The following is a 56470-nucleotide window of genomic DNA, read 5'->3' as shown; positions in this document are numbered from 1 at the left end:
CGGGACAGTCGAACAGGTTAGTCGGTTCAGACCGTCTGTCGATCACGCGGGGCGGCCTCGGACGCCTCCGGCTGCCCCGGACGCGGTGCCACCGGGCGCTCCCCGAGCGGGAGAACCGGCGGAACCTCGTCCTGACCCAGGAACACCTTGCGCACCACGCGCTCGGCCGCGCGGCCGTCGTCGAACTCGCAGAAGGTGCGGCGGAACGCGGCACGGGCCTCGTCCGACTCCGGGCTGTTCCAGCGGCCCGAGGTGAAGACCTCCAGGAGCTCGGCCTCCGTCTGCACGGTCAGACCGGGGGAGTCGACGGTGACGTCGAAGTAGGTGCCGCGCGTGGTGCGGTACACCTCCCAGTCGTTCGCGTAGATGACGACCGGCCGGTCGAGGTTCGCGTAGTCGAACATCACCGACGAGTAGTCCGTGAGCAGGCAGTCCGCGGCCAGGTAGAGCTCCTCGACCGACGGGTGGGCGCTCACGTCCACGAGCCGCGCGCTGCCGCCGGAGCCGGCGGCCAGCAGGTTCTGCTCGTAGAAGTAGTGCGCGCGCACCAGCAGCGTGAACTCGGAGCCCAGCGTCTCGGCGAAGCGCTCCAGGTCCAGCATCTGCTTGGCGCCGTCGTGGTAGTCGCGGTGCGTCGGCGTGTACAGGATGACCTTGGCGCCGTCGGCGATCTTGAGCTTCTTGCGCGCGGCGGCCACGTCGGCGGCGGTCGCGTTCACCAGGCGGTCGTTGCGCGGGTAGCCGTACTCCAGCGCCTCGTAGTACGAGGGGTAGGCGCGGTCCCAGGCGGCGGTGGAGAAACTGTTGGACGTGAGGCTGTAGTCCCAGCGGTCCACGCGGTCCATCAGGCGCACCAGGTTCATGCCGCCGCGGCCGACGGGGTACTCCGCCAGGTCGACGCCCATGCGCTTGAGCGGGGTGCCGTGGTGGGTCTGCAGGTGGACCTGGCCCTCGCGCTTGACGATGGACGGCGGGAAGTTCACGTTGTTGACGAAGTACTTGCCGCGCGCCATGGCCTTCCAGAAGCCCAGCGAGCCCGGGTGCACCGTCGGCACGCCCTTCGGCGGGCGGCTGGTGGCGTCGTTCTTGAGGATCCACACCGCCTTCATGCCCGGCGCGAGTTCCTTCATCTTCTCGTGGATCGCCGCCGGGTTGCAGGAGTAGGCGCCGTTCCAGTACGCGGCGAAGACGGCCACGTCCTGCTGGACCGGGAGCATCCGCTGGGCGCGGTAGTAGGTCTGCAGGATGCGCTTGCGCAGCTTCTTCTTCAGCTTCGCCGGCACGGACTTCTTCTGCTTCAGCGAGCGGACCGTCTTGCGGGCCTTGGCGCGGTGCTTCGCCGGGATCATCTGCGCCTTGCTCTTCGGCGCGGGGCGGTGGCCCTGCGGCCGGTGCCGCGCCTCGGCCTCGGCCCAGCGCTCGCGGAACTCGGCGCGCGCGTCGTCGGGCAGCCGGCCGGGGGAGGCGTCGACGACCCGGAAGTGGTTGACCATGCGCTCGTAGAGCACGCCCTGCCACTCCGCGAACCGCGGGTTGTCGGCGAGGAACGCGAAGACCAGGTCGTACTGGTCGAAGACGTCGAAGTGCTTGCGGCTGGTGCTGTGCAGGATGCTGCCCTGGCGCCGCTGGCGGTAGTAGACGCAGACGCGGTCGAGCACGGAGATGGTCTCCGCCGCGATCATGACCGGGTACGTCCAGGGGGTGTCCTCGTAGTAGCCCGAGGGGTACTGGAAGCCCCACTGGTCGAGGAAGTCGCGGCGGTACGCCTTGTTCCACGCGACCTGGAGCAGGTTCAGCAGCTCCGGCTCGTCGCTGAGCGAGAAGACGCCCTTCTTGGCCGCCTTGGCCAGCACGTCGGCGCGGGAGTTCGGCGTGATGCGGCCGTCCCAGTGCGTGCGGGAGTAGTCGAAGACGACGAGGTCGGGGTCGTCCGTCTCGGCGATGCGGCGGGCGATGGCCTGGAGCGAGCCGGGCAGCATCGTGTCGTCGCTGTCGAGGAAGAGCAGGTACTTGCCCTTGGCGCGGGCCATGCCGGCGTTGCGCGCCCGGCCCAGGCCGACGTTCTGCTCCAGGTGCATCGCCACGACCCGCGGGTCGGCCTTGGCGTACTCATCGATGATCTCGCCGCAACCGTCCGGCGAGCAGTCGTTGACGACGAGCAGCTCGTAGTCGCGGAACGACTGCTCCAGCACCGAGTCCAGGCAGTCCCGCAGGAACGCCTGCACCTTGTACGTGGGAACGACGATGCTGAACAGGGGTGCTTCGGAGCCGGAGGAGGGTTGCGTCTGTGTCATCTCAGTACCGTGAAATCTGATGGGGGAGACAGGGGCATGACCGCCGGGTCAGCGCTGACCCGTGGACAGGGCGTAGCCGAGGAGCGTGCGTATGGTCGTCGTCTGGCCGTGGCGCAGTGCCCCGGGAACCATTGTCAGCGCGTGCAGTCGCATGGACAGGTGCCGACGCGCTGCGCGCGCGGCCTTCGGCCAGCCGTGGGTGTCGAGTTCGTCGGCCACCTCGTTGAAGAAGCGCACCGCCTCGCCGAAGCGGGCGCCGGAGACGGCCTCCGCCGAGGAGAGGCTTCCCGAGTGGCGCCGGTAGCGGAAGGCGGGGGTCGGCTCGACCACCAGCCGCTCGCCGCGCCGGATCAGTTCGATGATCAGCGCCAGGTCCTGGATGACCGAGAGGTCCTCCCGGAAGCTGACCGCCTTGACGGCGTCGGCCCGCCACACGATCGACGGGAAGTACAGCCAGTTGCCGCCGAGCAGGTTCGCGGCCAGCGGCTCGCCGGACAGGACCAGCCGACGGCCCTCGTCCTTCGGCGCGTACAGCCGCTTCTTGACCTGGTCGCCCAGCGACGTGGAGGGGGCGCCGTTCTCGTCGATGACCTCGACACCAGGCTGGTAGATCGCCGCGCCGGGCTCGGCCTCGATCGCGGCCCGCATGGTCTCGACGTACGTCGGCAGCAGCAGGTCGTCGCTGCCGAGCATCGAGAAGTGCGTGGACTCCACGAGATCCACGCACTTGCGGAAGTTCTTGGTGATGCCGAGGTTCTGTTCGTTGCGCTGGTAGCGCACCCGGCTGTCGCCGAGGGAGGCGAACCACTCGGGCACGCCCTCCTCCCGGCCGTCGTCGACGACGGTCAGCCGCCAGTCCTCGTCGGTCTGGTCGAGCACGCTGCGGACGGCGGCCTGCATCAGGCCGGTGTCGCCGTAGTGCGGCAGCATGATGTCCAGGGTGCGCACCGACGTCACTTGGTCTTCCCCTTGGGGCCGAGGGCGGAGCGGCGGCTGAGCGCGAGCAGCAGGATCATGCCGATGCGGCCCAGGTAGAGCGTGGCCTTCCAGGGCGACTGGCTCGGGGTGCCGGTCGCGCGCGGACGCATCGCGACGGGCACCTGCTCGATCTTGTAGCCGGCCCGGACCACGGCGATGGAGGACTCCACCGTGTCGCCCAGGTACTCCACCGGGTACCAGTGCGCGAAGACGTTGATCAGGTCGCGGTTGGAGGCGCGGAAGCCCGAGGTGACGTCGGTCAGCTTGGTCTTGGCCATGCGCGACAGCCAGAACGCGAGGACGAGCATCGCCCACTTGCGCGGGCCGCGGGTCTCGTAGTCGCCGGTGCCGGCGAAGCGGGCGCCCATGACCAGGTCCGCGCCGCCCTCCAGGCGGGCCAGCAGCTCCGGCACGTTGCGCGGGTCGTGCTGCCCGTCCGCGTCGACCTGGATGGCCACGTCGTAGCCGCGGTCGTGCGCGTACCGGTAGCCGGCCCGCATGGCGCCGCCGACACCCAGGTTGTACGGGAGGGTCATCACCGTCGCGCCGGCGCCGCGCGCCACGGCGCTGGTGTCGTCGGCGGAGCCGTCGTCGACGACGAGGACGTCGACGCCGGGGAGGGTCGTGTAGACCTCCTTGACGACGTCGGCGACGCCCTCGGCCTCGTTCCACGCCGGCATGATGATCAATACGCGCTTGCCGTCGATCACTTGGCGCTCCCCTGCCCGGCCGTGTCCGCCGTCTTCGGCCTGTCCGCCAACTCCTTGCGCAGCTCCGTCACATCGATGCGGAGCAGCGCCACCTCCTCCGAAAGGGTGCGCCCCTCCTCTTCGAGGTGGCCCACCTCCCAGCTGAGCTGGAGGCAGACGATGAAGAGGAAGGCGACGCTGAGGAAGAGGATGAGGCTGACGCCGGAGGCGACTCCCACCGCCCGGGCGATGGAGTCCAGGCCGGTCGGGAAGAAGCCGAGCGGGATGATCACCAGGCCGGTGAGCACCCACAGGAACGCGTACTTCTCCTTGAGCTTGCGGCGGCGCAGCAGCTCCACGATGCACGCGACGAGAAAGACTCCGGTGACCGAAGTCAGCATCCACAGCTTCATGCGTGGCTCCGGTGTATGGGACGACTCATGGAAAGGGCCTGTCTACTCTTCCAGGGGTGGGCGGCTGGAGAAGGAGCCACCGGATTGCAGTCCACTGTCCGTCGCGATGGTCACGGAGAGTGAGGGAATGGTGATCATTCCTATGAGTGCACCGAACGGTAGCCTACACGAGAGCGAAGGACGAGAGTCATGTAGGCGACCACGGCGAGTGACCCCACCGCGTAGGCGACTTCGACCCTTGTCCGCAGCTCCAGGGGGCTGAGCGTGACCGCCAGGAGAACGGCCGTTCCCACCACCCAGGCGAGCAGTTGCTGTCTCGCCGCGCCGCTCGTGAGCAGCGCCTGACCGAGCACCATCGCGAGCATGTAGAACATCGTGCCGAGCGACAGCCACGCGAAGTCCACCGGCCCCAGCACGTCCGGCGAACCGAACAGCACCGGCAGCAGCACCGGACCCAGCGCGACCGCGCCGATCCCGAACGCCGTCCCCAGCCCCGCCGTCAGCGCGGAGGCCCGCAGCAGCATCCGGCGGTACGCGGAGGAGTCGCCCTCGGCCTGCGCCGTCGACAGGCCCGCGAGCAGCGACGCCTGGAAGGCGCCGAACGCGAACAGCGGCACCCGCGCCAGCACCAGCGCCGACAGCAGCGCGGCCACCAGGGCGCTGTCGTCCGTGGAGATCAGCTTGGTGCTGATCACCGCGATGTTGACGAGCACCTGCGCGAGCAGCGTCGAGCCGACCAGCAGCCCCAGGTGCTCGATCAGCTCCCGCCAGTGCGCCGTCGAACCCGCCTTGGAGCCGCGGAACACCGGCGGCAGCGTCACGGCCACCGCGATCAGCGGCGCCACGGTCATCACCGCCGCGAAGACGAACGCCGAGGTCACCCCCGACACCGCGAGCCCCACCGACAGCAGGATCCGCAGCAGGCCGTCCAGGCCCAGCTGCAGCCCGTACGACTCGAAGCGGCCGAGCCCGGCCAGTATCCCGCGCGTCACATGGGCGCAGGCCAGCGCCGCGAAGGCGCCGCCCACCGCGAGGACCAGGCTCCGGTCGCCGTGGAAGAAGGCGTCCGCGAGCGGCCCCGCGAACACCGTCAGCGGCAGCAGCACCACCGCCAGCAGGCCGAACGAGAGCGCCGCCCCGCGCCGCAGCACGGGCAGCACCCCGTCGCCGTTCACCACCCGGGCGGCGACCACCCGGGTGACCTCCTGCTCGACCGGGAAGAACAGCCCCAGTCCTATGGAGGCCACCACGGTCCACAAGATCGAGAAGCTCGCCATGTCGTCGACGGAGAGCGAGTGGCCCGCCGCCGCGAGATGGACGTAGTTGGCTCCGCCGAGCACCGCGGTGCCGATGCCGACGAAGGCGGTGCCGCGGGGCAGCGCCGTGGAGATGCGGTCGAGCAGGCTCACGCGCCGGACCGTCCCGGAGCCATCACCCGCAGTGCCTCGGTCAGCTGCTCGCGCCAGTGCGGCTGCGCCGCCACACCAGCCTCGGCCCAGCGCTCGTGCGCGAGGACGCTGAAGGAGGGCCGGCGCGCCGGGCGCACGAACTTCTCCGAGGTGGTCGGCCGCACCCGCTCCGGGTCCAGGCCGGTCAGCTCGAAGGCCGCCCGCGCCAGGTCGAACCAGGTCGCCGTCTCGGACGCCGTGCCGTGGTAGACCCCCGCCGGGGCCCTCCCCGCCAGCGCCGCCTCGCCCAGCTCGCGCAGCTGGCGGGCCAGCGCGCGGGTCCAGGTCGGCTGGCCGCGCTGGTCGTCGACCACGTCCACGGTGTCGAGCCGCTCGGCCAGGCCGAGCATCGTCGCCACGAAGTTGCGGCCGTGCGCCCCGTACAGCCACGCGGTGCGCACCACGTAGCCGCGCTCGGGCAGCAGCTCGGTCACGGCGAGCTCGCCGGCCAGCTTGCTGCGGCCGTAGGCGTTCACCGGGGCGGTGGGCGCGTCGTGCCGGTACGGCTCGGTGGCGTCGCCCGGGAAGACGTAGTCCGTGGAGACCTGGATCAGCACCGCGCCGGACTCGGCGCAGGCCGCCGCGAGGGCGCGCGGGCCGTCGCCGTTGATCCGGGTGGCCGCGGCCTCCTCGGTCTCGGCGCCGTCCACGTCGGTCCAGGCGGCCGCGTTGACCACCACGTCATGGCCGACGACCGCCGCGCGGACGGCGGCCGCGTCGGTGATGTCGAGCTGCTCGCGGGTCAGCGCGGTGTACTCCGCGCCCGCCTCCGCGAGGACCTCGGCGAGGTCGCGGCCGAGCATCCCGGCCGCCCCCGTGATCAGCCAGCGGCTCATGCGGACAGCGCCGCCTTCGCCTTCAGCGGCTCCCACCAGGCGCGGTTGTCGCGGTACCACTGCACGGTGCTCGCCAGGCCCTGCTCGAAGGTGACCTGCGGCGCGTAGCCGAGCTCCTCCTGGATCTTCGCGATCGACAGGGAGTAGCGCAGGTCGTGGCCCTTGCGGTCCTCGACGTGCTCGACCATGTCCCAGCCGGCGCCGCAGGCGTCCAGCAGCAGGCCGGTGAGCTCCTTGTTGGTGACCTCGGTGCCGCCGCCGATGTGGTAGACCTCACCGGCCCGGCCGCCGCGCAGCACCATCTCGATGCCGCGGCAGTGGTCCGAGACGTGCAGCCAGTCGCGGATGTTCAGGCCCTCGCCGTACAGCGGCACCTTCTTCCCGTCCAGCAGGTTCGTGGTGAACAGCGGGATCATCTTCTCGGGGAAGTGGTACTGCCCGTAGTTGTTGGAGCAGCGCGTCACGACGACGTCCATGCCGTGCGTGCGGTGGTACGACAGCGCCAGCAGGTCCGAGCCCGCCTTGGAGGCGGAGTACGGGGAGTTCGGCGCGAGCGGCCAGTCCTCGGTCCAGGTGCCCTCGGCGATCGAGCCGTAGACCTCGTCCGTGGAGACGTGGACGAAACGGCCCACGCCGTGGCGCTTGGCGGAGTCCAGCAGGACCTGGGTGCCCAGCACGTTCGTGGTCACGAACGGCGAGGAGTCCAGGATCGAGCGGTCCACGTGGGACTCGGCCGCGAAGTGCACGACCGCGTCCTGGCCGCGCATGACGTCGTCGACGGTCGCGTAGTCGCGGATGTCGCCGTGGACGAAGGTGTAGCCGGGCTTGTCCGCCACCGGGGCGAGGTTCGCCTCGTTGCCGGAGTAGGTCAGGTTGTCCAGGACGGTGACCTGGGCGCCCTTGCCCGAGGGCAGCTCTTCGGAGAGCAGTGCCCGCACGAACTGTGATCCGATGAACCCGGCGCCGCCGGTGACGAGAATCTTCATAAGGGCCACCATTCTATGGGGTGGGCTTCGCGCACCGTTCCGTGGCCGCCGCCGTGACGGCGGGCGTGGCCGTCGTCACGCGCGGGAAGGTGAAGGGCCCGGTGGGGCTGCCGTAGGCTGCGTGCCCATGCGTGGAATTTTGCTTGCCGGTGGTACCGGCTCCCGACTGTGGCCGATCACCCGAGCCGTGTCGAAGCAGCTGATGCCGGTCTTCGACAAGCCGATGATCTATTACCCCCTGTCCACCCTCGTGATGGCGGGGATCAAGGACATTCTGATCATCACCGGTCCGGAGGAGCGCCCGCAGTTCGAGCGCCTGCTGGGTGACGGATCCGATTTCGGGCTCGACATCCGGTTCGCCACCCAGGAGCACCCCAACGGAATCGCCGAGGCGTTCGTCATCGGCGAGGAGTTCATCGGTGACGAGCCCGTCGCCCTGATCCTCGGCGACAACATCTTCCACGGCGTCGGCCTCGGCCGGCAGCTCGCCGACTACCGCGAGCCCGACGGCGGCGTCGTCTTCGCCCACGCCGTCTCCGACCCCACCGCCTACGGTGTCGTCGACTTCGACGAGAACGGCGTCGCCCGTTCCATCGAGGAGAAGCCGAAGAACCCGAAGTCCCGCTACGCGGTGCCGGGCCTCTACTTCTACGACAGCCGGGTCGTCGAGATCGCCAAGAACCTGGAGCCCAGCGCCCGGGGCGAGCTGGAGATCACCGACGTCAACAAGCACTACCTCGACCGCGGCGAGCTCCAGGTCTCGGTCCTCGACCGCGGCACCGTCTGGCTCGACACCGGCACCTTCCAGTCCCTCGTCCAGGCGTCCGAGTTCGTCCGCGTGGTCGAGGAGCGCCAGGGCATGAAGATCGGCTGCCTGGAAGAGGCCGCCTGGCGCCAGGGCTTCATCGACGACGAGCGGCTGCGCGCGCTGGCCGAGCCGCTCACCAAGAGCGGCTACGGCGACTACCTGCTCGACCTGCTGGCCCACGAGGCGGACACGGTCTGAGAAGGCCGGAGAAGGAGCGTTCCATCCATGAAGGTCAACCCCCTCGGCATCGAGGGCGCCTGGGAGTTCGTCCCGCAGCAGTTCGGTGACGCCCGGGGCCTGTTCCTGGAGTGGTACAAGGCCGAGCGCATGGCCGAGGCCGTCGGCCACCCGCTGAACCTGAAGCAGGGCAACCTCTCGGTCTCCTCCGCCGGTGTCGTGCGCGGCATCCACTTCGCCGACGTCCCGCCCGGCCAGGCCAAGTACGTGACCTGCGTGCGCGGCGCCGTGCTCGACATCATCGTCGACGTCCGCGTCGGCTCGCCCACCTTCGGGAAGTGGGAGACCGTCCGCCTCGACGACCAGGACCGCAAGGCCGTCTACCTCTCCGAGGGCCTGGGCCACGGCTTCTGCGCGCTCACCGACGACGCGACCGTCACCTACCTCTGCTCCGAGGGCTACGCCCCCGAGCGCGAGCGCACGGTCTACCCGCTCGACCCCGAGATCGGCATCGAGTGGCCGGTCGACGGCGTGCCGGAGCTGTCCGCCAAGGACGCCGAGGGCCCGACCCTCGCCCAGGCGCGCGAGGCCGGCATCCTGCCGGTCTACGAGGAGTGCGTGGCCTTCCGCCGCTCGCTCGCCGAGCGCGGCTGAGGCCGGGCCCGGCCCGCTCCACCCCGTGTGTGACGACGGCCCGGCGGGCCCCTTCGGGGGAATCCGCCGGGCCGCCGCCGTCCCGTACCGCTTCGCGTTAGGCTGCCCGAATGACGTGGCTCATCACCGGCGGCGCCGGCTACATCGGTTCCCATGTCGTCAAGTCCATGGCCGAGGCCGGTGAGCGGGTGGTCGTCCTGGACGACCTCTCCTCCGGCGACCCGGACAGAGTCCCCGCGGGCGTGCCGCTGGAGCGCGGCACCGTCCTCGACCGGGCCTTCCTCGACCGGGTCCTCGCCGAGCACGGGATCCGCGGCATCGTCCACCTCGCGGCGAAGAAGGCCGTCGGCGAATCCGTCGAACGCCCGCTCCACTACTACCGCGAGAACCTGACGGGCCTCACCGTCCTGCTCGAAGCCGCCGCCGCGGCCGGTGTCGGCTCCTTCCTCTTCTCCTCCTCCGCCTCCGTGTACGGGACGCCCGACACCGAGCTGGTCACCGAGGACACCCCCTGCGCGCCGCTCAGCCCGTACGGCGAGACCAAGACCGCGGGCGAATGGCTGGTCCGCTCCGTCGGCCGCGCCCACGCCATGGCCACCGGCTGCCTGCGCTACTTCAACGTGGCCGGCACCGCCGCCCCCGAGCTCGCCGACACCGGCGTCTTCAACCTGGTCCCCATGGTCTTCGAGCGGCTCGACGCGGGACGGCCGCCGCTGATCTTCGGCGACGACTACGCCACCCCCGACGGCACCTGCGTACGCGACTACATCCACGTCGCCGACCTCGCCGAGGCCCACCTGGCCGCCGCCCGCCGGCTCGCCGAGCTCGACGCGGCCGGGGACCACCGCGACCTGACCCTCAACATCGGCCGCGGCGAGGGTGTCTCGGTACGGGAGATGATCGACCTGATCCGCGAGGTCACCGGCATCGCCGTCGAGCCCGAGGTGGTCGCCCGCCGCCCCGGGGACCCCGCGCGGGTGGTGGCCTCCGCCGAGCGGACCGCCGCCGAACTGGGCTGGAAGGCCCGCCACGACGTCCGCTCGATGATCTCCTCGGCCTGGGCCGCGCACACCGGCGGCACCGGGCGGCGGCCGGAGTAGCCACCGGGCGGCGGTGGAGCGGCCCCCGGCGGGGACGGACGGCGGCCGGGACCGGCGGCCGAGACCGGCGGCCGGGGCGCGCCGCCGGTGGCCGGATCGGGTCCAGCAGCCGGAATGGAGGGGCGCCGCGGAAAGGCGTTCGCGTAGATTGCGCGACGGACAGCCGAGGCGAGCGAGCAGGACAGGCACGATGGGGTCGACGCAGGTGACAGTGGCAAGGCAGGACGTGACGGAAGCCCGCAGGATCGTCGTGAAGGTCGGCTCCTCCTCGCTGACCACCGCCTCCGGCGGCCTCGACGCCGACCGGGTCGACGCCCTCGTCGACGTCCTCGCCAAGGTCCGCAGCGGCGGCGAGAAGGAGATCGTCCTGGTCTCCTCCGGCGCCATCGCCGCCGGCCTCGCCCCCCTCGGCCTCGCCCGCCGACCCAAGGACCTGGCCCGGCAGCAGGCCGCCGCCAGCGTCGGCCAGGGACTGCTCGTCGCCCGCTACACCGCCTCCTTCGCGCGCTACGGCGTCCGCGTCGGGCAGGTCCTGCTCACCACCGACGACACCAGCCGCCGCGCCCGCCACCGCAACGCCTACCGCACCCTCGACCAGCTCCTCGCCATGGGCGCGCTGCCGGTCGTCAACGAGAACGACACCGTCGCCACGGACGAGATCCGCTTCGGCGACAACGACCGGCTCGCCGCCCTCGTCGCCCACCTCGTCCGCGCCGACCTGCTGGTGCTGCTCTCCGACGTGGACGGCCTCTACGACGGCGACCCCGCCAAGCCCGGCACCTCCCGGATCGCCGAGGTCACCGGGCCCGCCGACATCGCCCACGTCGAGATCGGCTCGGCCGGCAAGGCGGGGGTCGGCACCGGCGGCATGGTCACCAAGGTCGAGGCCGCCCGGATCGCCGCCGCCGCCGGCATCCCCGTCGTCCTCACCTCCGCGAGCCGCGCCGCCGACGCCCTCGCCGGCCGCGACACCGGCACCCACTTCCACCGCACCGGCCGCCGCTCCGCCGACCGGCTGCTGTGGCTCGCGCACGCCTCCACCACGCGCGGGGCCCTCGTCCTCGACGACGGCGCCGTCCGGGCCGTGGTCGAGGGCAAGAAGTCGCTCCTCGCGGCCGGAATCGCCGCCGTCGAGGGCGAGTTCAGCGCCGGCGACCCGGTCGAGCTGCGCGACCCCGCGGGCCGCGCGGTCGCCCGTGGCCTGGTCAACTTCGACGCCAAGGAACTGCCCCGGCTCCTCGGCCGCTCCACGAGGGAACTGGCCAAGGAGCTCGGCCCGGAGTACGAACGGGAGATCGTCCACCGCGACGACCTCGTCGTGATGTGAACCGAAACGGCTGAAAGTCTGGTCATCCGGTAGGGACCTTTACCAAAACCACCCCACGCGCCGCCCAGGGCTGGTCAACTTTGTCTCGGGGGCACGGAGAGGGCGGGGAACACCAGCACGCGTACACGCAGCAGCACGCAGCACAGGCATCACACAGGAGGCCGCCGGTGAGACGAGCGCGCCCAGGGGCACTGCCCCGCGGGTCGGCCGAACGCGCCCTGACGAGCGTCGGGGCCGGAGCCGACTTCGACGAGTTCGCCGAGTCCGAGACGACAGACGAGACCACGAGGGCCGAGGGCCCGCAGCCGGAGCTGTCCAAGCTCTGGCACATCACCCTCAGCGTCTCCGGCGCGGAAGCCCCGCTGAAGGAGGTGCGCCGCGCCCTGGAACAGCTGGCCCACGACCACCCCTTCCTGCTGACCAGCCGCTACGCGAACGACCACGCCGAGATCCGCTACTGGGAGGAGGCCCGCGACCTCCACGACGCCGCGGCCGTCGCCCTGCGGCTGTGGGGTGAGCACCGGCAGAGCGCCAAGCTGCCGCCCTGGGAGATCGTCGGCCTGGAGGTCATCGACCGGGAGACCTACCACCAGCGGATCGCCGAGGGCTACGGCCCGCCGCCCGCCGCCCCGGTCGGCGTCCACCCCTACTGACCGGGTCCGCCGCCGGGCACGCGTCTCGCGGTACGGGACGGGCGGGGCATACGTGAGGGATGTCCGCAGAGGTGCCAGTACCCTGCGGGCATGACCTCGCTCACGCCCTTCGACAACATGACCCCGGTCGCCCAGGCCGCCTACCGGGCCCGTGCGGCGGCCGCCGAAATCGCGCCACTCCCGCGCGCCGCGAAGGACGACGCCCTGCTCGCCGTCGCGGACGCCCTGGAGGTCCGCACGGCCGAGATCGTCGAGGCCAACGCCGAGGACATCGCCCGCGCCCGCGAGGCCGGCACCAGCGAGTCCGTCATCGACCGGCTGACCCTCACCCCCGAGCGGATCCGGGCCATCGCCGCCGACGTCCGGCACGTCGCCGCCCTGCCCGACCCGGTCGGCGAGGTCGTCCGCGGCTCCACCCTCCCCAACGGCATCGACCTGCGCCAGGTCCGCGTCCCGCTCGGCGTCGTCGGCATCATCTACGAGGCCCGGCCCAACGTCACCGTCGACGCCGCCGCCCTCTGCCTCAAGTCCGGCAACGCCGTCCTGCTGCGCGGCTCGTCCTCCGCGCACTCCTCCAACACCGCCCTGGTGCGGGTCCTGCGCGACGCCGTCGGCGGCGCCGGACTGCCCGCCGACGCGATCCAGCTCGTCCCCGGCACGTCCCGCGACTCCGTCCGCGAGCTGATGCGCGCCCGCGGCCTCGTCGACGTCCTGATCCCGCGCGGCGGCGCCTCCCTCATCAAGACCGTCGTCGAGGAGTCCACCGTCCCCGTCATCGAGACCGGCACCGGCAACTGCCACGTCTACGTCGACGCCCAGGCCGACCTCGACATGGCCGTCGAGATCCTCGTCAACTCCAAGGCCGACCGGGTCAGCGTCTGCAACTCCGCCGAGACCCTCCTGGTCCACCGCGACATCGCCGACGCCTTCCTGCCGCGCGCCCTGGACGCCCTCGCCGAGGCCGGTGTCACCGTCCACGCCGACGAGCGGGTCCTCGCCCGTGCCGAGGGCACCAAGGCCACCGTCGTCCCGGCCACCCCGGAGGACTGGGAGACCGAATACCTCTCCTACGACATCGCCGCCGCCGTGGTCGACTCCCTCGACAAGGCCGTCGAGCACATCCGGCTCTGGTCCTCCGGCCACACCGAGGCCATCGTCACCACCTCCCAGGCCGCGGCCCGCCGCTTCACCCAGCTGGTCGACTCGACCACGGTCGCCGTGAACGCCTCCACCCGCTTCACGGACGGCGGACAGTTCGGCTTCGGCGCCGAGATCGGCATCTCCACCCAGAAGCTGCACGCCCGGGGCCCCATGGGCCTTCCGGAGCTCACCTCCACCAAGTACATCGTGACCGGCGACGGTCACGTCCGGTAACCGGAATCCGGTGTCCGGGGCAGGGACAGTTCGCGCTCTCCCTGCCCAAAACCCCCTCCCAGGTCTACTCTGAATCCGTGCCGGACGACGTGGGGGGCACGCCGTTCCCGAACGGCGAAGACCCCGAGGCCCCCGAGGGCTCTGTCGACCGCGGAGGCGCAGACGACTTCGCCTCCGTGGTGTTCGACGAGGACTTCGTCCGGGCCGCCACCGTCCACGAGCCGACCGCCGTCGAGCGCCTGCTGGCCGCCGCCCAGGCCCGCGCCGAGGCCGAGGCGGCCCGCGCCCGGGCCGTCGCCGGACTCGCCGACGACGAGCTCTACGACGACCCCCACGACCCCGACCGGCGCCGCTACGCGGACGGCTACGACCCGGACACCGCCGAGGACGACTTCGGCCCCTACGGCCCCCACGGCGGCGCCCTGCGCCCCTACAAGGGCAGCGCCCGCTGGCACCGGCCGGTCGCCTGGGTGCTCGCCCTCGTGATGGGCGTCGGCATGGTCGCCCTCGCCTTCAGCGCCGTCTACCGGGGCGCCTCGGCCAACCGTCAGGACCGCGTCCCGCCGCCCGCCACCACCGGCGTGGACGAGCCCCGCGCCGTCCCGTCCGGCGCCCCCGTGCCCACACCGCCCGTCGCGCCCGCGCTGCCCGCCCTGCCGGCCGTCCCGGCGGCCGTGCCCGGCACCCCCTGACGGACCCCGCGCCGCGAAGTCGCGGGCCGCTCGGCGTTTACCGGGGCTTCCGCCGACCTACCCTGAAGGTATGGCAGGGCGTGGCGACCCGCCTGAGGGGACCCCCGAGGGGCTCCCCGGCGGTGACGACGAGTACCGAGCGGTCGTCTTCGACGAGGCGTTCGTCCGTGCTGCCCGGCTCCAGGAGTTCTCGGCCCAGGAGCGGATGGGGGAGTACGCCCAGGCCGTCCGCTCCCGCCCCTCCTGGGAGGGCCGCGGCGGCGGCTCCCGGCCGGCCCTGATGCTCGTCCTCATGATCCTGCTGGCCTTCGGCACCGCGGTCTACCTCGGCGTCCGCACCCCCTACCAGGCCCCCGTCGACCGGCGGGCCGAACCGCTGCGCACCACGGTCGTCCCGCTCGCCCCGCAGGGCCCCGTCCCCGGCGGCACGGCCGAACGGCTCTTCGCCCACAGCCCCGCCGCCGAATACGCCGTCGGAGCCGCCGGGATCAACTTCCCGCTCACCGACCGCACCCCCCACTTCTCCGAGAGCCAGGTCCTCTCCGCCCTCGGCATCGCCAAGGAGTACCTGGTCGCCTCCTCCCTCGAACCCGGCGTCCTCACCGGCGCCACCGTCCGCCCGGCCCGGCTCCTGATCGACCCGGACCAGCTGGAGCAGTTCGACCGGAGCGTCGCCGAGCCCCAGGACGACGGCCGCCACGCCGTCGCCGGCTGGCTGGTCCGCTTCGACCCGCGCCAGGTCACCCTCGCCGCCCCCACCGTCCGCGTCCACGGCACCCTGCACATCGTGGAGCTCGACACCGACCTCCTGGAGGTCACCGCGGACCACACCTTCACCTACGCGGTCCGCCCCGCCTCCGCGGGCCCCCGCACGGCGGCCGGGGCCTCGCTCTTCACGGTCCACCGGGAGCTGCGCTTCCGCTTCGACCGCGAGGACCTGCGGACGCACCACGCGGAGCTGTTCAGCAGCACCGTCCAGGCGGGCCCGCAGAGCTGCGACGGCGACCCCACCGGCGCGCTGCGCCCGCTCCTCGCGGGCGCCCGCGCCGACCGCGCCCACCAGGCGGTCACCGACCCGTACGCGACGGGCCGGCCCGCCATCGGCGCCCTCTGCGGGACCCTGGCCCCGGGCGCTCAGCCCTCGGCCTGACCGCCCTCCTCGCCCTTGCCGCGCGGCTCGTCCTTGCCGCCGCCCTGGCCGCCCCTGGCGCCCCGGCCGAACAGCTTGCCGCTCAGGTCCCCCGCGAGGTCCCCGGCGCCGCCGGCTATGTCGTTGACCAGCTTCATCAGCGGATCCTTGCTCGTGCGCACGGTGTCGGCGTAGTGCCGGCCCGACTCGCGCAGGGAGTCGGTCACCGAGGTGTCCTTGTCCTCGCTCCGCTTCGGGTAGTGCCCGTCCATCAGCCGCTGGTAGTCGCGGGTCTCGGTCCACTTCTTCAGCTCGGCCGCCCGCACGGTGGTGAAGGGGTGCGAGCGCGGCAGCACGTTGAGGATCTTCAGCACGGAGTCGCGCAGGTCGCCGCCCTTCTCGTACTCGTCGGCCTGGGCGAGGAAGGCGTCCACGTTCATCTCGTGGAGGTGGTTGCCGCCGGCGATCTTCATCAGGCCGCGCATGGACGCCTGGACGTCCTGTCCCACGAGCAGCCCCGCCCGGTCCGCCGAGAGCTCCGACTTGCGGAACCACTCGCGCAGCGCGGTCACTATCGCCATGATCGCCACGTTGCCCAGCGGGATCCAGGCGACCTTCACGGCCAGGCTGGTGAGGAAGAGCAGGATCGTCCGGTACACCGCGTGGCCCGACAGCGCGTGCCCCACCTCGTGCCCGATGACGGCCCGCATCTCCTCCTCGTCGAGCAGTTCGACCAGGCCGGTGGTGACCACGATGATCGGCTCGTCCAGGCCGATGCACATCGCGTTCGGCTTGGGGTCCTGCGTGACGTACATCGGCGGGACCTTCTCCAGGTCCAGGATGTAACACGCGTCCCGCAGCATGTCGTTGAGATGGGTGAACTGCGCGTCGCTCACCCGCACGGAGTCGGACAGGAAGAGCAGGCGCAGGCTGCGCTCGGGCAGCAGCGCGCTCAGCGCCTTGAAGACGGTGTCGAAGCCGCTCAGCTTGCGCAGCGCGACCAGCGCCGAGCGGTCCGCCGGGTGCTCGTAGGCCCGCGAGGAGATGCCGGCGAAGCGCCTGCGGTTGCGCCCCGGAAGGTTTCCTTGCTGGTTGTCGGTCATGGATGCCCCCAATTCGTACGAGTCGGTGCTCGTCCCCCTGACACGACCCAGCCTAGGCGAGGGGGCTACCGTGTGCCGGAGCCTGTGGATAACTCGGGCACCGCGGACAATCGAGGAGCATGACCGCCATGACGGACCACGCGACCACCGCCGTCACCACCCTGCTCGCCGCGACGGAGCAGCAGGGCCCCGGCGACACCCTCCGCATCGTGCTGCTGGTCTCGATCGTGGGCGGCGCGCTGCTGGCCTGGTTCCTGCTGCGGGGCTACGGCGACAAGGGTGACGGCGGGCCCGACGAGTCGGCCGAAAAGGACGCGGGTGACGCCAACGCCTGAGTCGGCGTGAGCGCGCCGCGACCTCCCGCATACGATGTGCGCGAAGTCTCCGCTCCCATCCCCGATCGAAGGTCCTGCCGAAGATGAGCCTCCACGCCACCGCCGCCAACCTGGTCACGCTCGCGAACGAGGGTGCCGAGCACGGCGGCAACCACGAAAGCCTCAGCCCGTACGTGACGGGTGGCGGCGCCCTGCTCGTGCTGCTGCTTCTGCTCTGGATCACCACCCGCTTCAACCGCGACCGCTGAGCCGAGAGGCCGCTGATCCGGCGTCTGTCGCCGTGCCAGTAGGCTCTGCACGCATGGGAGAGCAGGAAGTGCCTACTGGCGGTCGCGGCAAGCGCCGACTCGGCGTGATGGGCGGAACGTTTGACCCGATCCATCACGGACACCTGGTGGCCGCCAGTGAGGTGGCCGCCCTGTTCCACCTCGACGAGGTGGTGTTCGTGCCGACCGGTGAGCCCTGGCAGAAGAGCCACAAGGCCGTCTCGGCGCCGGAGGACCGCTATCTGATGACGGTCATCGCGACCGCCTCCAACCCGCAGTTCTCGGTCAGCCGCATCGACATCGACCGCGGCGGTCCGACGTACACCATCGACACGCTGCGGGACCTGAGCTCTCTCAACAGCGACGCGGACCTCTTCTTCATCACCGGCGCCGACGCGCTCTCACAGATCCTCACCTGGCGCGACGCCGAGGAGCTGTTCGCGCTCGCCCACTTCATCGGCGTCACCCGCCCGGGCCACGACCTCACCGACGACGGCCTGCCCAAGGGCGGGGTCTCGCTGGTCGAGGTCCCCGCGCTCGCCATCTCCTCCACCGACTGCCGGGTGAGGGTCGCTCAGGGCGATCCGGTCTGGTACCTGGTTCCGGACGGCGTGGTGCGCTACATCGACAAGCGCCAGCTGTACCGCGGCGAGTGAGCCTCGGGGAGGGGCACCGGTGAACGATCAGCAGAACCCGTACGACCCGTACTACCCGCAGCCGCAGATCATCGGTTACGACGCCTATGGGCAGCCGGTGTACCAGCAGCAGGTGCCGCAGCAGCACTACGACCCGTACGCGCAGCAGCAGCCGCAGCAACAGCAGGCGCCGCAGCAGGACCAGCAGCAGCACCAGCACCAACAGCAGTACGGTTACGACCCGTACGCCCAGCCGGTCCAGCAGCCGCAGTACGACCCGTACGCCCAGCCGGCCTCGTACGACTACCAACAGCCCTACGACACGGGCACGCAGGTCCAGGCCGACCACACCGCGCAGCAGTGGGCCGTGCGGACCGAGGCCGCTCCCGTGGTCCCGGCGCCCGCCGCCGAGCCGCAGGTGCCGGAGGTGCCGGAGGCGGCCCCGCGGCCCGCAACGCAGAGCGGCGTGCCCGGGCAGCGTCCGGCGCCGGAGGACGACGGGCGCGCGTACCGCACCGAGCAGTTCTCGTTCATCGAGGAGCCCGACGAGGACTCCGAGGACGTCATCGACTGGCTCGCGTTCACCGAGAGCCGCTCCGAGCGGCGCGAGGAGGCCCGCCGCCGCGGGCGCCACCGCGTCGTCGCCCTCGTGGTCGCCGTGGTCCTCCTCGTGGCCGGCGGTGTCGGCTACCTCTGGTACGCGGGGAAGCTCCCCGGCATGTCGGGCGACGAGGCCGGGCGCACCGCCGCCACCGGCCCCCAGAAGCGCGACACGATCATCGTCCACCTGCACAACACCACCGGCGGCGGCACGTCCACCGCCCTCCTGGTGGACAACTCCACGACCAAGCAGGGCACCACCGTCCTGCTGCCCAACTCGCTCGCCGTCGCCACCGACGAGGGCTCCTCCACCACGCTCGCCAAGTCCGTCGAGGACGACGGCTCCAGCGGCACCCGCGAGGCGGTCGGCAACCTCCTCGGCACGAAGATCACCGGCACCTGGCGCCTCGACACCCCCTACCTGGAGAGCCTGGTCGAGCTGGTCAGCAGCATCGACCTCACCACCGACACCGACGTGCCCGGCGCCAAGGCCGGCGCCGCGCCGCTGGTGAAGAAGGGCGAGAACCAGACCCTCAACGGGCGTGCCGCCGTCGCCTACGCCACCTACCGCGCGCCCGGGGAGCCCGAGGCCAAGCAGCTCCAGCGCTTCGGACAGGTCATGTACGGGGTGCTGCGGAAGATCTCCGACGACCCCAAGGCCGCCACGGTCACCATCGAGACCCTCGCCCAGATCCTCGACCCCTCGCTGCCGGAGAAGGACCTCGGCGCCTCCCTCGCCAAGCTGGCCGAGCACGCCAAGGTCGGCGACTACAAGACGACGGTCCTGCCGGTCGAGTCCGACGGCTCGCTCAGCGAGGCCACCGGCGACAGCGTGGTCAAGGACATCCTCGGCGGCAAGGTCTCCGCCCCGGACCAGGGCGGCGTGACCCGCGTCGCGATCCGGGACGCGAGCGGCTCCGGCGCCACGGACACGGCCCGGGTGGTCCTCACCAACGGCGGCTACGTCGTGGTCGGCGGCACCAAGGGCGACACCCAGGAGAAGTCCCAGGTCGTCTACGGGGACGAGGCCCAGAAGGGCACCGCGGTCGAGGTCGCCAAGACCCTCGGCCTGCCCGAGGGCTCGGTGAGCAAGGGCAAGGCGGCCGGAAACGCCGAGGTCACCGTGGTGCTCGGGCGGGACTTCAAGGCTCCCGGAGCCGAGCGATGACCCTCCGTTAATCCTTTTCGGGCACGTCGGCGGTACATGAGACCCTTGAGGGGACCCATGACCGCCGACGAAAGCCTGCTTGTGACCGCCACGGACCGTTCCATCGAGCTCGTCACCCTCGCCGCCCAGGCGGCGGCCGACCGGCTCGCGCACGACATCATCGCGTACGACGTCAGCGATGTGCTGTCGATCACCGACGCCTTCCTGCTCGCCTCCGCCCCCAACGACCGCCAGGTCAAGTCGATCGTCGACGAGATCGAGGAGCGGCTCAACAAGGAGCTCGGCGCCAAGCCGGTGCGCCGTGAGGGCGACCGGGACGCCCGCTGGATCCTTCTCGACTACGTCGACATCGTCGTCCACGTCCAGCACAGCGAGGAGCGCGTGTTCTACGCGCTGGAGCGCCTGTGGAAGGACTGCCCCGAGATCGCCCTCCCCGAGGACGCCGTGAAGACCCACGGCAAGGCCGAGGAGCACGCCCGTCTCATGGGCACCGACGGGGCGGACGGTGAGCTGAGCTGAGCGGCGGCCAGGGCGGCACCGGCCGCCGCATCGTCCTGTGGCGCCACGGCCAGACCTCCTGGAACCTGGAGCGCCGCTTCCAGGGCTCCACGGACATCGAGCTGACCGGGACCGGCGTCGCCCAGGCGCGCCGGGCGGCCCGGCTGCTCGCGGCCCTGGAGCCCGATGCGGTCGTCGCCTCCGACCTGAAGCGGGCGGCGGCCACGGCCGCCGAGCTCGCCGCGGTCACCGGCCTCACGGTCGCCCATGACGCCGCGCTGCGGGAGACCTACGCGGGGGAGTGGCAGGGCCTCACCCACGACGAGATCACCTCGCGCTACGCGGAGCAGTACGCCGCCTGGAAGCGGGGCGAGCCGGTGCGCCGCGGTGGCGGCGAGCTGGAGACCGAGGTGGCCGACCGGGCCGCCCCGGTGGTCCTGGAGCACGCCGAGAAGCTGCCCCGGGACGGCACCCTCGTCGTCGTCAGCCACGGCGGCACCATCCGCACCACCATCGGCCGGCTGCTGGGCCTGGAGGCCCGGCACTGGGAGAGCCTTGGCGGGCTCTCCAACTGCTGCTGGTCCGTCCTCGGCGAGGGCGCGCGCGGCTGGCGCCTCATGGAGCACAACGCCGGCACGCTGCCCGAGCCCGTCCTCGGCGACGACACCTGAGCCCGGCCCAGGGCCCGGGGACCCCGGATTTCACTTTCCGGTGGGTCACAGGCTAGAGTTCTTCTTGTTCGCAGCGCAGAGCGCGAAGAACACGAGGGGCTATAGCTCAGTTGGTAGAGCACTTGCATGGCATGCAAGGGGTCAGGAGTTCAAATCTCCTTAGCTCCACAAATCCTCGAATCCCGTCCCCAACAGGGGGCGGGATTCGTCGTTTCCGCGCCCTCGTGCCGGTGTCGGCGCCGATGCCGACGGCGCTGACGTCCTTGCGGGGCCATGGCAGAATCGGACCGCCGGAGGGGGACGTGGGTCCGGGGCGGGAGGGAGCGCGCATGGCCGTGGACGGTGCCGAGGTGACCGAAGCCGATGCCGTCGCGGAACCAGCCGCGTCCCGTCCGTGGCCGTCGTGGCCGTCGTGTCCGCCCTGTCGTCACAGCCGGAGCTGAGGGATGGGTGCACACAGGCGGAAGTGCGACTGGTGCGGCAGCGGTACGCCGATCGTCCGGGACATGGACCCGGTCAACCCCGCGTTCCAGTACTGGTGCGAGGAATGCGCGCGGGCGCTGATCATAAAAGGCGACCCCATCGAGACCTACCGTGAACTCGAAGGGGAGCCGATCTACGGCCGGCTCCTCGACGAGCACTGCACCCTCAAGCGGTTCTACTCCTTCGCGACGGCCTGAGCCGCCACCGGTTCGGCCTCCCGGGCCGCCGCCGTCGCGGTGTCCCGCGCGGTCGCGCCCCGGCGCTCGGCCGCCCGCCGACGCAGCGTCAGCGCGTACCCGGCGAACACCAGCGTCGCCGTGAGCGGGTAGACCGCCGACAGCAGCATCTGGCCCGCGTTCTGGTCCAGTTCGGGACGGCCCGGGTCGTGCGGCACCCACCAGAGCGCGAACGAGGCGAAGGCCAGCGCCACCGCGCCCGTCACGGGCCACAGCCGCCCCGTCCGGTCGTACAGCAGGATCAGCAGCGGCACGCACCACACCCAGTGGTGGGACCAGGAGATCGGGCTGATCATCAGCGCCGTGAAGGCGGTCGTGAGCACGGCCACCGCCTTGTCGCCGCGCACGGCCGCGCGCACCGCCAGCACCATCGCCGCGCCGCCCAGCAGGGCCGCCGCGGCCACCCACCACAGGCCCGGGGCGTCGGTGTGCAGCAGCCGGGCCAGGACCCCGCTGATGGACTGGTTGGCGGTCTCCTCGGCGTGGCCGACCCGGCCCGTCTCGAACAGCGTCCCGGTCCAGAACTTCTTCGAGTCCGCCGGCAGGGCCAGCGCCATGGTGAGCGTCGTCACCAGGAAGACGCCCGTCGCCGTCAGCGCCGTCCGCAGCCACTGGTTGAGGGCGCGGTCGCGGCGCCACAGCAGCAGCCCGGCGGCGAGCAGCAGGACCACGAAGAGGCCCGGGGTGAGCTTGACGGCGGTCGCGAGCCCGATGCCGAGTCCGGCCCAGCGGCTGCCCTCGCGGCGTGTCAGATCCCACAGCACCGCCACCGCGACGAGCAGGTTGATCTGCCCGTACCGCAGCGTCGTCCACACCGGCTCGCACCAGACCACGATCGCGGCGATCCACAGGGTCGTGCGCCACAGGTCGGCGCGCGCTCCCGCGCGGGACAGCGCCGGGCGGATCAGCTGGAGCGACAACTGCACCAGGGCGACGACCAGGAGCAGGTTCCCCGCCGTGGTGAGCGTCCGCATCAGGGGGACGGACACCAGGGTCAGCGGCAGGAACAGCACGGCCGCGAACGGCGGGTAGGTCATGGCGAGGTTCGCCGACGTGGCCCGCATCGCGTACAGGTCCTCGCCGGCCCGCAGCGTCTCGGCCTCGGCCCGGTAGACCATCACGTCGAGCATGTTCACGTGGGCGAGGCGTTGCGCCACCCAGAAGGCCGCGAACGACAGCAGGCAGACGAGGGCGGCGGTGGCCAGGGGCCACCTTCGGGCGGGGGAGCGGGCAAGCACGGACTCGGTCACAGGGGGCGACCCTACCCGCAGGGTTCGGAGGGCCCGGGAACCGATTTGGTGATCCGGCGAAGGTCCGGTTAATGTTCTGTCTGTCGCCGCGAGGGAAACGGAAACGGAAACCGGAGCGGGGATGAAAGGCAAGGGGCTATAGCTCAGTTGGTAGAGCACTTGCATGGCATGCAAGGGGTCAGGAGTTCAAATCTCCTTAGCTCCACAGTCGGGAAGCGGGTCATCCGAATCGGATGGCCCGCTTTCTTCATGTGCCTCTTCGTACGTCCACGGCCCGGAACGTCGATGCGGCCCGGACAGGCCCTGCGGTACCCTGGCGCCATGCGTGCCGTACGCCTTCTGCTTAGCGAGCCGCGCTGATCAGTCCCGACGGATGAAGATCCGGTCGGCATCGGCGCGGCGCCCCCTCCTGTGCGAGGGGTTTTTTCGTTTCGTGGCAATTGCCGGCAGTGGGCAGAGACGATCGATGGAGCTTCAAGGATCATGACCGAGATCAATACGGCTGCCGAGACGGCGGCCCCGCATCGCTATACGGCGGCCATGGCCGCCGACATCGAGGCACGCTGGCAGGACGCCTGGGACGCCGAGGGGACCTACGAGGCCCCGAACCCCACCGGTGACCTGGCCGGGGACGCCGCCGTCGTGGCGCGCCCCAAGAAGTTCATCATGGACATGTTCCCGTACCCCTCGGGCGCGGGCCTGCACGTCGGTCACCCGCTGGGCTACATCGCCACCGACGTCTTCGCCCGCCACGCGCGCATGACCGGGCACAACGTCCTGCACACCCTGGGCTTCGACGCCTTCGGCCTGCCCGCCGAGCAGTACGCCGTGCAGACCGGCACGCACCCGCGCGTGTCGACCGAGGCCAACATGGAGAACATGAAGGTCCAGCTGCGCCGCCTGGGCCTGGGCCACGACAAGCGCCGTTCGTTCGCCACGATCGACCCCGAGTACTACCGCTGGACCCAGTGGATCTTCCTGCAGATCTTCAACTCCTGGTACGACGCGGACGCCCGGAAGGCGCGCCCGATCGCCGAGCTGGTCGAGCAGTTCGAGAACGGCACCCGCGAGGTCCCCGGCGGCCGTGACTGGAACGCCCTGGGCGCCGTCGAGCGCGCCGACGTCCTGGGCGAGTACCGCCTGGCGTACGCCTCCGAGGCCCCGGTCAACTGGTGCCCCGGCCTGGGCACCGTCCTGGCCAACGAGGAGGTCACCGCCGACGGGCGCTCCGAGCGCGGCAACTTCCCCGTCTTCAAGGCCAAGCTGCGCCAGTGGAACATGCGCATCACCGCCTACGCGGACCGCCTGCTGGACGACCTGGACGCGCTGGACTGGCCCGAGGCCATCAAGCTGCAGCAGCGGAACTGGATCGGCCGCTCCGAGGGTGCGCGGGTCGACTTCCAGGTCGGCGACGCCGGTGCGATCACCGTCTTCACCACCCGCCAGGACACCCTGTTCGGCGCCACCTACATGGTGCTGGCGCCCGAGCACGAGCTGGTCGAGAAGATCGTCCCGGCCGCCTGGCCCGAGGGCACCCACGAGGTCTGGACCGGCGGCCACGCGACCCCGGCCGAGGCCGTCGACGCCTACCGCAAGCAGGCCGCCGCCAAGTCCGACGTCGAGCGGCAGGCCGACGCCAAGGAGAAGACCGGCGTCTTCACCGGCACGTACGCGACCAACCCGGTCAGCGGCGAGCGGGTCCCCGTCTTCATCGCCGACTACGTCCTGATGGGCTACGGCACCGGCGCGATCATGGCCGTCCCGGCGCACGACAGCCGTGACTTCGCCTTCGCGCGCGCCTTCGAGCTGCCGATGCGCTGCGTCGTGGAGCCCTCGGACGACCGCGGCACCGACCCGTCCACCTGGGACGACGCCTTCTCCTCCTACGAGGCGAAGCTGGTCAACTCCGCCAACGCCGACGTGGCCCTGGACGGCCTGGGCGTCGTCGAGGCCAAGGAGCGGATCACCGCCTGGCTGGCCGAGCGCGGCATCGGCGAGGGCACCGTCAACTTCCGGCTGCGCGACTGGCTGTTCAGCCGCCAGCGCTACTGGGGCGAGCCCTTCCCGATCGTCTACGACGAGGACGGCGTCGCGCACTCGCTGCCCGAGTCGATGCTGCCGCTGGAGCTGCCCGAGGTCGAGGACTACTCGCCGCGCACCTTCGACCCGGAGGACGCGGACACCCAGCCGGAGACCCCGCTGTCCCGCAACGAGGACTGGGTCCACGTCACCCTGGACCTGGGCGACGGCGCCGGCCCGAAGAAGTACCGCCGCGAGACCAACACCATGCCCAACTGGGCCGGCTCCTGCTGGTACGAGCTGCGCTACCTGGACCCGCACAACGACCGGAAGCTGGTCGACCCGGAGATCGAGCAGTACTGGATGGGGCCCCGCGAGGGGATGCCCACCGGCGGCGTCGACCTGTACGTCGGCGGCGCCGAGCACGCCGTGCTGCACCTGCTGTACGCCCGCTTCTGGTCCAAGATGCTGTTCGACCTGGGGCACGTCTCCTCCGCCGAGCCGTTCCACAAGCTGTACAACCAGGGCATGATCCAGGCGTTCGTGTACCGGGACGCCCGCGGCATCGCGGTCCCGGCCGCGGAGGTCGAGGAGCGCGACGGCGCGTTCTGGTACGAGGGCGAGAAGGTCAGCCGCGTCCTGGGCAAGATGGGCAAGTCCCTGAAGAACGCCGTCACGCCCGACGAGATCTGCGGCGAGTACGGTGCCGACACCCTGCGCCTGTACGAGATGGCCATGGGCCCCCTGGACGTCTCCCGGCCGTGGGACACCCGCGCCGTGGTCGGCCAGTACCGCCTGCTGCAGCGCCTGTGGCGCAACATCGTCGACGAGGCGACCGGCGGGACCACCGTCGTCGACGAGCCGGCCGACGAGGACACCCTGCGCGCCCTGCACAAGGCCATCGACGGGGTCTCCCAGGACATGGCCGCGATGCGCTTCAACACCGCCATCGCGAAGATCACCGAGCTGAACAACCACCTGACCAAGTCCGGTGGCGCGCTGTCCCGCCCGGTCGCCGAGCAGCTGGTGCTGCTGGTGGCCCCGCTGGCCCCGCACATCGCCGAGGAGCTGTGGCACCGCCTGGGCCACGGCGAGTCGGTCGTCCACCAGGACTTCCCGGTCGCCGACCCGGCGTACGTCGTGGACGAGACCGTGACCTGCGTCGTGCAGATCAAGGGCAAGGTCAAGGCCCGCCTGGAGGTCTCCCCGTCGATCACCGACGCGGAGCTGGAGGCGCTGGCGCTGGCCGACGCCGGTGTCGTCGCGGCGCTGGGCGGCGCGGAGATCCGCAAGGTCATCGTGCGGGCGCCGAAGCTGGTCAACATCGTCGCCTGACGTCCGGCACCCGATGTCCGGCGACCCCTAGGGGGTCGGTGGGGGCAGGTTGGGGGTTCCGTTGGAACCCCTGGCCTGCCCTCTGCGTTTACCGTGGAAGAACCACAGGTCGAAGGACCATGGGTCGAACAACCACAACCGCAGCCGGAGGGGCGAGGCACATGGAAGCCGCGATCGTGATCATGGCGCTGCTCTTCGTCGCCTTCGTGGCGCTCGGGGTCTACGCCACGGTGAAGGTGGCCAAGGCGGCCAAACGCGGTGTGGACCGCACGATCGACCAGGCCAGGCGCACGGTCGAGGACACCACCCTGCGCGCCAAGAGCTTCGGCCAGACCGGCGTCGCGGGCGAGCTGGCACAGCTCCGCCTCACGCTGCGGACCTCCATGCGCGCCACCCAGGACGCGCTCCAGGCCGGTGTCGCCGAGGACGCCTCCCTGAAGGAGTCCCTCGACCTGTTCGCGCGGCTGAGCTCGCACGGGCGGGAGCTGGACGAGGACCTCAAGCGGCTCGAACGGGAGCCGGACAAGTCGCGGGTGCGCGAGCAGCTCGGCGACCTCCGCCGCCGCACCGAGCAGGTCACCCACTCCGCCGACGCCCTGCGCTGGGCGGCCAGGGACCGGGCGCAGCGGTTCGCCCAGGACGACCTGTCCTCGCTCAGCGCGCAGATCGACATGGAGGCGGGTGCCCTGCGGCACTGGACCGGATCGGGTACGGAGGGTGCTTCCGCGCCCGCCTCCGCGTCCGCCCAGTCGGCTGGCGGCGACGCGTTCTCGTGGTCCGAGACGGGCGCCCCGGCGCCCGAGCAGCCGCAGGCGATCACCGGCCCCGATCCGCTGCGGACGCCCTATCCGTGGGAGAAGACGGCGCGTCCGGAGACCACCACCTGAGACCCGGCGGGGGCCGGGCTGCCGTGCCGGGGCCCCTGCGGGTAACCTCCCGCTCATGTCCCGGCATGTCGCGATCGTCACCGATTCCACGGCCTACCTGCCACCCCAGACGATGGAGCGGCACGCCATCACCTCCGTCCCGCTCACCGTCGTCATCGGCGACCGCGCGCTGGAGGAGGGCACCGAGATCTCGGCCCGTTCCCTCGCCGAGGCGCTGCAGAAGCGCCGCTCGGTGACTACCTCGCGGCCCGGCCCCGAGGTCTTCGCCGCGGCCTACCGGGCCGCCGCCGACGCGGGCGCCCGCGGCATCGTCTCGCTCCACCTGTCCGCCGAGTTCTCCGGGACGTACGACGCCGCCGTGGTGGCCGCGAAGGACGCCCCTGTGCCGGTACGGGTCGTGGACACCCGGATGGTGGGGATGGCGCTGGGCTTCTGCGCGCTGGCCGCCGCCGAGACGGCCGACGCGGGCGGCACGCTGGACGAGGCCGTCGCGGCGGCCGAGAAGCGGGCCGAGGGCACCTCCGCGTTCTTCTACGTCGACACCCTCGACTATCTGCGCCGGGGCGGGCGCATCGGCGCCGCGCAGGCGCTCCTCGGGTCCGCGCTGGCCGTGAAGCCGCTGCTGGAGCTGGACGGCGGGCGGATCGAGCTGCGGGAGAAGGTGCGCACGGCCTCGAAGGCGATCGCGCGCCTGGAGGAGATCGCGGTCGAGCGGGCCGGGGCCGGACCCGTCGACATCGCCGTCCACCACCTCGCCGCCCCCGACCGCGCCGCCGCGCTGGCCGAGCGGCTGCGGGGCCGGCTGCCGGCAGCGGCGGAGCTCCAGGTGACCGAGGTGGGCGCGGTGATCGGCGCGCACACCGGGCCGGGCCTGCTCGCGGTGGTCGTCTCGCCGCGCTGACGGTCCGGGGCGCACCCGTCCGGGTGACGGAGTTTTCCACAACTGGGCGGTAGTCCACTGGAATTGAGGGTCGTCGGCACGAGGGGTGGGATGCTCCTACCGTCTCGTCCATGACTCTTCGCACACACATCGCAACGACGCGTCGACGGACCCGGGGTGCCGCGGTCACGAGCGGCCCCGGCCGGGCGCCGGGCTCCGACGGACGGGCCCGGCACCGGGGCGGGTCGCGCGCCCGGCACGCGGCTCGGGGTGGGGTCGGGGCTGGGGCTGGGGCTGGCTTCGGGGTTCGGGCTGGGGCTGGGGGGTTTCCGGGCGTACGGGTTCGGGGCGAGGCGCTGTTTCCCGTGACCGCGCCGCCGCTCCCGCCGTCACCGCCTCCGCCCTCGCCGCCTCCGTCGCCGCCCCCGGAGGCTTCGCCGTCGCGGGGGCCGACGCGACGGGCGCGGTTGCGGTTCGCGCTGCGGGACCGGCTGCCGTTGTGGGCGCAGACCCGATGCGGGCTCGAACGGCGCTCGCTGGCCGCGCTCGCCGTGGTCCTCCTGGTGGCCGCGGGGGTCGCGGGCGCGTTCTTCTGGACCGGGCGGCCCGAGCGGGTCAGGGCCCCCGAAGTCGTCGGCGCGGTCCGGCCGCTGCCGGAGGCCGGGGCGCCGGCCGGGGAGCCGGAGTCGGCTTCGCCGTCGCCGTTGCCCTCGGCCTCGGCGGCCGTGGTCGTCGTGGACGTCGGCGGCAAGGTGCGCACTCCCGGGGTGCTCACGCTGCCCGCGGGCTCCCGGGTCGCCGACGCGCTGCGGGCGGCGGGCGGGGTGCGGCCAGGGGCGGACGTCACGGGCCTGAACCGGGCCCGGGTGCTGCTGGACGGCGAGCAGGTCCTCGTGGGGCTTCCGGCGGCGCCCGGCAGTGTCGCGGGGGCGGCGGGACCGGCGGGAGTGCCGGGGCCCGCGCAGCCGCTGAGCCTCAACGGGGCGACCGTGGAGCAGCTCGACGGCCTGCCGGGAGTGGGCCCGGTGCTGGCCCGGCACATCGTGGAGCACCGCGTCGAGCACGGCGGCTTCCGGTCGGTCGCCGAGCTGCGCGAGGTCGACGGGATCGGCGAGCGCCGGTTCGCCGACCTGGAACCGCTGGTGCGGCCATGAGCCCCGGAGACCGCGTGCCGTGGGACGAGGGACCGGCCGATCTGCGGCTCGTGCCGCCGGCCCTGGCCGCGTGGGGCGGGGCGGCCGTGGCCGTGGGGGTCACCGGCTGGTGGAGCGTGGCGGGCGTGCTGCTCTGCCTGGCCGGGGCCGCGCCGCTGCTGCGGCCCGTGGCGCGGCCGGGGCTGCGGGCCACCGCCTGCGCCGGGGTGCTGCTCTGCGCCGCCGCCGGTGCGGCGTCCGGCGGGCTGCACGCGGCCGACCTGCGGCGCGGTCCGGTCCCCGGGCTCGCCAGGGACGGCGGGCGGGTGACGGCGGAGGTGGTCCTGGGCTCGGACCCGCGACTGACCCGGCCACGGCAGGCCGGAAGCCGTGCGATGCCGGTCTCCGTGGTCCTGGAGGGCGAGGCCGTCCTGGTCGAGGACCGGGACGGCGCCGTGCACCGGACCCGGGCGCCGGTGCTGGTCCTGGTGCCCGCCGGCGAGGGGCGCGGGGAGTGGCTGCGGCTGCTGCCGTCGACCCGGCTGCGGGTGGCGGGCCGGCTCGGGCTCCCGTCGCGCCCGGGCGATCCCTTCGCCGCCGTGCTCCGGGCGGACGGCGCCGGGCCGCCCCGGATCACCGGGCCGCCGAGCGCGCTCCAGCGCACGGCCGGGGAGCTGCGGGCCGGGCTGCGGCGGGCCACGGAGGAACTGCCCCCGGACGCGCGGGCGCTGTTGCCGGGCCTGGTGGTCGGCGACACCTCGCGGATCGGCCCCGACCTGGAGGCCGCCTTCGAGGCGACCGACCTCACGCACCTGTTGGCCGTCTCCGGATCGAACCTCACCGTGGTGCTGCTCCTGCTGATCGGCCGGCCGGGGTCCGCGCAGCGGGTCGAGCGCGGGGGGCTCGCGCCGAGGCTCGGGATCTCGCTGCGGACCACCGCCGTGGTCGGGGGCGTGCTGACGCTGGCGTTCGTGGTGGTGTGCCGGCCGGACCCGAGCGTGCTGCGGGCGGCGGCGTGCGGGCTCGTCACGCTGCTGGCCGTCGCGACGGGCCGCCGCCGGTCGCTGATCCCGGCGCTCGCGGCGGCGGTGCTGGTCCTGGTGCTGTACGACCCGTGGCTGGCACGGAGTTACGGCTTCCTGCTGTCGGTGCTGGCCACCGGGGCGCTGCTCACGGTGGCCCCGCGGTGGAGCGAGGCGCTGCGGCGGCGCCGGGTGCCGGGCCGGATCGCGGAGGCGCTGGCGGCCACGCTGGCGGCGCAGGCGGTGTGCGCGCCGGTGGTGGCGGTGTTCGCGGCCCGGGTGAGCCTGGTCGCGGTCCCCGCCAACCTCCTCGTGGAGCCCGCGGTGGCCCCGGCCACGGTGCTCGGCTTCGCGGCCCTCGGGCTGGCGCAGGTGTGGCCGTGGGCGGCCGGGGCGGTGGCGGCGGTCGCCGGGTGGCCCGCCGGATGGATCGCGGGGGTGGCCAGGGCGGGGGCGGCGCTGCCCGGGGCGGAGACCGACTGGCCGGACGGCTGGCGGGGCGGGCTGCTGCTCGCGCTGCTCTCCGCGCTCGTGGTGACGGGCGCCCGGCGCCTGCCGTACCGGCGTTGGGTCGGGGCGGGCTGCGTGCTGCTGCTGTGCGTGGCGGTGGTGCGCCCGCCGCCGTTGGCGCGGTGGGCGACCGGCTGGCCGCCGCCGGGGTGGGTGTTCGCGATGTGCCAGGTCGGCCAGGGCGACGCGACGGTGCTGGCGGCCGGCGGGGACACCGCCGTGGTGGTGGACGCCGGGCCCGAACCGGCGCTGGTGGACCGGTGCCTGCGGGAGCTCGGGGTGCGCAGGATCCCGCTGCTGGTCCTGACCCATTTCCACGCCGACCATGTCGCCGGACTGCCCGGGGTGTTGCGGGGGCGGGCGGTGGGGGCGATCCAGACGACCGGGCTCGCGCGGCCGCCCGAGCAGGCGGAGTTCGTGCGCCGGACGGCAGCGGCGGCGGGCGTCCCGCTGGTGCGGGCCCGGGCGGGGGAGCGGCGGGTGCTGGGGCCTTTGGAGTGGCGGGTGTTGTGGGCGGGGGAGGCGGCGGGCGCGTCGGCGGGGCGGGGAGGGGGCACCCGTGGCGGGTTCGGGGAGGACGGAGAGGAGGACGGGGCCAATGACGCGAGTGTGACGCTGTTCGTGCGGGCGGCGGGCGGGCTGCGCCTGTTGCTGCTCGGGGATCTCGAACCCCCGGGCCAGCGGGGCCTGTTGCGGGCGTACCCGGGGTTGCCGGCCGTCGATGTGCTGAAGGTCGCGCACCACGGCTCCGCCCACCAGGACCCGGGGCTGATACGGGCGGTGCGGCCCCGCCTGGCGCTGGTGTCGGCGGGCCGGGACAACCCGTACGGGCACCCCTCGCCGCTCACCGTCGGGGCGCTGCGGGCCGGTGGGGCGCGGGTGCTGAGCACGGACCGGGACGGGGCCGTCGCGGTGACGGGGGCGGGGGACACGTTGACGGCCCACGCGCTGGGCGCCTTCTAGGGAGTCCTTCTAAAGAAATCCTTGTAAAGGAGTCTTTCTAAAGATACCTTTTCATCATGACGGAGCAGGAACAGCCGCACGAACAGCGGCACAGCATCGAGCTGACCGACCCGCGCGCCCTGCGGGCCTACGCCCACCCCACCCGGATGACCCTCGTGGGCCTGCTGCGCAAGAGCGGCCCGTACACCGCCACCCAGGCGGCCGAGCTGGTCGGCGAGTCGGTGGCCAGCTGCTCGTACCACCTGCGGATGCTCGCCAAGTACGGGCTCGTCGAGCAGGCGCCCGGCGGCAAGGGGAGGGAGAAGCCCTGGCGGGCGACGGCCCGGTTCACCGAGTGGCCGGAGCGCAGCGAGGACGCCGCCGTCGCCCAGGCGGCGGACGCCCTCAGCGCCGCCGTCGCGGAGCACTACTTCCAGCGGGTCGTCAGGGCCATCGAGAACCGGCACACCCTGCCCGCCGAATGGCGGGAGGCCGAGGAGTTCGGCGACACGCTGCTCCATCTGACCCCCGAGGAGCTGACCGGCCTCGGGCAGCGGATCGACGAGCTCATGCGCCCCTATGAGGAGCGCGAGAACGACCCTGCACAGCGGCCCGAGGGGGCCCGCCCCGTGGGGATCCTGCGCATCGCCTTCGTGGACCGGGAGGAGTGACAGAGGTGGCGATCGCCGAACGCGTACCCGCGCTGATGCGGGAACGGCCCTTCCGGAGGTACTGGACGGGGCAGACCGTCTCCTTCGTGGGGGACCAGATCTCCCTCATGGCCCTCCCGCTCGCCGCCGTCCTGGTGCTCGGCGCCGACGCGGCGCAGATGGGCTGGCTCAAGACGGCCGAGCTGCTGCCCGCGCTGCTGCTCAACCTGCCGCTCGGCGCCTGGGCCGACCGGCAGGCGCGGCGGCGGCGCGCCATGATCGCGGCGGACCTCGGCCGGGCGGCGCTGCTGATCACCCTCCCCGTGGCCTATCTGCTCGACCTGCTGACCCTCGGGCACCTGTACGCGGTGGCCTTCGGGGTGGGGGCGCTCACGGTGCTGTTCGAGGCGTGCAACACCACGCTGTTCGTGGCGATGGTCCCCACCGACCGTTACGTACAGGCCAACTCGCTCGTCAACGGCAGCCGTTCGATGGCGTGGCTCGCGGGTCCGGGCATCGGCGGTGTGCTGGTGCAGGTCCTCACCGCGCCGTTCGCGCTGGCGGCGGACGCGCTGACCTACGTCGTCTCGGCCGGCTACCTGGCCCGGATCCGGCCCGTCGAGCCGGCGCCCGCACCCGTCGAGAAGGGACACTTCGTCCAGGGACTGCGCTGGGTGCTGCGGAACGCGTCGATGCGCGCGCTGTTCGCCGCCTCCGGGACGGTCCAGTTCTTCAACTACATGTTCCACACCCTCTTCGTGCTCTACGCGACGGCCGAACTCGGCCTGAGCGCCGGTGTGCTGGGCGCCGTGCTCGCGGCGGGGGCCGTGGGCGGTCTGCTCGGGGCGGCGTGCAGCGGCGCGGTCGTCCGGGCGATCGGGATCGGCCCCTCGCTGGTGGCCGGATTCGTGGGCTTCACCCTGCCGCTGGTGCTGATACCGCTCGCCGACGGGCCGCTGCCGATGGTCCTCGGGCTGCTGTTCGTCGCCGAGTTCCTGTCCTGCGTGGGGGTGATGCTGGTGGACATCGCCGCCGGGTCCTTCCAGATGGCGCTGATACCCGACCCGATCCGGTCCCGGGTGATGGGCGCCTTCCGCACCCTCAACCACGGCTTCCGCCCCCTGGGCGCGCTCGTCGGCGGCCTGCTCGGCACGGTCGTCGGGCTGCGGCCGACCCTCTGGATCGCCACGGTCGGGGCGGTGCTCGCCGTGCTGTGGGTGCTGCCCTCGCCGCTGGCGCGGCTGCGGGAGCTGCCGGAGCGGGACGAGGTGCCGGAGGACCATGCGGAATATTCGGACTCCCGGTAACACTTGCGTCGTTTGCCTCGAACCTCTCATCAGTGATCGAATGCGTCTTCGTTGATGAAGTGAACGAGTGAGCGAGACACCGGCCGGCGCCGGTGGCAGGTCCGGGGGTACGTGACATGTTCGGTGGTCTGTTCGGCAAGCGCGGTTCGGCGGCGGCCCGGGGAGGCCCGCTCGCGGGACTCACCGTCCCGCCCTCGGCGGGCGTCCTCACCTGCCGGGTCCTGGACCCCGTCGACGAGCCGGTCCGCCAGGCCGAGTTCACGGTCAGCGACACGGCGGGCCGCAAGGTTCTCGCCGGGGAGACCGACCCGTACGGCAGCGTGCTGGCGACGGTGCCGGCGGGGGAGTACCGGCTCGCGGTGACCGCCGAGGGCTACACGCCGTACCGCGGCGTGGCGGTCGTCCCCGAGCACGGCGTCGCCGCCCTCGGCGACCTGGCGCTCCAGATCGCGCCCCAGGCCCAGCTCCCCGAGCCCGGGGACTGGGACATCGACCCCACGCACTCCCAGATCGGCTTCACCGCGCGGCACATCGGACTGGCCCGGATCCACGGCCGGTTCAACAGCTTCGCCGGTGTCGTGCGGATCGCCGAGCGCATGGAGCAGTCCGCGATGCACGTGGTGATCGACGCCGCCTCCATCGACACGGGGGTCCAGATGCGCGACGACCACCTGCGCTCCGGCGACTTCCTCGACATCGGCGCGTACCCGACGATCGAGTTCTACAGCGAGCGCTTCACCCACCGGGGCGGCAGCCGCTGGGGCGTCACCGGCGCGCTCACCCTGCACGGCGTCAGCCGCACGGTGACCCTGGACACCCAGTACCTCGGCATCGGCAGCGGGCTCGAAGGCGAGACCCGGTCCGCCTGCCGCGCGACCACCGAGCTGCACCGCGAGGACTTCACGCTGACCTGGCAGACGCTGCTCGCGCGGGGCATCGCGGCCGTCGGCTCCAGCATCACGATCGATCTGGACGTGCAGATCGTTCCCAGGAAGCCGTAGGCCGCAGGCCGCAGTGCGTAGTCCGGCGGTCGGCAGTCCGCGCAGCCTCTAGTCCGTAATCCGTAATCCGTAATCCGTCGTCCGTTACGGCGCCTCCAGCCAGCCGTCGTGTTCGGCGGCCAGCGCGTCGAGGGACGCCGGGTCGAGCAGGCCCCGCGGGTCCTCCACGACCACCAGCCACTGGGCGTCCTCGGCGTCGTCCTCGCCGGCCAGGGCGTCCCGGACCAGCTGGGGCTCCTCGGACAGGCCGAAACGGTCGGGCAGCTCCTCGGCGACCGCCTCGGCGGCGTCGCGGTCGGGGAGTACCAGTACGTGTCTCACATCGCTCACGTGCACATTCTCGACGATGGCCCGGCTGTCGGTGGCGCGTGGGATGCTGGAGCGCGATGGCCACCAGAAAGACTTCCACCGACGACCTCCTCGCCCCCGTCACGCTCGCCGTGGGCCAGGAGGACCTGCTCCTCGACCGCGCGGTCCGCGAGGTGGTGGCGGCGGCCCGCGCCGCCGACGCCGACACGGACGTGCGGGACCTCGCCCCCGAGCAGCTCCAGCCCGGCGCCCTCGCGGAGCTGACCAGCCCCTCGCTCTTCGCCGAGCGCAAGGTCCTGGTCATGCGGAACGCGCAGGACCTCCCGGCGGAGACGATCAAGGAGATCAAGGCGTATCTCGACGCGCCGGCCGAGGAGATCACCCTCGTCGTGCTGCACGCTGGTGGCGCGAAGGGCAAGGGACTGCTCGACGCCGCCCGCAAGGCCGGGGCGCGCGAGGTGGCCTGCCCGAAGACCACCAAGCCCGCCGAGCGGCTGACCTTCGTGCGGCAGGAGTTCCGGGCGCTCGGGCGGGCGGCCACGCCCGAGGCGTGCCAGGTGCTCGTCGACGCGATCGGCAGCGACCTGCGCGAGCTGGCCGCCGCCGTCGCGCAGCTCACGGCGGACGTGGACGGCACCATCGACGAGGCCGTGGTCGGGCGCTATTACACGGGCCGTGCCGAGGCGTCCTCCTTCACGGTCGCGGACCGGGCCGTCGAGGGGCGGGCGGCGGAGGCCCTGGAGGCACTGCGCTGGTCGCTCTCGACCGGGGTCGCGCCCGTGCTGATCACCAGCGCCCTCGCGCAGGGCGTCCGGGCCATCGGCAAGCTCTCCTCCGCCCGCGGCGGGCGGCCCGCCGACCTCGCGCGCGAGCTGGGGATGCCGCCCTGGAAGATCGACCGGGTGCGCCAGCAGATGCGGGGCTGGACCCCCGACGGCGTCTCCCTCGCCCTGCGCGCGGTCGCGGAGGCCGACGCCGGTGTCAAGGGCGGCGGCGACGACCCCGAGTACGCGCTGGAGAAGGCGGTCGTCACGATCGCGCGGGCCGCGCGGATGCGGCGGGGCTGAGCCCTGTAGGACGCGTGGGCGGCCCGTACCCCGTCTCCGGGTCCGTATCCGTACCCGTATCCGAGCCCGTCTCCGTACCCGTATCCGTATCCGAGCCCGTCTCCGTACCCGTATCCGGGCTCGTATCCCTTCTCGGCCCCGCCCCTCCTCGTACCCCGGATACGCCTCGGGCCCCGCGCTCTCCTGGGGAAGGAGGGCGCGGGGCCCGATGGTTCACGCTTGGTGGCCCGTACACGCGTGGCGAACGCGTCTCGCGTACGTGGCCGGGGGTGGCCGGGCGGGAGCGGTTAGAGGGCCCGCTGGAGTCCCGTGCGGCCGGTCACATCAGAGCTCAGCCCTGGAGGGAGGCAACCTTGGTGGCCAGCGCCGACTTCTTGTTGGCGGCGGCGTTCTTGTGGATGACACCCTTCGAGACAGCCTTGTCGAGCTGACGCGAAGCGGCACGGGAGGCCACAGTGGCCTTCTCGAGGTCGCCGGCGGCGACAGCCTCGCGGGCCTTGCGGATCGCGGTCTTGAGCGACGACTTGACGGCCTTGTTGCGCAGGCGCGCCTTCTCGTTGGTCTTGTTCCGCTTGATCTGGGACTTGATGTTCGCCACGAAAAGAGCCTTTACAGGTTCGATGTTTCTTTCAGGATGTGCCGCGCGGCTGAGAGGGCACACGAGACACAGCTGTCCACGATATCAGCCGTCCTCCACCCCGCCCAAACCGAGCGCCGGACCGCAGTCATGGGACCATGGAGCCTACGTATCCGTTCTGAACATCGCCCCGAGACGAGAACCCTGCGTGCCCGCGACTCCTACCAACGTGCCCGAGCCGAGCCGAACCGACCCGGCTCTGATCCGCAATTTCTGCATCATCGCGCACATCGACCACGGCAAGTCCACGCTCGCCGACCGGATGCTCCAGCTGACCGGTGTGGTCGACCAGCGGCAGATGCGCGCCCAGTACCTCGACCGGATGGACATCGAGCGCGAGCGCGGCATCACGATCAAGTCCCAGGCGGTCCGCCTGCCCTGGGCGCCCACCGACGGGCAGGGTGAGGGCAGGACGCACATCCTGAACATGATCGACACCCCCGGGCACGTCGACTTCACCTATGAGGTGTCGCGGTCGCTCGCCGCCTGTGAGGGCACGATCCTGCTGGTGGACGCGGCGCAGGGCATCGAGGCGCAGACCCTCGCGAACCTGTACCTGGCGATGGAGAACGACCTCACCATCGTCCCGGTCCTGAACAAGATCGACCTGCCGGCCGCCCAGCCGGAGAAGTTCTCCGAGGAGCTGGCCAACCTCATCGGCTGCCAGCCGGAGGACGTCCTCAAGGTCTCCGCGAAGACCGGCATGGGCGTCGAGGCGCTGCTCGACCGCGTCGTCCGCGACGTGCCGGCCCCGGTCGGCGTCGCCGACGCGCCCGCCCGCGCGATGATCTTCGACTCCGTCTACGACTCGTACCGCGGCGTCGTGACGTACGTCCGTGTCGTCGACGGGCAGCTCAACAAGCGCGAGCGCATCAAGATGATGTCGACCGGCGCCACCCACGAGCTGCTGGAGATCGGCGTCTCCTCGCCCGAGATGACCGCGTCGGACGGTCTGGGCGTCGGCGAGGTCGGCTACCTGATCACCGGCGTGAAGGACGTCCGCCAGTCCAAGGTCGGTGACACGATCACCTCCCTGAACAAGGGCGCCACCGAGGCCCTCGGCGGCTACAAGGACCCGAAGCCGATGGTGTTCTCGGGCCTCTACCCGCTGGACGGCTCGGAGTACCCGGACCTGCGCGAGGCGCTGGACAAGCTGCAGCTCAACGACGCCGCGCTGGTCTACGAGCCGGAGACCTCCGCGGCCCTCGGCTTCGGCTTCCGCGTCGGCTTCCTCGGCCTGCTGCACCTCGACGTGATCCGCGAGCGCCTGGAGCGCGAGTTCGGTCTCGACCTGATCGCCACCGCCCCCAACGTGGTCTACCGCGTGGTCATGGAGGACGGCAGCGAGTACACGGTCACCAACCCGAGCGAGTTCCCCGAGGGCAAGATCAACGACGTGTACGAGCCCGTCGTACGCGCCACGATCCTGGCCCCGAGCGAGTTCATCGGCGCGATCATGGAGCTGTGCCAGACCCGGCGCGGCACGCTGATCGGCATGGACTACCTCTCCGAGGACCGGGTGGAGATCCGCTACACCCTGCCCCTGGCCGAGATCGTCTTCGACTTCTTCGACCAGCTGAAGTCCAAGACCCGCGGCTACGCCTCGCTCGACTACGAGCCCACCGGCGAGCAGGCGTCCAGCCTGGTCAAGGTCGACATCCTGCTGCACGGCGACAAGGTCGACGCCTTCTCCGCCGTCACGCACAAGGACGCCGCCTACGCCTACGGCGTGCGCCTGGTCGCCAAGCTGCGCGAGCTCATCCCCCGGCAGGCGTTCGAGGTGCCGATCCAGGCCGCGATCGGCTCCCGGGTGATCGCCCGCGAGACCATCCGCGCCATCCGCAAGGACGTCCTCGCCAAGTGCTACGGCGGTGACATCTCCCGTAAGCGGAAGCTGCTGGAGAAGCAGAAGGAAGGCAAGAAGCGGATGAAGATGGTCGGCTCCGTGGAGGTCCCGCAGGAGGCGTTCATCGCCGTCCTGTCGAGCGACGACTCCGCGGGCGGCAAGGGCAAGAAGTAGGCCGCGCGGACGGCCACGAGATAGCTGTCCTATGCAACGAACGGGTCCGGGCGCGGGGTGCGCCCGGACCCGTTCGTTATATGCAGACCCTTACGCGCCCGTCCCAGGCGCTCTACGCTGAAGCCGCTCGAAGGTTACTCGCCAGTTAAATCCCCACGCCTGACCGAACGCCTGACCGCACCGCCGCCGCCCGGAGGACGTCGTGAGCGACACACAGACCCTGATCGAGAACCGGCCGCCGTCCGTGGCGACCCTTTTCCTTGAGCGCGTCGAGCGGACCCCGGACGCGGAGGCATACCGCTACCCGGTCCCCGCCGCCTCCGGCCAGGGCCCCGACGAGTGGAAGTCGCTCAGCTGGGCGCAGGCCGCCGAGCGGGTCTACGGGATCGCCGCCGGCCTCATCGACCTCGGCGTCCAGCCCGAGGAGCGGGTCGCGCTCGCCTCCTCGACCCGGGTCGAGTGGATCCTCTCCGACCTCGGCGTGATGTGCGCGGGCGCCGCCGTCACCACGGTCTATCCGCAGACCAACGCCGAGGAGTCGGCGTTCATCCTCTCCGACTCCGACTCGCGCGTGCTCATCGCGGAGAACGCCGAGCAGCTCGCCAAGGCCGTCGAGCGGCGCGCCGAGCTGACCCACCTGCACCACGTGGTCGTCATCGACGCCGAGGGCGCCGACACCTCCGACGAGTGGGTGCTGACCCTCGCCGAGCTGGAGGCGCGCGGCAAGGCGTACCTGGAGAAGCACCCGGAGGCCGTGAAGGAGCGGGTCGGGGCGATCACCGCCGAGCAGCTCGCCACCCTCATCTACACCTCCGGCACCACCGGCCGCCCCAAGGGCGTCCGCCTTCCGCACGACAACTGGTCGTACATGGCCAAGGCCATCGCCGCCACCGGCCTGGTCACCCAGGACGACGTGCAGTACCTGTGGCTGCCGCTCGCCCATGTCTTCGGCAAGGTGCTCACCTCGGGCCAGATCGAGGTCGGCCACGTCACCGCCGTCGACGGCCGCATCGACAAGATCATCGTGAACCTGCCGGTCGTCCAGCCCACCTACATGGCGGCCGTCCCGCGCATCTTCGAGAAGGTCTACAACGGGGTCGCCGCCAAGGCGCGCGAGGGCGGCGGCGCCAAGTACAAGATCTTCCAGTGGGCGGCCGGGGTCGCCCGCGAGTACGCCAAGGCCACCCAGGACAACTTCCGCCGCACCGGCACCGCCTCCGCGCCCTTCGGCCTCGCCGCCAAGCACAAGGTCGCCGACGCGCTCGTCTACAAGAAGCTCCGCGACGCCTTCGGCGGGCGGCTGCGCGCCGCCGTCTCCGGCTCCGTCGCGCTGGCCCCCGAGATCGGCTACTTCTTCTCCGGCGCGGGCATCCACATCCTGGAGGGCTACGGCCTGACGGAGTCCTCCGCCGCCTCCTTCGTCAACCCGGGCGAGGCGTACCGCACCGGCACCGTCGGCAAGCCGCTGCCCGGCACCGAGGTCCGGATCGCCGACGACGGCGAGATCCTGCTGCGCGGCCCCGGCATCATGGAGGGCTACCACGGCCTGCCGGAGAAGACGGCCGAGGTCCTGGAGGCCGACGGCTGGTTCCACACCGGCGACATCGGCGAGCTGTCCGCCGACGGCTACCTGCGGATCACCGACCGCAAGAAGGACCTGTTCAAGACCTCCGGCGGCAAGTACATCGCGCCGACCGAGGTCGAGGGCCGGTTCAAGGCCGTCTGCCCGTTCGTCTCCAACATCGTGGTGCTCGGCGCCGACCGGAACTACTGCTCCGCCCTGATCGCGCTCGACGAGCCCGCCATCCTGGGCTGGGCGGCCGAGCAGGGGCTGGGCGGGAAGCCGTACGCGGAGGTCGTGGCCGACCCGCGGACCCAGAAGCTCGTCGAGGGGTACGTCGCCCGCCTCAACGAGGGGCTGCAGCGCTGGCAGACGATCAAGAAGTTCCGGCTGCTGCCGCGCGACCTCGACGTCGAGCACGGCGAGCTCACCCCCAGCCTCAAGATGAAGCGGCCGGTCGTGGAGCGGACCTACCAGCACCTGATCGAGGAGATGTACGAGGGCGCGCGCGAGGCGTGAGCGGGCCCGAGGCGGACCTGAGGCGGACCTGAGAACGTGGTGATCCTCCCCTGACCTGCGGGTTCGCGGGTTATCCACAGGGGAGGCGGTCACGTCGGGCGGTACGGGACAATGGCTCCATGCCTTCCGTACTGCCCGATGGTGAGCCGATGCCCGAGGACGGGGCGCTGCCCGCCCACGCCCTGGAAGGGGCCGGCGAGCGTCCGCTCGGGTTCTATCTGCACGTGCCGTACTGCGCGACCCGCTGCGGCTACTGCGACTTCAACACGTACACCGCGAGCGAGCTGCGCGGCGCCGGCGGCGTGCTCGCCTCCCGGGAGAACTACGCGGGGCAGGTGGCCGAGGAGATCCGGCTGGCCCGCAAGGTCCTCGGCGACGACCCGCGCCCGGTCCGGACCGTCTTCGTCGGCGGCGGCACGCCCACGCTGCTCGACGCGGGCGACCTGGTCGCGATGCTCGGGGCGATCCGCGAGGAGTTCGGGCTCGCCGAGGACGCCGAGGTGACGACCGAGGCGAATCCGGAGTCCGTCGACCCCGCGTATCTGGCCGCGCTGCGCGAGGGCGGGTTCAACCGGATCTCCTTCGGGATGCAGAGCGCCCGGCAGCACGTGCTCAAGATCCTCGACCGCACCCACACCCCCGGGCGGCCCGAGGCGTGCGTCGCCGAGGCGCGGGCGGCGGGCTTCGAGCACGTCAACCTCGACCTCATCTACGGCACCCCCGGCGAGTCCGACGACGACTGGCGAGCCTCCCTCGACGCGGTGATCGGCGCCGGACCCGACCACGTCAGCGCCTACGCGCTCATCGTGGAGGAGGGCACGCAGCTCGCCCGGCGGATCCGCCGGGGCGAGATACCGATGACCGACGACGACGTCCACGCCGACCGCTACCTGATGGCGGAGGAGGCGCTGTCGGGGGCGGGCTTCGAGTGGTACGAGGTGTCCAACTGGGCCACCTCGGAGGCCGGGCGCTGCCTGCACAACGAGCTGTACTGGCGGGGCGCCGACTGGTGGGGCGCCGGGCCCGGCGCCCACAGCCACGTGGGCGGGGTGCGCTGGTGGAACGTCAAGCACCCGGGCGCCTACGCCGCCGCCCTCGGCGCGGGCCGGTCGCCCGGCGCCGGGCGCGAGCTGCTGTCGGCGGAGGACCGGCGGGTGGAGCGGATCCTGCTGGAACTGCGGCTCCGCGAGGGCGTCGAGCTGGGCCTCCTGAAGCCCGCGGGCCTGGCCGCGTCCCGCAAGGCCCTGGCCGACGGCCTGCTCGCCCCCGAGCCGTACGCGGAGGGCCGGGCGGTCCTGACCCTGCGGGGCCGCCTGCTCGCCGACGCGGTGGTGCGCGACCTGGTGGACTAGCGGACCGGCGGACCGGGAGCAGCGGACCGGCGGACCGGCGGGATCGGTGGACCGGCGGGAGCGGGGGCCCGGCCCGCCGCCGGGCCCGCCGCCCGGTCAGGCGTCCGCCGGTGCCGTCACGTGGTCGATGAGGTGTTCCACCGCGCCCAGGAGTTCGGGCTGGAGGTCCTTGTACGAGGTCACCTTCGACAGGATGTGCTGCCAGACCGCGCCCGTGTTGTCCGGCCAGCCGAGGGCGCGGCAGACGCCGGTCTTCCAGTCCTGGCCGCGCGGGACCGAGGGCCAGGCCGGGATGCCGAGGGAGGACGGCTTCACGGCCTCCCACACGTCGATGTACGGGTGGCCGACGATCAGCACGTCGGGGGAGGTCACCCGGGCCGCGATCCGGGACTCCTTGGAGCCCGGCACCAGGTGGTCGACCAGGACGCCAAGCCGGGCGTCCGGGGCCGGGGCGAAGTCGGCGACGATCGCCGGGAGGTCGTCGACACCCTCCACGTACTCCACGACCACGCCCTCGATCCGCAGGTCGTCGCCCCAGACGCGCTCCACCAGCTCGGCGTCGTGGCGGCCCTCGACGTAGATCCGGCCGGCCCGGGCGACCCGCGCCCGCGCGCCCGGGACCGCGACCGAGCCGGAGGCCGTCCGGGCGGGGCGGGACGGCGCCGGGCGGGAGGGCCGGACCAGCGTGACGACCCGGCCTTCGAGGAGGAAGCCGCGCGGCGCCAGCGGGAACACCCGGTGCTTGCCGAAGCGGTCCTCCAGCGTCACCGTGTCCGCCTCGCAGCGGATCACCGCCCCGCAGAAGCCGGTCGCGACCTCCTCCACCACCAGGTCGGCGTCCGCCGGGACCTCGGGGACGGGCGCCGAGCGCTTCCAGGGCGGGGTCAGGTCCGGGTTGTAGCTGCGCATGGGCTCCGATTCTCCGATTCCGTCCGGGGCGAGGTGCGAGATGCGAGATGCGAGATGTGAGGTGCGAGGTCCGAGGCGCGAGCCATGATCGCGCGCGTCCCGGCGACGCTACGACACGCCGAAGCGCCGTGCCAGCTCATCGCGCTGGCGCCGCACGAACGCCGCGTCCACCACCGACCCGTGCCCCGGCACGTACACCGCGTCCTCGCCGCCCAGCGACAGCAGCCGGTCCAGGGCCGCCGGCCAGCGGGCCGGGATCGCGTCCGGGCCCGCCTGCGGCTCCCCGGACTCCTCGACCAGGTCGCCGCAGAAGACCACCTCCGGCGCGCCCGGGACCGCGCCCGGCACGCACACGGCCAGGTCGTGGCCCGAGTGGCCGGGCCCGACGTTGGCCAGCAGCACCTGCCGGCCGCCCAGGTCCAGCGTCCACTCGCCCGACACCGTGTGGCGCGGCGCGACCAGCAGCTCCGCCGCCTCCTCCGCCTCCCGCGCGTCCGCCCCGAACCGCACCGCGTCCGCGCAGAGCTCCGCCCGCTCGCGGGGCAGCAGCGTGTCCATGCCCACCGCCCCGAAGACCTCGGCCCCGGAGAACACCGCCGTGCCGAGGACGTGGTCGAAGTGCGGGTGGCTCAGTGCGACATGCGTCACGCGGCGGCCGCCCGTCAGCTCCTCCGCCTGGGCCCGCAGCTCCGCGCCCTGCGCGAGGCCCGCCCCCGTGTCGTACAGCAGCACCGCGTCCCGCCCGATCACCAGGCCCGCCGTGGCGTCCCAGCCCGGCAGCCGCCGCCTGCCGACCCCGTCCGCGAGCCGCTCCCACCCGTACTCTTCCCAAGTGACGTCCATGCGGCGACGCTAACCCCTGGGGCCCGGCCGACCCGCCTCCTTGCCAGGAGCGACGTCGGCCGCCGTACACTGGCCGGGGGATTCCTGGCACTCGGGCAGGGCGAGTGCCAAAAAGGGCGGAACCGGAACCGGATCGACAGCTGGAGGTGTGCGCGGTGCTCAGCGAACGCAGACTCGAGGTGCTGCGCGCCATCGTCCAGGACTACGTCGGGACGGAGGAGCCGGTGGGCTCCAAGGCGCTGACCGAGCGCCACAAGCTCGGCGTGTCGCCCGCCACCGTGCGCAACGACATGGCGGTGCTGGAGGAGGAGGGCTACATCGCGCAGCCCCACACCAGCGCCGGGCGCATCCCCACCGACAAGGGCTACCGCCTCTTCGTGGACCGGCTGGCCGGCGTCAAGCCGCTGTCGACCCCGGAGCGGCGGGCGATCCACAACTTCCTCGACGGAGCCGTCGACCTCGACGACGTCGTCGGCCGCACGGTGCGGCTGCTCGCGCAGCTCACCCGGCAGGTCGCCGTCGTGCAGTACCCCTCGCTGACCCGTTCGACGGTCCGGCACGTGGAACTGCTGTCGCTGGCCCCCGCCCGGCTGATGCTGGTGCTCATCACCGACACCGGCCGGGTCGAGCAGCGGGTCGTGGACTGCCCGGCCCCCTTCGGTGAGACCTCCCTCGCCGACCTGCGGGCCCGGCTCAACAGCCGGGTCGTCGGCCGCCGGTTCGCCGACGTGCCGCAGCTGGTGCAGGACCTGCCGGAGTCCTTCGAGGAGATCGAGGACCGCGGCACGGTCACCACCGTGCTCGCGACCCTCCTCGAAACGCTCGTGGAGGAGCAGGAGGAGCGGCTCATGATCGGCGGCACCGCCAATCTGACCCGCTTCGGGCACGACTTCCCCCTGACGATCAGGCCCGTCCTGGAGGCCCTGGAGGAGCAGGTCGTGCTCCTCAAGCTGCTGGGCGAGGCCAAGGAATCGGGCATGACCGTACGCATCGGGCACGAGATCGCCCACGAGGGGCTGACGTCCACGTCGGTCGTCTCGGTCGGCTACGGTTCCGGCGGCGAGGCAGTCGCCAAACTCGGCGTGGTCGGACCGACCCGCATGGATTACCCCGGAACGATGGGAGCGGTACGCGCAGTGGCACGTTACGTCGGACAGATCCTGGCGGAGTCGTAAGTGGCCACGGACTACTACGCCGTACTCGGCGTACGCCGCGACGCGTCGCAGGACGAGATCAAGAAGGCTTTCCGCCGACTCGCCCGCGAGCTTCACCCGGACGTGAACCCGGACCCGAAGACCCAGGAGCGGTTCAAGGAGATCAACGCCGCCTACGAGGTGTTGTCGGACCCGCAGAAGAAGCAGGTCTACGACCTCGGCGGCGACCCGCTCTCCGCCTCCGGCGGCGCCGGTGGCGCGGGCGGCTTCGGCGCGGGCGGCTTCGGGAACTTCTCGGACATCATGGACGCCTTCTTCGGTACGGCCTCCCAGCGCGGCCCGCGCTCGCGCACCCGGCGCGGCCAGGACGCGATGATCCGGCTGGAGATCACCCTCGACGAGGCGGCCTTCGGCACCACGAAGGACATCCAGGTCGACACGGCCGTCGTCTGCACCACCTGCTCCGGCGAGGGCGCCGCGCCCGGCACCTCCGCGCAGACCTGTGACATGTGCCGCGGCCGTGGCGAGGTCTCGCAGGTCACCCGGTCGTTCCTCGGCCAGGTCATGACCTCCCGCCCCTGCCCGCAGTGCCAGGGCTTCGGCACCGTCGTCCCGACCCCGTGCCCCGAGTGCGCGGGCGACGGCCGGATCCGCTCGCGGCGCACGCTGACGGTCAAGATCCCGGCCGGTGTCGACAACGGCACCCGGATCCAGCTCGCGGGCGAGGGCGAGGTCGGCCCCGGCGGCGGCCCCGCCGGCGACCTGTACGTGGAGATCCACGAGACCCCGCACGAGGTCTTCCAGCGGCGCGGCGACGACCTGCACTGCACGGTCACGATCCCGATGACGGCCGCGGCGCTCGGCACGAAGGTGCAGCTCCAGACGCTGGACGGGCTGGAGGACGTGGACATCCGTCCCGGCACCCAGTCCGGCCAGTCGATCCCGCTGCACGGCCGCGGCGTCACGCACCTGCGCGGCAACGGGCGGGGCGACCTGATCGTCCACGTCGAGGTGCAGACCCCGTCCAAGCTGGACGCCGAGCAGGAGCGGCTGCTCCGCGAACTGTCCAAGCTGCGCGGCGAGGAGCGCCCGACGGGGCAGTTCCAGCCGGGGCAGCAGGGGCTGTTCTCGCGGCTGAAGGACGCGTTCAACGGGCGCTGAGCCCGCACCGGACCCGGCGCTCACAGGGCGCCGAGTCCGCACCGGACCCGCCCCGGGGGCGGCACCGCATCGCGCGGGGCCGCCCCCTTCGCGTACCCCTCCGTACCGATTCGGCCCGGCCGTCCCGGCATGGCACGATGCCTGCATGTCCACCGCACTGAACGATCTCTTTCGTCACCCGATCGTGCAGGCCCCCATGGCGGGTGGCGCCTCTTCCCCCGAGCTCGTCGGCGCCGTGTGCGAGGCGGGAGCCCTCGGGTTCCTGGCCGGGGGCTACAAGACCGCGGGCGGTCTCTACCAGGAGATCAAGCGGATCCGCGGACTCACCGGACAGGCGTTCGGGGTCAACCTCTTCATGCCGCAGAGCGGCCAGCCCGCCGACCCCGCCGCCGTCGAGGTCTACCGGCACCAGCTCGCCGGTGAGGCCGGCTGGTACGAGACCGAGCTCGGGGACGCCGACGAGGGCCGCGACGACGGGTACGAGTCCAAGCTGGCGATCCTGCTCGACGACCCCGTCCCCGTGGTCTCGTTCACCTTCGGCTGCCCGGACCGCGACGCGCTCGACGCCTTCGCCCGCGTCGGCACCTTCACCGTCGTGACCGTCACCTCCGTCGAGGAGGCCCGTACCGCCCAGCGCGCCGGGGCCGACGCCCTGTGCGTCCAGGGCACCGAGGCCGGCGGGCACCAGGGCACCCACCGCGACGACCCCGCCGACGGGCCCTCCGCCGGGAGCGGCGGCGGGCTGCTCGCGCTGCTCACCGAGGTCCGCGAGAGCGTCCCGCTGCCGATCATCGCCGCCGGCGGCATCATGCGCGGGCGCCAGATCGCCGCCGTCCTCGCCGCCGGAGCCGACGCGGCGCAGCTCGGCACCGCGTTCCTCGTCTGCCCCGAGTCGGGGGCCGACCCGCTGCACAAGCGGGCCCTGACCGACCCGCTGTTCACCCGCACCGAGCTCACCCGGGCCTTCTCGGGGCGTCCGGCGCGCGGCCTGGTGAACCGGTTCATGCGCGAGCACGGGCCGTACGCCCCCGCCGCCTACCCCGAGGTCCACCACCTCACCGCCCCGCTGCGCAAGGCCGCCGCGCGGGCGGGCGACCCGCAGGGCATGGCCCTGTGGGCCGGGCAGGGCCACCGGCTGGCCCGGGACCTGCCGGCCGCGCGACTCGTCGAGGTCCTCGCCGAAGAACTCCACACCGCCCTCGCAAGCTCCAGGAGCGCCCCGTGACCGCACCCGTCTTCGTCGTCGACACCGTCCCCCCGGTCGGCGGCTTCCTCCTCGACGGGCCCGAGGGCCGCCACGCCGTGTCCGTGAAGCGGCTGCGCGTGGGCGAGGAGCTGGTGCTCGCCGACGGGCACGGCACCTGGGCCGCCTGCGTGGTCGCCGCCGCCGAGGGCAAGGACCTGCTGACCGTCGAGGTCACCGCCGTCCACGAGGACCCGGCGCCCGCGCCCCGTATCACCGTCGTCCAGGCGCTGCCCAAGGGCGACCGCGGCGAGCTGGCCGTCGAGACGATGACGGAGACCGGCGTGGACGCGATCGTGCCGTGGGCCGCGTCCCGCTGCATCACCCAGTGGAAGGGCGAGCGCGGCCTGAAGGCGCTCGCGAAGTGGCGGGCGACGGCCCGCGAGGCCGGGAAGCAGTCGCGCCGCAGCCGCTTCCCCGAGGTCGCCGAGGCGATGACCGGCAAGCAGGTCGCCGCGCTCCTCGCGACCGCCGACTTCGCCGCCGTGCTGCACGAGGACCGCGAGCACCCGAGCGGGGCGCTGGCCACCGCCGAGCTCCCCGCGAGCGGCGAGATCGTGCTCGTCGTCGGGCCCGAGGGGGGCGTGTCCCCGGAGGAGCTGGCGCTCTTCGAGGAGGCCGGGGCCAGGCCGTACCGGCTCGGACGCAGCGTGCTGCGCACCTCCACGGCGGGCACGGCGGCGACCGCGCTGGTCCTGGGGCGGACGGGTCGCTGGTCGTAGGCGAGGGAGCCGGGTCCGCCGGCCGCTCGGCCTGCCCGGCCCCCCCCCGGGCCCCTGACCGCGTGGCCCGGCTGCCTCCGGGCCCGCTGACCGCTCGGCCCGGCTCGCCGCTCGGCCCGTCCGCCTCCGGGCCCGCTCGCCGCGCCGCCCTGAGCACCGCGCGGCCCGCCCGCCCCCGGGCCCGTACACCGCGATGCCCGCCTGCCTTTAGGCCCGCTCACCGCGGCCCGCCCCACCACGCGGCCCACCGCGCCCCGCACCGGCCCCCCGGACCTCCCGGATTCCCCCCGCCCCCCGGTCCGCCCCGCCCCGGCCCCGATACGATGCGCGGGTACTGATCAGCTGATCGACGGAGTCGAGGAGGGCCGGGTCATGGCCGGAGAGCCGCAGGGCGACTGCCTGTTCTGCAAGATCGTGCAAGGGGAGGTGCCGGCGACGCTCGTGCGGGCGACGGAGACGACCCTCGCGTTCCGCGACATCAACCCGCAGGCGCCCACCCACGTCCTGGTGATCCCGCGCCTGCACTACCCGGACGCCGCCTCGCTCGCCGCCGCCGCGCCCTCGGTCGCCGCCGACGTGCTGCGCGAGGCCGGTGAGGTCGCCGCCGACGAGAAGCTCGACGGCCAGGGCTACCGGATCGTGTTCAACACCGGCGCGGGCGCCGGCCAGACCGTTTTCCACGCCCACGCGCACGTCCTCGGCGGCCGTGGTCTCAACTGGCCGCCCGGATAGGACCCGACGTCACCGTGTCCGTACGCGAACTGGTCGTCCTCGGCACCGCGAGCCAGGTGCCGACCCGGCACCGCAACCACAACGGCTATCTGCTGCGCTGGGACGGCGAGGGCATCCTCTTCGACCCGGGCGAGGGCACCCAGCGGCAGATGCTGCGGGCCGGGGTCGCGGCGCACGACCTCGACCGGATCTGCGTCACGCACTTCCACGGTGACCACTCGCTGGGCCTGGCCGGGGTGATCCAGCGGATCAACCTCGACCAGGTCCCGCACCCGGTCGCCGCGCACTACCCGGCGAGCGGGCAGCGCTTCTTCGAGCGGCTGCGGTACGCCACGGCCTACCGCGAGACCGTGGCGCTGACCGAGGCGCCGGTCGACGCCGACGGGCCGATCGCGGTCACCGGGGCGTACACCCTCGACGCCCGGCTGCTCTCCCACCCCGTGGAGTCCTACGGCTACCGGCTGACCGAGCCCGACGGGCGCCGCATCCTGCCGGAGCGGCTCGCCGCGCACGGCATCAAGGGGCCCGACGTGGGCCGGATCCAGCGCGAGGGCGTGCTCGGCGGGGTGAGCCTCGACGAGGTCAGCGAGGTGCGGCGCGGCCAGCGCTTCGCCTTCGTCATGGACACCCGCCTGTGCGACGGGGTGTACGCGCTGGCCGAGGGCGCGGACATGCTCGTCATCGAGTCGACCTTCCTCGACGAGGACGTCCGGCTCGCCACCGACCACGGGCACCTGACGGCCGGCCAGGCCGCCGCGGTGGCCCGGGACGCGGGGGTGCGGCACCTGGTCCTGACGCACTTCTCGCAGCGCTACTCCGAGCCCGCGGAGTTCGAGCGGCAGGCCCGCGCGGCCGGGTTCGAGGGCGAGCTGAGCGTCGCCCAGGACCTGATGAGGATCCCCGTACCGAAGCGTTAGCCCGCGGCGAGCGCACCGAGTGCCCAAGCACGGCGAGCGCATGACCGCACCGAGCACACGAGCACACCGAGCACCAGGAAGCACCAGCACCATGGCGATACCCAAGGCCGAACTGCACCTCCACATCGAGGGCACCCTCGAACCCGAGCTGGCGTTCGCGCTGGCCGCGCGCAACGGTGTCACGCTGCCGTACGCCGACACCGAGGCCCTGCGCGAGGCGTACCGCTTCAGCGACCTGCAGTCCTTCCTGGACCTGTACTACGGCCTGATGAGCGTGCTGCGCACCGCCGAGGACTTCACCGAGCTCGCCGACGCCTACCTCGCGCGGGCCGCCGCGCAGGGCGTGCGGCACGCGGAGATCTTCTTCGACCCGCAGGCGCACACCGCGCGGGGCGTGCCCTTCGGCACGGTGGTCGAGGGGCTCGGCGCGGCGCTCGACCGGGCCGAGGAGCGGTACGGGATCTCCACCCGGCTCATCATGTGCTTCCTGCGCGACGAGCCCGCCGAGTCGGCGCTGGCGACGCTGGAGGAGGCCCGCCCGTACCTGGACCGGATCACCGGCGTGGGCCTCGACTCGGCGGAGGTCGGGCACCCGCCGGCGAAGTTCCGCGCGGTGTACGAGGAGGCCGCGCGGCTCGGGCTGCGGCGGGTCGCGCACGCGGGCGAGGAGGGGCCGGCCGCGTACGTCCGCGAGGCCCTGGACGTCCTCGGCGTCGAGCGGATCGACCACGGGCTGCGCTGCCTGGAGGACCCGGAGCTGGTGGAGCGGCTGGTGCGGGAGCGGGTGCCGCTGACGCTGTGCCCGCTGTCCAACGTGCGGCTGCGGGCGATCGACGTGATCGGCGACCACCCGCTGCGGACGATGCTGGCGGCGGGGCTCATGGCGACCGTCAACTCCGACGACCCCGCCTACTTCGGCGGGTACGTGGAGGACAACTTCGACGCGGTGCGCGAGGCGCTCGGCCTGACCGAGGACGACCTGCGGACCCTGGCGCGCAACTCCTTCCTGGCCTCCTTCCTGGAGGACGACGAGGAGCGCCGGGCGCGGTACCTCGCCGAGGTCGAGGCGTACGAGTTCCACAGCCTCTAGACGGCGTAGGGGCGCCCTACGGCTCAGGCGCCCGCCGGGTCCGGTGCGACGGCCGGCAGGACGGGCGCCGGGGCCGGGCCCTCCGCGCGCCTGGCCACCGCCGTCATCGGCAGGGCCACCGCCAGGAGCAGCAGGCACAGGGTCAGGCCCATGCCCGGGAAGCCGGCCGTCTCCGCGAGGGCGCTGCCGGTCACCGGGCCGCAGGCCACCCCGAGCGAGCTGGCCGAGCCGACCAGGACCGCCCAGCGGCCCCGGGGGTCCAGGGAGGCCGCGAGGGCGAGGAGGCAGGACAGGACGACCGGGTACACGGCGTTCCAGAGGATCTCGCCCGCCGCGAAGGCGTACGGGCCCTCGGCGGCCGAGCTGAGCAGCACGCAGACCGCGATGAACGCGGTGCCCGCGCCGATGGGGACCGCGCGGCCGAGCCGGGGGCCGAGCGCGCCCGCGACGGTGACCCCGGCGAGCCCGGCGCCGAGGGCGACGGCGAAGACCAGGCCGAGGGCGACCTCGGAGAGCCCCGCCTGGCCGAGGCCGATCCGGCCGCTGACGCCCCACAGCGCGTTCTGCGCCATCGACCAGCACAGGATCGCGCAGGCGAGGACCGTGCCCGCGCGGCGGTGGGGGAGCGGCCTGGCGGGCACGGGGCCCCGGGTGCGGGCCGCCGCCGGTTCCGGGAGCCGGGCGGTGGCCGGCCAGACCAGCGCCGCCGTCGCCGCTATGGCCGCGAAGGGCAGCGCGTGCCCGCCGCCGAGGTGCGGCAGCGCCAGGTAGAGGGCGCCCGCCGTCGCGGAGACGGACAGCAGGCCCAGGGTCGCCGCGCGGTGCGGGTCGGCCCGGCCGGCGATGCCCGCCGCGGCGACGGCCGTGGCGGTGCCGGAGCCGAGGCCGCCGAGGACGGCGCCCGCGACGACCGGCGCCGCGGTGGCGCTCGCGGCGGCCGTCCCGTAGCCGAGGACCATCGCGAGCAGCCCGGCGCGGGCGGCCCGGCGGGGGCCGATCCGCTCCACCCGGGAGGCCAGGGTGAAGCCGGCGGAGGCGGAGCCGAGCAGCAGGATCGAGCCGACGAGACCGGCTTGGGAGGTACTGAGGGCGAGCCCGGCGGCGAGCCGGCCGACGAGCGTCGGCAGCAGGTACGGGGCGAGGTATCCGGCCGTGAAAAGGGCGACGAGGGCCCCCAGGGCACGCGGACGCGCGGACATGGGCGTTCCAGGGACTGAACGGGGAAATGAGATGACGTCCGGTGATCCACACGGTCGCGGCACCATGTGTATCAAGCATCCGACTGGGCGGAGAAGGCGTTATCCCCCGATTGCATCTGTGATCTGAGTCACGATCTGTTTGGGGTGGGATTTCTTGGGTATCAAGCGACGACCTCGCTGCGTCACCCCTGTCCCGCCACCCCCTTCGGGCACACTGTCCGGATCAGCACCAGGGTGCCGATCCGCCGCACCACGACCGGGGAGCCTGTTGTGACCGAACGCGACACCGACGTCGACCCGCTGGTCCGCCTGCGCGAGCCCACCGACCCGCACTGCGACGTCTTCCTCACCGGCACCGTCTTCCTCGACATCATCTTCACCGGCCTCGACAGCGCCCCCGTGCGCGGCACCGAGTCCTGGGCCCGGGGCATGGGATCGAGCCCCGGCGGCGTCGCCAACATGGCCACCGCGCTGGCCCGGCTGGGGCTGCGCACCTCGCTCGCCGCCGCCTTCGGCGACGACCACTACGGCGAGTACTGCTGGGACGCCCTGGCGCAGGGCGAGGGCATCGACCTCTCGCTGTCGCGGACCGTGCCCGGCTGGCACTCGCCCGTCACCGTCTCCATGGCGTACGAGGGCGAGCGGACCATGGTGTCGCACGGGCACGCCGCCCCGCCGCTCGACGGCACCCTCCCCGCCTACCCGCCGCACGCCCGCGCCGCCGTCGCCTCCCTGGTGCCCGGCCGCGGCGAGGAGTGGGTGGCCAGGGCCGCCCGCTCCGGCGCCAAGGTCTTCGCCGACGTCGGCTGGGACGACACCGGGCGCTGGGACCTGGCCGGCCTGACCGACCTGGAGCACTGCGAGGCGTTCCTGCCCAACGCCGCCGAGGCGATGCGCTACACCCGCACCGACTGCCCGCGCGCCGCCGCCCGCGCCCTCGCCGACAAGGTGCGCTACGCCGTCGTCACGCTCGGCTCCGAGGGGGCCTACGCCGTGGACGGGGCCACCGGCGAGACCGCCGAGGTGCCCGCGATCCAGGTGTCCGCGCTCGACCCGACCGGCGCCGGGGACGTCTTCGTGGCCGGCTTCGTCACCGGCACCCTGGCCGGCTGGCCGCTGGCCGACCGGCTCGCCTTCGCGGGCCTCACCGCCGCCCTCTCCGTCCAGGAGTTCGGCGGCTCGCTCTCCGCGCCGACCTGGGGCGAGATCGCCTCCTGGTGGCAGACCGTCCAGCGCCACGAGGGGCAGGACCCGGCGGCGCTGCGCGGCCGCTACGCCTTCCTGGAGCGCCTGCTGCCGGTCCCGGACCGGACCTGGCCGCTGCGCCGCGCCGTCCCCACCATCGGCTTCCGGGCCGCGGCTTCCTAGAAGGGGCGGAGCGGGTGCTCGCGGTAAACCCCTTCGGGGTTGTCCGTACCGAGTCGTAGGCTTGGTGGCAGAGGTTGTCGAGCAACGAGAACCCCGCAACAGGAGGTATGCGCAGGCCCCAGTGCCGGCCCATGACCCAGACACCCACAGCCCACGACGGCGCCCCCCTCGACGGGACGCCCGGCAAGGCCCGCGCGCTGTTCACCGTCCCCGCCAAGCACCCGATGGTGACCGTCCTCGGATCCGGTGACAGCCTGCTGCGCGTGATCGAGGACGCGTTCCCCGACACCGACATCCACGTCCGGGGCAATCAGGTCACCGCGGCCGGGGACGCCGCGGAAGTCGCGCTCATCCAGCGCCTGTTCGACGAGATGATGCTGGTGCTCCGCACCGGTCAGCCGATGACGGAGGACGCAGTGGAACGCTCGATCGCCATGCTCAGGGCGAATGGCAACGGGCCGGGGGAGGACGGCCAGGAGACCCCGGCCGAGGTGCTCACGCAGAACATCCTCTCCAGCCGCGGCCGCACCATCCGCCCCAAGACCCTCAACCAGAAGCGCTATGTCGACGCCATCGACAAGCACACCATCGTCTTCGGCATCGGCCCCGCCGGCACCGGCAAGACCTATCTGGCCATGGCCAAGGCGGTCCAGGCCCTGCAGTCCAAGCAGGTCACCCGGATCATCCTGACCCGGCCGGCGGTCGAGGCGGGCGAGCGGCTCGGCTTCCTGCCCGGCACGCTCTACGAGAAGATCGACCCGTATCTGCGCCCGCTCTACGACGCGCTGCACGACATGCTCGACCCCGACTCCATCCCCAAGCTGATGGCGAGCGGGACGATCGAGGTCGCGCCGCTGGCGTACATGCGCGGCCGGACGCTCAACGACGCGTTCATCATCCTCGACGAGGCGCAGAACACGAGCCCCGAGCAGATGAAGATGTTCCTCACCCGCCTCGGCTTCGACTCGAAGATCGTCATCACCGGCGACATCACCCAGGTCGACCTCCCGGGCGGCACGAAGAGCGGTCTGCGGCAGGTCAGGGACATCCTGGACGGCGTCCCCGACGTGCACTTCTCGACGCTCACGTCGCAGGATGTCGTCCGGCACAAGCTCGTCGGCCGTATCGTCGACGCGTACGAGCAGTACGACCTCCGCAACGGGAAGTAGAAGCAGCAGCACATGTCGATCGACGTCAACAACGAGTCCGGGACCGAGGTCGACGAGCAGGCGATCCTCGACATCGCCCGCTACGCCCTCACCCGCATGCGCATCCACCCGCTCTCCGAACTGTCGGTGATCGTCGTGGACGCCGACGCGATGGAGCAGCTCCACATCCAGTGGATGGACCTCCCCGGCCCGACGGACGTCATGTCCTTCCCGATGGACGAGCTGCGCCCGCCCGCGAAGGACGACGAGGAGCCCCCGCAGGGGCTGCTCGGCGACATCGTGCTCTGCCCCGAGGTCGCCACCCAGCAGGGCAAGGACGCCCCGACGCGGCACTCCATGGACGAGGAGCTCCAGCTCCTCACCGTCCACGGGGTGCTGCACCTGCTGGGCTACGACCACGAGGAGCCGGACGAGAAGGCCGAGATGTTCGGCCTCCAGGCGGCCATCGTGGACGGCTGGCGCGCGGAGCAGGGCCACACCGGCCCGTCCCCCGCCCCCACCGTCTCCTGAGCGGGCGGCCATGAGTGCTCAGCTGATCCTGGGCGCGGTCGCCCTGGTCGTCGTCGCCTGGCTCGCCGCCTGCGCCGAGGCGGGCATCGCCCGCGTCTCCACCTTCCGCGCGGCCGAGGCCGCCCGGTCCGGGCGGCGCGGCGCCGAGAAGCTCGCGCAGGTCGCCGCCGACCCGACCCGCTACCTCAACGTGGCGCTGCTCGTCCGCGTCTCCTGCGAGATGGCGGCCGGCGTCCTCGTCACGTACGCCTGCCTGGAGGAGTTCCCGGAGACCTGGGAGGCGCTGCTCGTCGCCATCGCCGTCATGGTGCTGGTGTCGTACGTCGCCGTCGGCGTCTCCCCGCGCACCATCGGACGCCAGCACCCGCTGAACACGGCGACCGCCGCCGCGTACGTCCTGCTGCCGCTGGCCCGGATCATGGGCCCGATCCCGCAGCTCCTCATCCTCATCGGCAACGCGGTCACCCCCGGCAAGGGCTTCCGCAAGGGCCCCTTCGCCTCCGAGGCCGAGCTGCGGGCGATGGTCGACCTGGCCGAGCAGGAGTCGCTCATCGAGGACGAGGAGCGCCGCATGGTGCACTCCGTCTTCGAGCTCGGCGACACCCTGGTCCGCGAGGTGATGGTGCCGCGCACCGACCTGATCTGCATCGAGCGGTACAAGACCGTCCGGCAGGCCCTCACCCTCGCGCTGCGCTCCGGCTTCTCCCGCATCCCGGTGACCGGGGAGAACGAGGACGACATCGTCGGCATCGTGTACCTGAAGGACCTGGTCCGCAAGACGCACATCAACCGGGACGCCGAGGCCGACCTGGTGTCCACGGCGATGCGCCCGGCGGCCTTCGTGCCCGACACCAAGAACGCGGGCGACCTGCTGCGCGAGATGCAGCAGGAGCGCAACCACGTCGCCGTCGTCATCGACGAGTACGGCGGCACGGCCGGCATCGTCACCATCGAGGACATCCTGGAGGAGATCGTCGGTGAGATCACCGACGAGTACGACCGGGAGCTGCCGCCCGTCGAGGAGCTCGGCGAGGACCGCTACCGGGTCACCGCCCGCCTCGACATCGGCGACCTCGGCGAGCTGTACGGCTTCGGCCCCGACGAGTACGACGACGAGGACGTGGAGACCGTCGGCGGACTGCTCGCCAAGGCCCTCGGCCGGGTCCCGATCGCGGGCGCCCGCGCCGTCGTCGAGCTGCCCGACGGGCGGCGGCTGCGGCTGACCGCCGAGTCCCCGGCCGGCCGCCGGAACAAGATCGTGACCGTGCTCGCGGAGCCCGTCGAGCCGCCCGCCCCCGAGGAGGACCCGGCGCCGTGACCCCCGACCAGCTGCGTGCCTTCTGCCTGGACTTCAACGACGCGACGGAGGAGTTCCCGTTCGCCCCGGAGGTCTCCGTCTTCAAGGTCGCCGGGAAGATGTTCGCGCTGTCGTGGGGGGGGGGGGGGGGGCGGCGGGGGCCGCGGAAAAACGACCCCAACCCCCCCCCCCCCCACCCCGC

The 56470-nt window shown here is 72.5% G+C and carries 52 protein-coding genes, 2 tRNA genes and 1 pseudogene; 41 read left to right on the top strand and 14 right to left on the bottom strand.

Features of this window, described 5'->3' with window-relative positions; translation table 11 throughout:
- Nucleotides 1–26: 26 nt before the first annotated feature.
- The 7 genes from AB0C99_RS26805 to rfbB all read right to left on the bottom strand — a co-directional run bounded on the left by AB0C99_RS26805 (nt 27) and on the right by rfbB (nt 7644).
- On the bottom strand, nt 27–2294 hold the full coding sequence (locus tag AB0C99_RS26805; RefSeq protein WP_362479962.1) for a CDP-glycerol glycerophosphotransferase family protein: 2268 nt from the start codon (nt 2292–2294) through the stop codon (nt 27–29).
- 48 nt (nt 2295–2342) lie between these two features.
- Nucleotides 2343–3251 carry a glycosyltransferase gene (locus tag AB0C99_RS26800; RefSeq protein ID WP_362479959.1) on the bottom strand — a complete coding sequence of 303 codons (909 nt, stop codon included), beginning with the start codon at nt 3249–3251 and terminating at the stop codon, nt 2343–2345.
- Entirely contained in the window at nt 3248–3982 is a 735-nt protein-coding gene (locus tag AB0C99_RS26795) for a glycosyltransferase family 2 protein (RefSeq protein WP_362479956.1), read from the bottom strand. Before AB0C99_RS26795 ends, AB0C99_RS26800 begins: the two co-directional genes overlap by 4 nt.
- Nucleotides 3979–4374 carry a DUF2304 domain-containing protein gene (locus AB0C99_RS26790; protein ID WP_362479953.1) on the bottom strand — a complete coding sequence of 132 codons (396 nt, stop codon included), beginning with the start codon at nt 4372–4374 and terminating at the stop codon, nt 3979–3981. The genes AB0C99_RS26795 and AB0C99_RS26790 overlap by 4 nt, the downstream gene beginning before the upstream one ends.
- Nucleotides 4375–4514: 140 nt before the next feature.
- Complete coding sequence (locus tag AB0C99_RS26785) at nt 4515–5783, bottom strand: hypothetical protein (RefSeq protein ID WP_362479950.1); 1269 nt, start codon at nt 5781–5783, stop codon at nt 4515–4517.
- Entirely contained in the window at nt 5780–6658 is an 879-nt protein-coding gene (gene rfbD / locus AB0C99_RS26780; RefSeq protein ID WP_362479947.1) for a dTDP-4-dehydrorhamnose reductase, read from the bottom strand. Before rfbD ends, AB0C99_RS26785 begins: the two co-directional genes overlap by 4 nt.
- Nucleotides 6655–7644: a dTDP-glucose 4,6-dehydratase gene (gene rfbB, locus AB0C99_RS26775; protein ID WP_362479944.1), complete on the bottom strand. Its 990-nt coding sequence runs from the start codon at nt 7642–7644 to the stop codon at nt 6655–6657. Before rfbB ends, rfbD begins: the two co-directional genes overlap by 4 nt.
- A gap of 127 nt (nt 7645–7771) precedes the next feature.
- Between rfbB and rfbA the strand changes: the two genes are divergently transcribed.
- The 8 genes from rfbA to AB0C99_RS26735 all read left to right on the top strand — a co-directional run bounded on the left by rfbA (nt 7772) and on the right by AB0C99_RS26735 (nt 15579).
- The gene (gene rfbA / locus AB0C99_RS26770; RefSeq protein ID WP_362479941.1) at nt 7772–8650 is read left to right on the top strand and encodes a glucose-1-phosphate thymidylyltransferase RfbA; all 879 of its coding nucleotides are present in this window, start codon (nt 7772–7774) and stop codon (nt 8648–8650) included.
- Nucleotides 8651–8677: 27 nt separating this feature from the next.
- Nucleotides 8678–9283 (top strand): dTDP-4-dehydrorhamnose 3,5-epimerase, encoded by a 606-nt coding sequence (gene rfbC / locus AB0C99_RS26765; protein ID WP_362479939.1) that lies wholly within the window; start codon nt 8678–8680, stop codon nt 9281–9283.
- Between the two features lie 110 nt (nt 9284–9393).
- On the top strand, nt 9394–10383 hold the full coding sequence (galE, locus tag AB0C99_RS26760) for a UDP-glucose 4-epimerase GalE (RefSeq protein ID WP_362479936.1): 990 nt from the start codon (nt 9394–9396) through the stop codon (nt 10381–10383).
- 226 nt (nt 10384–10609) lie between these two features.
- The gene (gene proB / locus AB0C99_RS26755; RefSeq protein WP_362479933.1) at nt 10610–11710 is read left to right on the top strand and encodes a glutamate 5-kinase; all 1101 of its coding nucleotides are present in this window, start codon (nt 10610–10612) and stop codon (nt 11708–11710) included.
- Nucleotides 11711–11877: 167 nt separating this feature from the next.
- Entirely contained in the window at nt 11878–12363 is a 486-nt protein-coding gene (locus AB0C99_RS26750; RefSeq protein ID WP_362479930.1) for a hypothetical protein, read from the top strand.
- Between the two features lie 90 nt (nt 12364–12453).
- Nucleotides 12454–13737: a glutamate-5-semialdehyde dehydrogenase gene (locus AB0C99_RS26745; RefSeq protein WP_362479928.1), complete on the top strand. Its 1284-nt coding sequence runs from the start codon at nt 12454–12456 to the stop codon at nt 13735–13737.
- Between the two features lie 77 nt (nt 13738–13814).
- Complete coding sequence (locus tag AB0C99_RS26740; protein ID WP_362479925.1) at nt 13815–14429, top strand: hypothetical protein; 615 nt, start codon at nt 13815–13817, stop codon at nt 14427–14429.
- Between the two features lie 70 nt (nt 14430–14499).
- Entirely contained in the window at nt 14500–15579 is a 1080-nt protein-coding gene (locus AB0C99_RS26735; protein WP_362479923.1) for a hypothetical protein, read from the top strand.
- Here AB0C99_RS26735 and AB0C99_RS26730 read toward each other — a convergent pair.
- Nucleotides 15564–16661 carry a M48 family metallopeptidase gene (locus AB0C99_RS26730; protein ID WP_362479920.1) on the bottom strand — a complete coding sequence of 366 codons (1098 nt, stop codon included), beginning with the start codon at nt 16659–16661 and terminating at the stop codon, nt 15564–15566. The two genes, AB0C99_RS26735 and AB0C99_RS26730, sit on opposite strands and share 16 nt — an antisense overlap.
- 119 nt (nt 16662–16780) lie before the next feature.
- Here AB0C99_RS26730 and AB0C99_RS26725 point away from each other — a divergent pair, with 119 nt between their 5' ends.
- The 8 genes from AB0C99_RS26725 (at nt 16781) to AB0C99_RS26690 (ending at nt 21514) form a co-directional block, all read left to right on the top strand.
- Nucleotides 16781–16996: a hypothetical protein gene (locus AB0C99_RS26725; RefSeq protein ID WP_362480030.1), complete on the top strand. Its 216-nt coding sequence runs from the start codon at nt 16781–16783 to the stop codon at nt 16994–16996.
- An 83-nt stretch (nt 16997–17079) separates the two neighbouring features.
- The gene (locus tag AB0C99_RS26720) at nt 17080–17244 is read left to right on the top strand and encodes a hypothetical protein (protein ID WP_362479918.1); all 165 of its coding nucleotides are present in this window, start codon (nt 17080–17082) and stop codon (nt 17242–17244) included.
- Between the two features lie 53 nt (nt 17245–17297).
- Entirely contained in the window at nt 17298–17918 is a 621-nt protein-coding gene (gene nadD, locus AB0C99_RS26715; protein WP_362479916.1) for a nicotinate-nucleotide adenylyltransferase, read from the top strand.
- Nucleotides 17919–17937: 19 nt separating this feature from the next.
- On the top strand, nt 17938–19665 hold the full coding sequence (locus AB0C99_RS26710) for an LCP family protein (protein WP_362479913.1): 1728 nt from the start codon (nt 17938–17940) through the stop codon (nt 19663–19665).
- 81 nt (nt 19666–19746) lie between these two features.
- Entirely contained in the window at nt 19747–20184 is a 438-nt protein-coding gene (gene rsfS, locus AB0C99_RS26705; protein ID WP_362480027.1) for a ribosome silencing factor, read from the top strand.
- Nucleotides 20181–20834, top strand: a complete 654-nt coding sequence (locus AB0C99_RS26700; protein ID WP_362480025.1) for a histidine phosphatase family protein — start codon at nt 20181–20183, stop codon at nt 20832–20834. The genes rsfS and AB0C99_RS26700 overlap by 4 nt, the downstream gene beginning before the upstream one ends.
- Nucleotides 20835–20929: 95 nt before the next feature.
- A tRNA-Ala gene (locus AB0C99_RS26695) sits at nt 20930–21002 on the top strand.
- 278 nt (nt 21003–21280) lie between these two features.
- Nucleotides 21281–21514, top strand: coding sequence for a hypothetical protein (locus AB0C99_RS26690; protein WP_361163216.1), 234 nt, complete (start codon nt 21281–21283; stop codon nt 21512–21514).
- Here the strand turns inward: AB0C99_RS26690 and AB0C99_RS26685 are convergent.
- A complete protein-coding gene (locus tag AB0C99_RS26685; protein WP_362479910.1) occupies nt 21493–22803 on the bottom strand; it encodes a glycosyltransferase 87 family protein in 1311 nt (436 codons plus the stop codon). The two genes, AB0C99_RS26690 and AB0C99_RS26685, sit on opposite strands and share 22 nt — an antisense overlap.
- A 132-nt stretch (nt 22804–22935) precedes the next feature.
- Here AB0C99_RS26685 and AB0C99_RS26680 point away from each other — a divergent pair.
- The 9 genes from AB0C99_RS26680 (at nt 22936) to AB0C99_RS26640 (ending at nt 34489) form a co-directional block, all read left to right on the top strand.
- Nucleotides 22936–23008: transfer RNA gene (locus AB0C99_RS26680), tRNA-Ala, on the top strand.
- Nucleotides 23009–23286: 278 nt separating this feature from the next.
- Nucleotides 23287–26157, top strand: coding sequence for a leucine--tRNA ligase (gene leuS / locus AB0C99_RS26675; protein WP_362479907.1), 2871 nt, complete (start codon nt 23287–23289; stop codon nt 26155–26157).
- A 161-nt stretch (nt 26158–26318) separates the two neighbouring features.
- Complete coding sequence (locus AB0C99_RS26670) at nt 26319–27044, top strand: hypothetical protein (protein ID WP_362479905.1); 726 nt, start codon at nt 26319–26321, stop codon at nt 27042–27044.
- A gap of 55 nt (nt 27045–27099) precedes the next feature.
- The gene (locus AB0C99_RS26665) at nt 27100–27945 is read left to right on the top strand and encodes a DegV family protein (protein WP_362479902.1); all 846 of its coding nucleotides are present in this window, start codon (nt 27100–27102) and stop codon (nt 27943–27945) included.
- A gap of 110 nt (nt 27946–28055) precedes the next feature.
- Nucleotides 28056–29078, top strand: coding sequence for a ComEA family DNA-binding protein (locus AB0C99_RS26660; protein ID WP_362479899.1), 1023 nt, complete (start codon nt 28056–28058; stop codon nt 29076–29078).
- A complete protein-coding gene (locus AB0C99_RS26655) occupies nt 29075–31552 on the top strand; it encodes a ComEC/Rec2 family competence protein (protein WP_362479896.1) in 2478 nt (825 codons plus the stop codon). Before AB0C99_RS26660 ends, AB0C99_RS26655 begins: the two co-directional genes overlap by 4 nt.
- A 56-nt stretch (nt 31553–31608) precedes the next feature.
- Complete coding sequence (locus AB0C99_RS26650) at nt 31609–32202, top strand: helix-turn-helix domain-containing protein (protein ID WP_362479894.1); 594 nt, start codon at nt 31609–31611, stop codon at nt 32200–32202.
- Between the two features lie 5 nt (nt 32203–32207).
- Complete coding sequence (locus AB0C99_RS26645; protein WP_362479891.1) at nt 32208–33488, top strand: MFS transporter; 1281 nt, start codon at nt 32208–32210, stop codon at nt 33486–33488.
- 116 nt (nt 33489–33604) lie between these two features.
- A complete protein-coding gene (locus AB0C99_RS26640; protein ID WP_362479888.1) occupies nt 33605–34489 on the top strand; it encodes a YceI family protein in 885 nt (294 codons plus the stop codon).
- Between the two features lie 84 nt (nt 34490–34573).
- Here the strand turns inward: AB0C99_RS26640 and AB0C99_RS26635 are convergent, their stop codons facing one another.
- Entirely contained in the window at nt 34574–34819 is a 246-nt protein-coding gene (locus AB0C99_RS26635) for a hypothetical protein (RefSeq protein ID WP_362479885.1), read from the bottom strand.
- A 56-nt stretch (nt 34820–34875) separates the two neighbouring features.
- On the opposite strand from AB0C99_RS26635, the gene holA reads away from it, so the two are divergent.
- Complete coding sequence (holA, locus tag AB0C99_RS26630) at nt 34876–35865, top strand: DNA polymerase III subunit delta (RefSeq protein ID WP_362479883.1); 990 nt, start codon at nt 34876–34878, stop codon at nt 35863–35865.
- A 331-nt stretch (nt 35866–36196) separates the two neighbouring features.
- Here the strand turns inward: holA and rpsT are convergent, their stop codons facing one another.
- A complete protein-coding gene (rpsT, locus tag AB0C99_RS26625) occupies nt 36197–36463 on the bottom strand; it encodes a 30S ribosomal protein S20 (protein ID WP_362479881.1) in 267 nt (88 codons plus the stop codon).
- Nucleotides 36464–36650: 187 nt separating this feature from the next.
- Here rpsT and lepA point away from each other — a divergent pair, with 187 nt between their 5' ends.
- From lepA to hemW, 3 genes are all read left to right on the top strand, one after another.
- Nucleotides 36651–38522 (top strand): translation elongation factor 4, encoded by a 1872-nt coding sequence (gene lepA / locus AB0C99_RS26620; RefSeq protein WP_362479878.1) that lies wholly within the window; start codon nt 36651–36653, stop codon nt 38520–38522.
- Between the two features lie 202 nt (nt 38523–38724).
- Nucleotides 38725–40602 carry an AMP-dependent synthetase/ligase gene (locus AB0C99_RS26615; protein ID WP_362479875.1) on the top strand — a complete coding sequence of 626 codons (1878 nt, stop codon included), beginning with the start codon at nt 38725–38727 and terminating at the stop codon, nt 40600–40602.
- A gap of 119 nt (nt 40603–40721) precedes the next feature.
- A complete protein-coding gene (hemW, locus tag AB0C99_RS26610) occupies nt 40722–41954 on the top strand; it encodes a radical SAM family heme chaperone HemW (protein ID WP_362479872.1) in 1233 nt (410 codons plus the stop codon).
- A 96-nt stretch (nt 41955–42050) separates the two neighbouring features.
- Here hemW and AB0C99_RS26605 read toward each other — a convergent pair whose 3' ends face one another.
- Both AB0C99_RS26605 and AB0C99_RS26600 read right to left on the bottom strand, forming a co-directional pair.
- A complete protein-coding gene (locus tag AB0C99_RS26605) occupies nt 42051–42863 on the bottom strand; it encodes a DUF3097 domain-containing protein (protein ID WP_362479869.1) in 813 nt (270 codons plus the stop codon).
- Nucleotides 42864–42971: 108 nt separating this feature from the next.
- Nucleotides 42972–43706, bottom strand: a complete 735-nt coding sequence (locus tag AB0C99_RS26600; protein WP_362479867.1) for an MBL fold metallo-hydrolase — start codon at nt 43704–43706, stop codon at nt 42972–42974.
- Between the two features lie 155 nt (nt 43707–43861).
- Here AB0C99_RS26600 and hrcA point away from each other — a divergent pair, with 155 nt between their 5' ends.
- The 7 genes from hrcA (at nt 43862) to AB0C99_RS26565 (ending at nt 50725) form a co-directional block, all read left to right on the top strand.
- Nucleotides 43862–44881, top strand: coding sequence for a heat-inducible transcriptional repressor HrcA (hrcA, locus tag AB0C99_RS26595; protein WP_362479864.1), 1020 nt, complete (start codon nt 43862–43864; stop codon nt 44879–44881).
- Nucleotides 44882–46021, top strand: a complete 1140-nt coding sequence (gene dnaJ / locus AB0C99_RS26590) for a molecular chaperone DnaJ (protein WP_362479861.1) — start codon at nt 44882–44884, stop codon at nt 46019–46021.
- A 145-nt stretch (nt 46022–46166) separates the two neighbouring features.
- Entirely contained in the window at nt 46167–47246 is a 1080-nt protein-coding gene (locus AB0C99_RS26585; RefSeq protein WP_362479858.1) for a nitronate monooxygenase, read from the top strand.
- A complete protein-coding gene (locus AB0C99_RS26580) occupies nt 47243–47986 on the top strand; it encodes a 16S rRNA (uracil(1498)-N(3))-methyltransferase (RefSeq protein WP_362479856.1) in 744 nt (247 codons plus the stop codon). The genes AB0C99_RS26585 and AB0C99_RS26580 overlap by 4 nt, the downstream gene beginning before the upstream one ends.
- A 372-nt stretch (nt 47987–48358) precedes the next feature.
- Nucleotides 48359–48718 carry a histidine triad nucleotide-binding protein gene (locus AB0C99_RS26575; RefSeq protein WP_362479853.1) on the top strand — a complete coding sequence of 120 codons (360 nt, stop codon included), beginning with the start codon at nt 48359–48361 and terminating at the stop codon, nt 48716–48718.
- A gap of 14 nt (nt 48719–48732) precedes the next feature.
- Nucleotides 48733–49635, top strand: coding sequence for a ribonuclease Z (locus tag AB0C99_RS26570; protein ID WP_362479850.1), 903 nt, complete (start codon nt 48733–48735; stop codon nt 49633–49635).
- A gap of 91 nt (nt 49636–49726) precedes the next feature.
- On the top strand, nt 49727–50725 hold the full coding sequence (locus tag AB0C99_RS26565) for an adenosine deaminase (RefSeq protein ID WP_362479847.1): 999 nt from the start codon (nt 49727–49729) through the stop codon (nt 50723–50725).
- A 23-nt stretch (nt 50726–50748) separates the two neighbouring features.
- Here AB0C99_RS26565 and AB0C99_RS26560 read toward each other — a convergent pair whose 3' ends face one another.
- Entirely contained in the window at nt 50749–51924 is a 1176-nt protein-coding gene (locus AB0C99_RS26560) for an MFS transporter (protein ID WP_362479845.1), read from the bottom strand.
- Between the two features lie 270 nt (nt 51925–52194).
- On the opposite strand from AB0C99_RS26560, the gene AB0C99_RS26555 reads away from it, so the two are divergent.
- From AB0C99_RS26555 to AB0C99_RS26535, 5 genes and pseudogenes are all read left to right on the top strand, one after another.
- Entirely contained in the window at nt 52195–53292 is a 1098-nt protein-coding gene (locus AB0C99_RS26555) for a PfkB family carbohydrate kinase (RefSeq protein ID WP_362479842.1), read from the top strand.
- 131 nt (nt 53293–53423) lie between these two features.
- Entirely contained in the window at nt 53424–54461 is a 1038-nt protein-coding gene (locus AB0C99_RS26550) for a PhoH family protein (RefSeq protein WP_362479840.1), read from the top strand.
- Nucleotides 54462–54473: 12 nt separating this feature from the next.
- Nucleotides 54474–54971 (top strand): rRNA maturation RNase YbeY, encoded by a 498-nt coding sequence (gene ybeY, locus AB0C99_RS26545; protein ID WP_362479837.1) that lies wholly within the window; start codon nt 54474–54476, stop codon nt 54969–54971.
- 10 nt (nt 54972–54981) lie between these two features.
- The gene (locus AB0C99_RS26540) at nt 54982–56289 is read left to right on the top strand and encodes a hemolysin family protein (RefSeq protein WP_362479834.1); all 1308 of its coding nucleotides are present in this window, start codon (nt 54982–54984) and stop codon (nt 56287–56289) included.
- Nucleotides 56286–56470: pseudogene (locus AB0C99_RS26535) on the top strand (hypothetical protein); the annotation flags it as partial. The gene AB0C99_RS26540 and the pseudogene AB0C99_RS26535, both read left to right, overlap by 4 nt.

The organism is Streptomyces sp. NPDC048659 (genome assembly GCF_040650575.1).
In the GTDB taxonomy this organism is placed as follows: domain Bacteria; phylum Actinomycetota; class Actinomycetes; order Streptomycetales; family Streptomycetaceae; genus Streptomyces.
The sequence above is the reverse complement of the archived record's forward strand: the minus strand, read 5'-3'. Positions and strand labels throughout refer to the sequence as shown.

Excerpts from the sequence above, each read along its gene's own strand:
- AB0C99_RS26805 (WP_362479962.1), bottom strand. The coding sequence starts at position 2,294 with ATGACACAGACGCAACCCTCCTCCGGCTCCGAAGCACCCCTGTTCAGC.
- AB0C99_RS26790 (WP_362479953.1), bottom strand. The coding sequence starts at position 4,374 with ATGAAGCTGTGGATGCTGACTTCGGTCACCGGAGTCTTTCTCGTCGCG.
- rfbD (WP_362479947.1), bottom strand. The coding sequence starts at position 6,658 with ATGAGCCGCTGGCTGATCACGGGGGCGGCCGGGATGCTCGGCCGCGAC.
- rfbB (WP_362479944.1), bottom strand. The coding sequence starts at position 7,644 with ATGAAGATTCTCGTCACCGGCGGCGCCGGGTTCATCGGATCACAGTTC.
- rfbA (WP_362479941.1), top strand. The coding sequence starts at position 7,772 with ATGCGTGGAATTTTGCTTGCCGGTGGTACCGGCTCCCGACTGTGGCCG.
- rfbC (WP_362479939.1), top strand. The coding sequence starts at position 8,678 with ATGAAGGTCAACCCCCTCGGCATCGAGGGCGCCTGGGAGTTCGTCCCG.
- galE (WP_362479936.1), top strand. The coding sequence starts at position 9,394 with ATGACGTGGCTCATCACCGGCGGCGCCGGCTACATCGGTTCCCATGTC.
- AB0C99_RS26745 (WP_362479928.1), top strand. The coding sequence starts at position 12,454 with ATGACCTCGCTCACGCCCTTCGACAACATGACCCCGGTCGCCCAGGCC.
- AB0C99_RS26735 (WP_362479923.1), top strand. The coding sequence starts at position 14,500 with ATGGCAGGGCGTGGCGACCCGCCTGAGGGGACCCCCGAGGGGCTCCCC.
- AB0C99_RS26730 (WP_362479920.1), bottom strand. The coding sequence starts at position 16,661 with ATGACCGACAACCAGCAAGGAAACCTTCCGGGGCGCAACCGCAGGCGC.
- AB0C99_RS26725 (WP_362480030.1), top strand. The coding sequence starts at position 16,781 with ATGACCGCCATGACGGACCACGCGACCACCGCCGTCACCACCCTGCTC.
- AB0C99_RS26720 (WP_362479918.1), top strand. The coding sequence starts at position 17,080 with ATGAGCCTCCACGCCACCGCCGCCAACCTGGTCACGCTCGCGAACGAG.
- nadD (WP_362479916.1), top strand. The coding sequence starts at position 17,298 with ATGGGAGAGCAGGAAGTGCCTACTGGCGGTCGCGGCAAGCGCCGACTC.
- AB0C99_RS26690 (WP_361163216.1), top strand. The coding sequence starts at position 21,281 with ATGGGTGCACACAGGCGGAAGTGCGACTGGTGCGGCAGCGGTACGCCG.
- leuS (WP_362479907.1), top strand. The coding sequence starts at position 23,287 with ATGACCGAGATCAATACGGCTGCCGAGACGGCGGCCCCGCATCGCTAT.
- AB0C99_RS26670 (WP_362479905.1), top strand. The coding sequence starts at position 26,319 with ATGGAAGCCGCGATCGTGATCATGGCGCTGCTCTTCGTCGCCTTCGTG.
- AB0C99_RS26665 (WP_362479902.1), top strand. The coding sequence starts at position 27,100 with ATGTCCCGGCATGTCGCGATCGTCACCGATTCCACGGCCTACCTGCCA.
- AB0C99_RS26660 (WP_362479899.1), top strand. The coding sequence starts at position 28,056 with ATGACTCTTCGCACACACATCGCAACGACGCGTCGACGGACCCGGGGT.
- AB0C99_RS26655 (WP_362479896.1), top strand. The coding sequence starts at position 29,075 with ATGAGCCCCGGAGACCGCGTGCCGTGGGACGAGGGACCGGCCGATCTG.
- AB0C99_RS26650 (WP_362479894.1), top strand. The coding sequence starts at position 31,609 with ATGACGGAGCAGGAACAGCCGCACGAACAGCGGCACAGCATCGAGCTG.
- AB0C99_RS26640 (WP_362479888.1), top strand. The coding sequence starts at position 33,605 with ATGTTCGGTGGTCTGTTCGGCAAGCGCGGTTCGGCGGCGGCCCGGGGA.
- holA (WP_362479883.1), top strand. The coding sequence starts at position 34,876 with ATGGCCACCAGAAAGACTTCCACCGACGACCTCCTCGCCCCCGTCACG.
- hemW (WP_362479872.1), top strand. The coding sequence starts at position 40,722 with ATGCCTTCCGTACTGCCCGATGGTGAGCCGATGCCCGAGGACGGGGCG.
- AB0C99_RS26605 (WP_362479869.1), bottom strand. The coding sequence starts at position 42,863 with ATGCGCAGCTACAACCCGGACCTGACCCCGCCCTGGAAGCGCTCGGCG.
- AB0C99_RS26600 (WP_362479867.1), bottom strand. The coding sequence starts at position 43,706 with ATGGACGTCACTTGGGAAGAGTACGGGTGGGAGCGGCTCGCGGACGGG.
- AB0C99_RS26585 (WP_362479858.1), top strand. The coding sequence starts at position 46,167 with ATGTCCACCGCACTGAACGATCTCTTTCGTCACCCGATCGTGCAGGCC.
- AB0C99_RS26575 (WP_362479853.1), top strand. The coding sequence starts at position 48,359 with ATGGCCGGAGAGCCGCAGGGCGACTGCCTGTTCTGCAAGATCGTGCAA.
- AB0C99_RS26565 (WP_362479847.1), top strand. The coding sequence starts at position 49,727 with ATGGCGATACCCAAGGCCGAACTGCACCTCCACATCGAGGGCACCCTC.
- AB0C99_RS26560 (WP_362479845.1), bottom strand. The coding sequence starts at position 51,924 with ATGTCCGCGCGTCCGCGTGCCCTGGGGGCCCTCGTCGCCCTTTTCACG.
- AB0C99_RS26550 (WP_362479840.1), top strand. The coding sequence starts at position 53,424 with ATGACCCAGACACCCACAGCCCACGACGGCGCCCCCCTCGACGGGACG.
- ybeY (WP_362479837.1), top strand. The coding sequence starts at position 54,474 with ATGTCGATCGACGTCAACAACGAGTCCGGGACCGAGGTCGACGAGCAG.
- AB0C99_RS26540 (WP_362479834.1), top strand. The coding sequence starts at position 54,982 with ATGAGTGCTCAGCTGATCCTGGGCGCGGTCGCCCTGGTCGTCGTCGCC.